This window comes from Porphyromonas loveana (assembly GCF_003096695.1).
Lineage (GTDB): Bacteria > Bacteroidota > Bacteroidia > Bacteroidales > Porphyromonadaceae > Porphyromonas > Porphyromonas loveana.
Genome location: NZ_QEKY01000006.1, coordinates 62,395 through 120,065, shown reverse-complemented (window position 1 = coordinate 120,065; position 57,671 = coordinate 62,395). Strand labels below are relative to the sequence as shown.

General features: G+C 50.0%; 43 protein-coding genes, 1 tRNA gene and 1 CRISPR repeat array (1 of these 45 running past the window's edge). Of the genes, 25 read left to right on the top strand and 19 right to left on the bottom strand.

The features are described 5' to 3' along the window. The 6 genes from C7382_RS04680 to upp all read right to left on the bottom strand — a co-directional run. Positions 1–1,236, bottom strand: partial view of a UDP-N-acetylmuramoyl-L-alanyl-D-glutamate--2,6-diaminopimelate ligase gene (locus tag C7382_RS04680; protein ID WP_116679155.1) — the 5' portion only. Its footprint begins 228 nt before the window's first position; only the first 1,236 of its 1,464 coding nucleotides appear in the window; its start codon is at positions 1,234–1,236; the stop codon falls past the left edge of the window. Between the two features lie 9 nt (positions 1,237–1,245). Beyond that, a complete protein-coding gene (locus tag C7382_RS04675) occupies positions 1,246–3,447 on the bottom strand; it encodes a penicillin-binding protein (protein WP_116679154.1) in 2,202 nt (733 codons plus the stop codon). Between the two features lie 9 nt (positions 3,448–3,456). Further along, positions 3,457–3,927 carry an FtsL-like putative cell division protein gene (locus tag C7382_RS04670; RefSeq protein WP_116679153.1) on the bottom strand — a complete coding sequence of 157 codons (471 nt, stop codon included), beginning with the start codon at positions 3,925–3,927 and terminating at the stop codon, positions 3,457–3,459. Beyond that, a complete protein-coding gene (gene rsmH, locus C7382_RS04665) occupies positions 3,927–4,862 on the bottom strand; it encodes a 16S rRNA (cytosine(1402)-N(4))-methyltransferase RsmH (protein ID WP_116679152.1) in 936 nt (311 codons plus the stop codon). The genes C7382_RS04670 and rsmH overlap by 1 nt, the downstream gene beginning before the upstream one ends. Positions 4,863–5,265: 403 nt before the next feature. After that, entirely contained in the window at positions 5,266–7,161 is a 1,896-nt protein-coding gene (locus tag C7382_RS04660) for a peptidase U32 family protein (RefSeq protein ID WP_116679151.1), read from the bottom strand. Continuing rightward, positions 7,145–7,795, bottom strand: a complete 651-nt coding sequence (gene upp / locus C7382_RS04655; protein WP_116679150.1) for a uracil phosphoribosyltransferase — start codon at positions 7,793–7,795, stop codon at positions 7,145–7,147. The genes C7382_RS04660 and upp overlap by 17 nt, the downstream gene beginning before the upstream one ends. Positions 7,796–7,933: 138 nt before the next feature. Between upp and porT the strand changes: the two genes are divergently transcribed. The 3 genes from porT (at position 7,934) to C7382_RS04640 (ending at position 9,699) form a co-directional block, all read left to right on the top strand. Next, positions 7,934–8,674 carry a type IX secretion/gliding motility protein PorT/SprT gene (porT, locus tag C7382_RS04650; RefSeq protein ID WP_116679149.1) on the top strand — a complete coding sequence of 247 codons (741 nt, stop codon included), beginning with the start codon at positions 7,934–7,936 and terminating at the stop codon, positions 8,672–8,674. Positions 8,675–8,820: 146 nt separating this feature from the next. Further along, on the top strand, positions 8,821–9,567 hold the full coding sequence (locus C7382_RS04645) for a glycosyltransferase family 2 protein (RefSeq protein ID WP_116679148.1): 747 nt from the start codon (positions 8,821–8,823) through the stop codon (positions 9,565–9,567). Between the two features lie 58 nt (positions 9,568–9,625). Continuing rightward, positions 9,626–9,699 (top strand) — tRNA-Arg (locus C7382_RS04640). 92 nt (positions 9,700–9,791) lie between these two features. Here C7382_RS04640 and C7382_RS04635 read toward each other — a convergent pair. From C7382_RS04635 to C7382_RS04625, 3 genes are all read right to left on the bottom strand, one after another. Next, complete coding sequence (locus C7382_RS04635; protein ID WP_116679147.1) at positions 9,792–10,358, bottom strand: outer membrane beta-barrel protein; 567 nt, start codon at positions 10,356–10,358, stop codon at positions 9,792–9,794. A gap of 179 nt (positions 10,359–10,537) precedes the next feature. After that, complete coding sequence (locus tag C7382_RS04630) at positions 10,538–10,843, bottom strand: HU family DNA-binding protein (protein ID WP_262499704.1); 306 nt, start codon at positions 10,841–10,843, stop codon at positions 10,538–10,540. Positions 10,844–11,133: 290 nt separating this feature from the next. Further along, complete coding sequence (locus tag C7382_RS04625; protein ID WP_116679145.1) at positions 11,134–13,959, bottom strand: M16 family metallopeptidase; 2,826 nt, start codon at positions 13,957–13,959, stop codon at positions 11,134–11,136. 908 nt (positions 13,960–14,867) lie between these two features. Between C7382_RS04625 and C7382_RS04620 the strand changes: the two genes are divergently transcribed. From C7382_RS04620 to C7382_RS04530, 18 genes are all read left to right on the top strand, one after another. Beyond that, on the top strand, positions 14,868–16,397 hold the full coding sequence (locus C7382_RS04620) for a T9SS type A sorting domain-containing protein (protein ID WP_116679144.1): 1,530 nt from the start codon (positions 14,868–14,870) through the stop codon (positions 16,395–16,397). Between the two features lie 307 nt (positions 16,398–16,704). Continuing rightward, positions 16,705–17,349, top strand: coding sequence for a hemophore-like protein HmuY (gene hmuY / locus C7382_RS04615; protein WP_116679143.1), 645 nt, complete (start codon positions 16,705–16,707; stop codon positions 17,347–17,349). Positions 17,350–17,361: 12 nt separating this feature from the next. Next, positions 17,362–19,302, top strand: coding sequence for a TonB-dependent outer-membrane receptor HmuR (gene hmuR / locus C7382_RS04610; protein WP_116679142.1), 1,941 nt, complete (start codon positions 17,362–17,364; stop codon positions 19,300–19,302). 33 nt (positions 19,303–19,335) lie between these two features. Next, a complete protein-coding gene (locus C7382_RS04605; RefSeq protein ID WP_116679141.1) occupies positions 19,336–23,745 on the top strand; it encodes a cobaltochelatase subunit CobN in 4,410 nt (1,469 codons plus the stop codon). Continuing rightward, complete coding sequence (locus C7382_RS04600) at positions 23,742–24,416, top strand: hypothetical protein (RefSeq protein WP_116679140.1); 675 nt, start codon at positions 23,742–23,744, stop codon at positions 24,414–24,416. Before C7382_RS04605 ends, C7382_RS04600 begins: the two co-directional genes overlap by 4 nt. Before the next feature lie 36 nt (positions 24,417–24,452). Further along, positions 24,453–25,034, top strand: coding sequence for a MotA/TolQ/ExbB proton channel family protein (locus tag C7382_RS04595; RefSeq protein ID WP_116679139.1), 582 nt, complete (start codon positions 24,453–24,455; stop codon positions 25,032–25,034). 2 nt (positions 25,035–25,036) lie between these two features. Continuing rightward, on the top strand, positions 25,037–25,363 hold the full coding sequence (locus tag C7382_RS04590; protein ID WP_116679138.1) for a DUF2149 domain-containing protein: 327 nt from the start codon (positions 25,037–25,039) through the stop codon (positions 25,361–25,363). A gap of 424 nt (positions 25,364–25,787) precedes the next feature. Beyond that, positions 25,788–26,879 (top strand): DUF2891 domain-containing protein, encoded by a 1,092-nt coding sequence (locus C7382_RS04580; protein ID WP_116679136.1) that lies wholly within the window; start codon positions 25,788–25,790, stop codon positions 26,877–26,879. 40 nt (positions 26,880–26,919) lie between these two features. Then, a complete protein-coding gene (locus C7382_RS04575; RefSeq protein WP_116679135.1) occupies positions 26,920–29,610 on the top strand; it encodes a 4-alpha-glucanotransferase in 2,691 nt (896 codons plus the stop codon). A 174-nt stretch (positions 29,611–29,784) separates the two neighbouring features. Beyond that, positions 29,785–32,001, top strand: coding sequence for a polyribonucleotide nucleotidyltransferase (locus C7382_RS04570; RefSeq protein WP_116679134.1), 2,217 nt, complete (start codon positions 29,785–29,787; stop codon positions 31,999–32,001). 234 nt (positions 32,002–32,235) lie between these two features. After that, positions 32,236–32,457, top strand: coding sequence for a DUF2795 domain-containing protein (locus C7382_RS04565; protein ID WP_116679133.1), 222 nt, complete (start codon positions 32,236–32,238; stop codon positions 32,455–32,457). An 86-nt stretch (positions 32,458–32,543) separates the two neighbouring features. Beyond that, on the top strand, positions 32,544–33,482 hold the full coding sequence (porP, locus tag C7382_RS04560) for a type IX secretion system membrane protein PorP (RefSeq protein WP_116679188.1): 939 nt from the start codon (positions 32,544–32,546) through the stop codon (positions 33,480–33,482). 55 nt (positions 33,483–33,537) lie between these two features. Next, entirely contained in the window at positions 33,538–35,016 is a 1,479-nt protein-coding gene (gene porK / locus C7382_RS04555) for a T9SS ring complex lipoprotein PorK/GldK (protein ID WP_116679132.1), read from the top strand. A 31-nt stretch (positions 35,017–35,047) separates the two neighbouring features. Continuing rightward, a complete protein-coding gene (porL, locus tag C7382_RS04550) occupies positions 35,048–35,977 on the top strand; it encodes a type IX secretion system motor protein PorL/GldL (protein ID WP_116679131.1) in 930 nt (309 codons plus the stop codon). A gap of 3 nt (positions 35,978–35,980) precedes the next feature. After that, positions 35,981–37,531 carry a type IX secretion system motor protein PorM/GldM gene (gene porM / locus C7382_RS04545; protein WP_116679130.1) on the top strand — a complete coding sequence of 517 codons (1,551 nt, stop codon included), beginning with the start codon at positions 35,981–35,983 and terminating at the stop codon, positions 37,529–37,531. Positions 37,532–37,540: 9 nt separating this feature from the next. Next, positions 37,541–38,617, top strand: coding sequence for a type IX secretion system ring subunit PorN/GldN (porN, locus tag C7382_RS04540; protein ID WP_116679129.1), 1,077 nt, complete (start codon positions 37,541–37,543; stop codon positions 38,615–38,617). Positions 38,618–38,667: 50 nt separating this feature from the next. After that, positions 38,668–39,225, top strand: coding sequence for a chromate transporter (locus tag C7382_RS04535; protein WP_116679187.1), 558 nt, complete (start codon positions 38,668–38,670; stop codon positions 39,223–39,225). Positions 39,226–39,244: 19 nt separating this feature from the next. Continuing rightward, a complete protein-coding gene (locus C7382_RS04530) occupies positions 39,245–39,844 on the top strand; it encodes a chromate transporter (RefSeq protein WP_116679128.1) in 600 nt (199 codons plus the stop codon). 27 nt (positions 39,845–39,871) lie between these two features. On the opposite strand, the gene C7382_RS10290 is transcribed toward C7382_RS04530, so the two are convergent. Further along, on the bottom strand, positions 39,872–39,955 hold the full coding sequence (locus tag C7382_RS10290; protein WP_116679127.1) for a hypothetical protein: 84 nt from the start codon (positions 39,953–39,955) through the stop codon (positions 39,872–39,874). A gap of 378 nt (positions 39,956–40,333) precedes the next feature. On the opposite strand from C7382_RS10290, the gene C7382_RS04520 reads away from it, so the two are divergent. Further along, positions 40,334–40,921 carry a hypothetical protein gene (locus C7382_RS04520; RefSeq protein ID WP_116679126.1) on the top strand — a complete coding sequence of 196 codons (588 nt, stop codon included), beginning with the start codon at positions 40,334–40,336 and terminating at the stop codon, positions 40,919–40,921. A 101-nt stretch (positions 40,922–41,022) separates the two neighbouring features. Here the strand turns inward: C7382_RS04520 and C7382_RS04515 are convergent, their stop codons facing one another. The 9 genes from C7382_RS04515 to nadB form a co-directional block, all read right to left on the bottom strand. Next, positions 41,023–41,763: a tetratricopeptide repeat protein gene (locus C7382_RS04515; RefSeq protein WP_116679125.1), complete on the bottom strand. Its 741-nt coding sequence runs from the start codon at positions 41,761–41,763 to the stop codon at positions 41,023–41,025. Continuing rightward, the gene (locus C7382_RS04510; RefSeq protein ID WP_116679124.1) at positions 41,760–42,779 is read right to left on the bottom strand and encodes a vWA domain-containing protein; all 1,020 of its coding nucleotides are present in this window, start codon (positions 42,777–42,779) and stop codon (positions 41,760–41,762) included. Before C7382_RS04510 ends, C7382_RS04515 begins: the two co-directional genes overlap by 4 nt. 23 nt (positions 42,780–42,802) lie before the next feature. Beyond that, positions 42,803–43,786, bottom strand: a complete 984-nt coding sequence (locus C7382_RS04505) for a vWA domain-containing protein (RefSeq protein WP_116679186.1) — start codon at positions 43,784–43,786, stop codon at positions 42,803–42,805. Continuing rightward, the gene (locus C7382_RS04500; protein ID WP_116679123.1) at positions 43,783–44,742 is read right to left on the bottom strand and encodes a hypothetical protein; all 960 of its coding nucleotides are present in this window, start codon (positions 44,740–44,742) and stop codon (positions 43,783–43,785) included. Before C7382_RS04500 ends, C7382_RS04505 begins: the two co-directional genes overlap by 4 nt. After that, the gene (locus C7382_RS04495) at positions 44,739–45,611 is read right to left on the bottom strand and encodes a DUF58 domain-containing protein (protein WP_116679122.1); all 873 of its coding nucleotides are present in this window, start codon (positions 45,609–45,611) and stop codon (positions 44,739–44,741) included. Before C7382_RS04495 ends, C7382_RS04500 begins: the two co-directional genes overlap by 4 nt. Before the next feature lie 11 nt (positions 45,612–45,622). After that, positions 45,623–46,618 (bottom strand): AAA family ATPase, encoded by a 996-nt coding sequence (locus C7382_RS04490; RefSeq protein WP_116679121.1) that lies wholly within the window; start codon positions 46,616–46,618, stop codon positions 45,623–45,625. A 106-nt stretch (positions 46,619–46,724) separates the two neighbouring features. Next, the gene (nadA, locus tag C7382_RS04485) at positions 46,725–47,651 is read right to left on the bottom strand and encodes a quinolinate synthase NadA (RefSeq protein ID WP_116679120.1); all 927 of its coding nucleotides are present in this window, start codon (positions 47,649–47,651) and stop codon (positions 46,725–46,727) included. A gap of 10 nt (positions 47,652–47,661) precedes the next feature. After that, positions 47,662–48,504, bottom strand: a complete 843-nt coding sequence (nadC, locus tag C7382_RS04480; RefSeq protein ID WP_116679119.1) for a carboxylating nicotinate-nucleotide diphosphorylase — start codon at positions 48,502–48,504, stop codon at positions 47,662–47,664. Between the two features lie 59 nt (positions 48,505–48,563). Beyond that, entirely contained in the window at positions 48,564–50,099 is a 1,536-nt protein-coding gene (nadB, locus tag C7382_RS04475) for an L-aspartate oxidase (RefSeq protein WP_116679118.1), read from the bottom strand. A gap of 326 nt (positions 50,100–50,425) precedes the next feature. Between nadB and cas9 the strand changes: the two genes are divergently transcribed. The 3 genes from cas9 to cas2 are packed head-to-tail and all read left to right on the top strand — an operon-like array spanning position 50,426 to position 56,007. After that, complete coding sequence (cas9, locus tag C7382_RS04470) at positions 50,426–54,712, top strand: type II CRISPR RNA-guided endonuclease Cas9 (protein ID WP_165815123.1); 4,287 nt, start codon at positions 50,426–50,428, stop codon at positions 54,710–54,712. Between the two features lie 14 nt (positions 54,713–54,726). Then, positions 54,727–55,665 (top strand): type II CRISPR-associated endonuclease Cas1, encoded by a 939-nt coding sequence (cas1, locus tag C7382_RS04465; protein ID WP_116679116.1) that lies wholly within the window; start codon positions 54,727–54,729, stop codon positions 55,663–55,665. Then, complete coding sequence (gene cas2, locus C7382_RS04460) at positions 55,666–56,007, top strand: CRISPR-associated endonuclease Cas2 (RefSeq protein WP_165815122.1); 342 nt, start codon at positions 55,666–55,668, stop codon at positions 56,005–56,007. It begins immediately after the preceding gene. Positions 56,008–56,159: 152 nt separating this feature from the next. Next, positions 56,160–57,670: direct repeats of the CRISPR family, unit length 47 nt; unit sequence GCTGTACGATAACAACAAAGATACTAAATCTGAAAGCTATTCCCAGT. Position 57,671: the final 1 nt, after the last annotated feature.

Below are 57,671 nucleotides of genomic sequence, written 5' to 3'. Positions count from 1 at the left end.
GATAATTTCTTCCGGCTCTTCATCGCGAGGATTGTCCGAGGTCAAGATAAGCCGCTCACTCCTGCGGGCTGCTTCCTGAGCCATAATCGGACGTTTGCCCTTGTCCCGATTGCCGCCGGCTCCTACGACAGTGATTACCTTGCATCCTTTGGCTAACGGTCGGATGGTTTCTAATACGTTGACGAGTGCATCCGGCGTGTGCGCATAGTCCACGATCGCCACGTAACCTTGGGGTGCAGTAAAGGTTTGGAATCGACCATCTACAGAGGTCAAACCCGATAGAATGCGGAGCACCTCGTCCTTGTCTTGTCCCAGTTCGCAAGCTGCGCCATAGACTGAGAGGAGGTTATAGGCGTTGAAGTCGCCAACCAAGCGGACAAATACTTCCGTATCCCCTATATACATGTCCATTCCGTCGATATGCCTTTCTGCTATTTTGGCACGGTAGTCTGCCAGAGTTTTCAGTGCGTAGGTTTTTATACGGGCTTGAGTATTCTGAACCATGGTTAGTCCATTCTTGTCATCGGCGTTCACGAGTGCAAAAGCGCGGGTGTCAAGACCATCGAAAAAACTCTTTTTGGCACGCAGATACTCGAGTACAGTCCCATGATAATCGAGGTGGTCTCTGGTGAGATTGGTAAAAATGCCGCCATCGAAGTCGAGGGCACCAATTCGTTTCTGTGCGGCAGCATGCGAGCTGACCTCCATAAATGCATACGTACAGCCGGCATCTACCATCTGTCGAAAGAGGGCATTTAGCGCCAGGGGCTCCGGGGTAGTATGTGTAGCCGGTACAGCAAGCTCTTCAATATAGTTGCATACGGTGCTCACCAGCCCGACTTTGTACCCGAGTTGGCGGAAGAGACGGTAGAGTAGTGTAGCTACAGTCGTCTTCCCATTGGTGCCGGTCACACCAATGAGGGTGAGTGCTCGCGAAGGGTGGCCATAGTGTGTTGATGCCAGAGAAGCCAAGGCTTCCGCCGTATCACCAACGCAGATGAAGCAGCAATCCTCCGGCATTTCTGACGGCAAGACCTCTACGACAAAAGCTGTTGCTCCCTGAGCGATTGCCTGTGGTATATAAGTGTGCCCGTCGGCCTGTGTGCCACGCACGGCAACGAAGAGCGAACCGGCGGTCGCCTTGCGAGAGTCTGATACCACTTCCCCGATCTCTTGACCTGTATTGCCGTGGACGGCAGTCGGGTGCAACTCAGCTATATAATGTTCGAGCTTCATTCTTTCAAATTACATTGATAGGTCTATTACTACAGTCTGTCCCTGGCTCACTTTCGTTCCGTAGTTAATGGATTGTCTCACTACGTGTCCCCATCCGTTAGTCCTCACCTTGAGTCCTGATAGTTGGAGCATATAGAGCGCATCCTGAGCCGAGAGGCCGATTACATTGGGCATTACGCCTCGTTGTGCTTGGCTCATGACTCTCAGTCCGATCTTTTCGTTTTCCTCCGTAGGGCGTATCCATCTGCTTTTGCCCGATGCTGAAACGTCTTTGATGGGGACCTTCAGAGCCTGTAAGGTGGATACGATTGGCTCTCGTTGTCCGGCACTCACCCAGGGTAAGAGCTTGATGTTTGGTAACGGACTCACCGTATCGAAGGGTTCAGGCTCTTGAATGGCAAGCAGTTTTTCTGCTATTTGGCGTACCACTGCCCCGGACACACCACCACCCGACGGATACACACCGCGGGGGCCACGCACCACGACCATGCAGGTGTAGCGCGGATTCTCAGTGGGGAAGTAGCCGCAGAAGGAAACTAAGTGCATCGTGCCACCTGCATGGTACCCCCCCTTGCCCTGTGATATCTGTGCCGTACCCGTCTTTCCGCTGATGTTCACAGTCGGGCTCTTGACGGGTGCTCCGGTGCCTTTGGTCACGACATTGGTGAGCATATCCTGTATGGCCAGCAGAGTAGATCTCTTGCAGATGGAGTCGCGCATGACGGTGGGTTTATTCTCCCGAATCACTTCGCCCTTGTCCATCACTTTGGTTACGAAATAGGGACGCATCAAGCGCCCGCCATTGGCGATGGCATTGTAGAAAGCCAACGTGTGGATGGGAGGGATCTGTGTCTCATATCCGAATGACATCCATGCCAGTGTAGTGCCGTACCAACGGTCGGGATTGTCGGCGCGCTTGCGCACAACGGCGGGAGCTTCGCCCGGAATTTCCAGATCGAATTTGTCAGTGATGCCGGTGCGTCGTACAGCTTCCACATACTTGTCCGGGTCGTGAGCGAAACCTTTGAGGATTATTTTGGACACGCCCACGTTGCTGGAATACCAGATGGTCTGCGCTGCTGTGATCGAGCCGTATCCGCCTTTGTGTGCATTGTGGTCGCGCACTACGCGTTTGCCCACGGAGAAGAGACCATTACCTGTCTCGATAATATCATTCGGATGTACGACTCCGGCATCGAGAGCGACCATCATCGAGACAGTCTTGAACGTAGAGCCCGGCTCCGACATATCCGATACGGCATAGTTCTTGGCCTCTATGTAGCCGCCTGATGCTGTGCGTTGGAGATTGGTGATAGCCTTGATCTGTCCCGTTGCCACCTCCATCAGGATTGCGGTGCCGCTCTCTCCCATCACCTCTTCGAGCTTATTGCGAAGCTCTACCTCCACGATGCTCTGCATATCCATATCCAGCGTTGTGTACACGTCGCAGCCTCGCTTGGGCGGATCTATCGTATTCAAGATGCGCCGCCCGCCCACATAGATGCGCGATCCCTTGCCAATCTCGCCTCTGAGCAGGGAGTCATAGTGTAGCTCAATGCCGTTTTTCCCTTGTGAGAGCCCTTCATCCATCGAGCCATAAACACTGCCGATGGTGCGACTGCCGAGCGAGCCGAAAGGCATCATGCGCTTGGCTTTCTCTTCAGGCCGAATGCTGCGGGGGATGGGGCCGAGGCCTTTGCGAGGTACGGCTGCCAATGGAGGCATATCGTATAGCTCCTTCATCTGCAGGTAGGATATGTCCTTATTGATCACCGGCCAGTAGCGGCTTTTCTTAGCCATGCCCTGTCGCCAGTTTTTCTTCAGGTCGGCAGGACGTATGCTCTCAGATGAAGTCGATAGCTTGCGGCTGATGCTCAGTGCAAGGGTGTCGAGAAGTTTGTTCAAACTGTCCGGCTTGAGGAGTTTGATGGGCTCTGCCTGAAAGTCGAAGTAGAGACGATAGTACGGAGCAGTGATGGCTACTGCGCGTCCGTCTGCAGCGTATATATTGCCTCGGATGGGAGCCAGATCCACAGGTTCGGGGCGGTGTAGTGTCTCCCCTATAGCGCGCCATTTGTCGCCCTCAACAAAGATCGTCTTCAGAACCTTTGCAAAGACAACGAGTAATACCAGAATCATGATCGCACCTACGATGCGATAGTGTCTCACGGCCTTGTTGACCACCGGATTGTTTCTCTCTTCCCTTTTCATGGCTGTGGCTTATTTTTTCTTGTCGGTGCTGCCGGTGGGACGATAGAGAATATACGGAGGCACCTGTGAGAGTGTCAGCGCGAGGTTTTGCTCTTGGATGGCTTTCTCCACGTTTAGCTTCTGACTCATGGCGGTAACTTCCGAAGCTTTGAACAAGGCTCGGTAGCGATAGTCTCGCACTTGCTCTTCCAGGCGGCCTATCTGGCGCACTTGATCAATGGCTTCATAGCCGTTCCAGATGTTGACTATGGACATGAACACGAGTACCAATCCCAATCTCAAGTTGCTTGCTACCCAGGGATGCTCCAGAAAAGACCCCCCCATCACGCCCCAAAAGGTGTTCTTTCGCTTCTGATTCGTGGGTTGGGCCGTGGGCTGAGGAGCCGACTCATCAGCCTGAATCTCCCCCTCTTGGGGAGGAGTCTCATCATAGAGGATATCTTCCTCGTCGTCTATATAATGTTTCGTTGTGTCGGTCATTATATTTTTTCTGCTATTCTCAGTTTGGCACTTCGTGAACGGGGGTTTGCGGATAGCTCGTCCGCTGAGGCTGTGACGGGCTTGCGCGTGATTGTGCGCCACGGACTGGTCGGTGCTCCGTAGAGCCGCAGATGGTCATCGTCGGGAGCCTGCACGCTTCCGTAGCGTAGGAAATTCTTCACGATCCTGTCTTCCAGCGAGTGATACGTCATCACTACGAGACGACCGCCCGGACGTAGGCAGTCAAGAGCAGCGTGCAGCATCTGCTCCAGTGCTCCCAGCTCATCGTTCACTTCTATGCGCAGGGCTTGGAAGATACAAGCCAGCTGCTTCTTCACCTCACGGGGCGACACGAGTGGGCGTACAGCTTCCAGTAGTTGCCCCACAGTCTGTAGGCCGCCCGATGTGGCCGCTCGGTGTTGGACCACGGAGGCTGCTATGCGGCGTGCCTGCTTCAGTTCGCCGTAGTGATAGAAGAGATCGGCCAGTGCATCTGCTTCGTATTCGTTGAGGATGGTCGCTGCACTCTTGCCGGCACGGGCGTTCATGCGCATGTCTAACAACGGTGTCTCTGACCGGAAACTGAAGCCGCGCTCTTCCTCATCGAAGTGATGTGACGAGACACCCAGGTCTGCCAGTATGCCGTCTATATGGTCTTCTCCGTAATAATCCATGAAGTTCCCGAGGTAACGGAAGTTGGAGGCCACAAAGACAAACCGATCGTCGTCGAGTGCATTGCGAGAGGCATCGGCATCTTGGTCGAAGCCGTACAATCTCCCCTGTGCGCCCAATCGTTCTACGATGGCGCGCGAGTGGCCGCCTCCGCCGAAGGTTACGTCCACATAGCGTCCGTCCGGACGGATTGACAATCCCTCCAAACATTCTTCCAACATCACCGGAATGTGATAAACGTTCTCTTTATCAGGATTATACATACAGGACTATTCTCTCTTCTTTTCGCTTGTGGTCATGATGCTATAGAGACGCTTCAAAGTTAGCTATTACCCCCTAAAGAATAAGACTTTCTTGTACTTGAACGGAAAAAACTTATTAACAACGAAGGTTGAGACGCAGCGAAAAGCGTTAAGTATTGTTGTCGGAAAAAGAGTTTAGACATCCCCTTTCGGGGACATGGGCATATTGGCGAAAAAACACACGCCAAATTTTTTTTGAATACGCGCCAAAAAGAAAAATAAATGGCGCGAAAAAAAATAATTTCTCGCGCCATAATGGACAGGATTTTGGCCTGCAATTTTTCTGAAATTGCTCCGTCGTCAATCGGAATGTTAATAAGACGTAAAAACGCGGTGTCGTACCATCAGGGCAGAAAGCGGCCGATCAGCCCACGTCATCCAGATAGACAAGCATCTGACAGTGCTTGCAGTCGAACTCCAGTCTCAGACGCGTCTCATCGCGGAGCAGGTAGTACGGCTCGCGGTAGGGTGAGACTTCCCGCTGAAAAACGGGACAGTAGCCCAGATGGTAGCGCAGGCAGTGCTTGGAAAACATAAGGGGGGCCGAACGTACATGTTTGCGCTCGAAAGCCGGTTGAATGGAGGTGTATCCCATTTCGCGGTAGAAGGCTTCGGCTTCGCGGTTCGCCACGTTCGAGAGGAAGGACAGGGAGCGACGGCCATCCTCCGACGGGGTAGGGGGCTTGGGCGTGCGACGGGGGGCAGTCTGCTCCTCGTTACGCTCGGGAAGGGCTGACGCAGCCGTCACAAAGACTTCTACTGCTCTTCGCCTGAGCTGTCCGATGAGTGAGAGAGGGATGAAGTAGTTGCCACTCATTCGGATGCTTACGGATGTGGCTTCGAGTGGAGTGCCACCGAGTTTGGAGAGATTCTTCCGTAATTGCTCTTCGTCGAAGCGGTTGGCCGGTTCGTGTGCAGCCTCGATCATGGCTGTCGCCGAAGGATAACCCTCAGATTCGATCGTGAGAGTAAAGCCCGAGGGACAATCGCTCAGTGTGAGTGAGACGGGGAGGAGGCGGACGGCCGACTGCTCCTGCGACAGGGCTTTCTCGAAGCGGATGTCGTAGTTGCGGAAGACTTCGGTCCCCTTTGCGATGCCGACAGGATTGTCCACCTGTAGTCGTCCGTCCGGCAGTACTACGTTCACACGCGTGCCGCTCATGCTGCCGTCGGGATGGATTAGGTATAGGCCGTCGCCATTGGACAGGGCCGTTGGGCCATTTGAGTTATCGGTTTGGAGGTGGATGCCTATTCGGTCGCGATCTACTGTGGAAACACGGCCTATGTGAGCTCCGCGACTTTTGTTGGATTCGGGCGTGATCAGTGTCGAAGCGTCACGCTTGCCGCTGAGGAGCAGATCGGTGAAGCCGCGATTGAAGCTCTTCTCCGGAGCAGGATGGAAGGCAAGGGCGCTGCGCCCGCGCGAAGCTCTGCGGTAGCGATCGGGGTAGCGGCTGAGCAATTCGTCCAGCAGACGACGGTAATGTGCCGTCACATTCTTGACGTAGGAGATGCCTTTGAGTCGGCCTTCGATTTTGAAAGAGGAGATGCCGGCTTCGAGCATGGACTCCAACTCCGCGGAGCGATTCAGATCCTTGAGTGACAGGAGGTGCTGCTCGCTACGGATGATGCGCCCGTCGGCATCGATCATGGTGTAGGGTAGTCGGCAGAGCTGTGCGCAAGCTCCTCGATTGGCACTCCGACCGGTCACGGCTTCGGACAGGTAGCACTGCCCGCTTAGGCTCACACAGAGGGCTCCGTGGACGAAGGCTTCCAACGCCACAGAGGTCTGGTCGGCTATGCTGCGTATCTCGGGGAGGGAAAGCTCGCGAGCCAAGACGACTTGCTCGTAGCCCAAAGATTCGAATAGATGTACCTTCTCGGCGGTGCGTATGTCGCACTGTGTGCTGGCATGGAGGGCTATGGGTGGCAGGTCGAGGCGGGAGAGAGCCATGTCCTGCACGATGAGAGCATCGACCCCCACGCGGTAGAGCTCGTGACAGAGGCGTTCGGCCTCGGTTAGTTCCTCGTCATAGAGGATGGTATTGAGCGCCACATAGACCTTGGCACGGTAGAGTCGCGCAAAGCGTACCAGCTCTCCGATGTCCTCGACGGACACACCGGCCGAAGCGCGAGCTCCAAACGCGGGTGCACCTATATATACAGCATCGGCACCGTGGAGGATGGCGGCCTTCCCGATGGCGAGATCCTTAGCCGGAGCCAATAGTTCTATGGTGCGAGGCTCAGAGCTTCTCGCCATAGGCCAAGTCACCGGCGTCGCCTAAGCCCGGCACGATGTACGAATGCTCGTCTATTGTAGGATCAAGAGCTGCCAGCCAGATGGTCGTATTCTCCGGCATGACGCTGCGTACGTAGTCCAATGCCTGTTGGCTGGCAATAATGCTGGCGATATGAATATGTGCGGGAGTACCCTTGGTGAGGAGAGCTTGGTAGGCCAATTCCATGGAGCTTCCTGTGGCGAGCATGGGATCGGATATGATCAAGGTCTTCCCTGTAATGTCCGGAGCAGCGATGTATTCGATGTGAATATCGAAGTTGAGCCGATCCTTGTACTTCCGATAGGCGGAGACAAAGGCGTTCTCACAATAGTCGAAGTAGTTTAGGAACCCTTGGTGGAAGGGGAGTCCTGCACGCAGGATAGTGGCCAGCACGACCTTATCTCCGGGAACAAGACATTGGCACTCTCCCAATGGGGTGGTGACAGTGCGCTTTATCTGTGTCATTTGTTTGCTGATCTCATAGGCCATTACTTCGCCTACGCGCTCAATGTTGCGACGGAAGCGCAATCGATCGTTTTGGACGGTGACATCGCGCATCTCCATGACAAATCGATTGAGAAGGGAGTGTCCGGCACCTAAGTGTATTACTTCCATTTTTGCTCTTTATGAGGTGAGTTATGCGAAGGCGCCTCAATCGTTTTTACGCGCCAATTCGCGCAAAAATACAATATCTTTGCTCCATAACACGTTAGTTCTACGCACTAATTTCAAGAATAGAAGACTTTTCTGTAGATGACCTCTCGATATACATCTCGTTTCCCGAAGAGAATCAGTCTCTTGCTGATGTGTCTGCTCGGCCTCTTGTTCACGCAAGCACTGCAGGCTCAGACGGAGAAAGTGCAGAACCGCCCGTATGCCGATTTCAAACGCTATCATCTGGGCTTTCATGTGGGGATGCATGTGCAAGACTTGGCTATCAATAATAATGGATTCGTCCCGGAGGGCAGTACTGCCGGCCCCATTTATGCACAGATATCTAACTACTCGCCGGGCTTCTCCGTCGGAGTGATCGGCGATATGTTCCTCATGTCTAATCTCAACCTACGTGTTCTGCCCACACTTCACTTCGGTGACAAACAATTTGTTTACTCTGACGGGGAAAAAGCTGTCGCCTCATTCAGTGTTCGATCGAACTATCTGGAGTTCCCTCTCTTGCTGAAATATAGTTCGCGACGTCTGAATAACTTCCGCCCTTACCTGATCGGTGGCCCATACTGGACTATGGAGCTTGGACGAAAGAAAGGACTTGAGATTTATACCAAGTCCAACGACTATGGCGTGCAGATCGGGATTGGCTGCGATTTCTATCTTCGTTATTTCAAGTTCTGTCCTGAGTTGCGATTCAGCTTCGGATTCCCCGATGTGATTACGCACGATCGTCCCGACCTCGTAGATGATCCCAAAATCATATACACCCAGTCGATCGACAGAGCTCAGACGAGAATGATCATGCTTACGTTCAACTTTGAATAAACCAACTCCCAGACTTTCCCATACCAATGCTTAGCGAACAAAGAACGGAGAGTGGTGGTTTATCGTCAGTAAATAAAATGTGATCAGCATTGAAGCTTGTCGTAGGTTGACGGCTTCGACATAGGCATTGGTTATTTTGGATAAAAATGGAAGATAACAATCCCGTTTTTTCGATTATTACGGTCTGTTATAAAGCGCAAGATATCATTGAAAAGACCGTAAAAAGCGTGCTTGCGCAGACATACTCACACGTTGAGTATATAGTAGTAGATGGGGATTCTCCCGATAATACCGCCGAGGTGGTTCGCTCACTGTCTCCGAGTATTCGGCTCATCAGTGAGCCGGATAAGGGATTATATGACGCGATGAATAAAGGATTGCGCATAGCCACTGGCGACTACGTTTGGTTTGTCAATGCCGGTGACGAGCTCCCTTCGCCCGAACTCCTCGAAACGATAGTCAATGGCATCAAAGATTCTCCCATGGGATTGCCAGATGTTCTCTACGGAGATACATTATTAGTAGATACCACCGGTCGGGAAAAAGGACTGCGACGGCTCCGTCCTCCTCATGAATTGGGGTGGCGTGATTTCTCAAATGGGATGCTTGTCTGTCATCAGGCGTTCATCGCCAAGCGATTGGTGGCACCTCCTTACAATATGAAATACCGATTCTCTGCGGACTTTGACTGGTGCATCCGTATTTTGCAGGCTTCACGCAATGTGGTCAATACGGAGATGATCCTAATACATTCTCTGGACGACCGAGGAGGTGTCACGCGAAAGAATCACAAGGCTTCGCTCATAGAACGTTTCGTCATCATGAAGCATTATTACGGAAGTAAGAAGTCTATCTTCAAGCATTTGAGCTTTATCTTCCGCCGTAAGCGGTGAGGAACTGACACTATAGGCGTGACAAACAGAAAGAAATGCTTACTTTTGCCGCGCAAGAGGCCTGGTAGCTTAGCTGAATAGAGCGTCAGATTCCGGTTCTGAAGGTCGCGGGTTTGAATCCCGCCCGGGTCACAAAAAAACGGGTGCCATACGGCATCCGTTTTTTCTTTATCCACTCTTCCGCATCTCATGGGCTTGGAAGAGAATTCTTTTGACTCTCCTTATTATAATGGTATGGAGCATTTGAGATTGACAGTCCAGTTGTTTCTTAAGCCCACTCGGAGGTGAGCAACAGAAACGCCCATCGCAAGATTCTCACGAATGAAGTAGTCTCCACCTGTTTCTAAGAGCCAACCGAAACGCTTTGCCCAAAGGGTCTCTTTATTTGGGTAGGAAATAGTCGTGCATTCCATCCCATAACCTACACCTCCCTGCATATAACAAGAATAATAATCGCCCCACAGGTATTCGTATCCTGCACCTACTGCCGGTAAGATGCTGTGACGTTTGAGACGGGCGGTGGCATTATTGCCATTATCGTCGTAGTAGCCGGACGAAAAAGATGTAGAGGCAAGTCCGTAGTTCATCGTGCCCAAAAGATAGAGGGATCCGGACAAATAATATCTAAGCTCGATACCTCCATTCCAGCCTCGCTTTAATTCTTCTGCCGAATGGCCGAAAAATTCTCTTCCGACATGGATGTTAGCCCACCACTTAGAGTCCTGTGCTGTGAGGGTTGTCACGAAAGAAAGCGATAGGCATAGTGCTATGGTAATGCGGAGAAGTCTCATCTTATTTTGTCTTATGGCACGAGAGGAAGAGCTCCTTCGAACCTATTTCTGTGAAACTATAATCGGGAAAGGTCGGCGTGATGCGCCAATGACGATCATCACACCTCTATCCCCTTAGAATAAAACAACGAAGCTACTGCTCTGAGCAGTAGCTTCGTTGCTCAATACTTAATCAAAGATTACTTAAGGTCCAATGCAGAGCCGGCCTTGAAACGAACCACCTTTCGAGCAGGGATGGAGATGGCTTTCTTAGTCTTGGGGTTGATACCCTTACGAGCTGCACGTTCGCTCACGGAGAAAGTTCCGAACCCAATGAGAGCAATCTTCTCACCGGCGTTCATTTGGTCAGCAACAACTTCTGCAAATGCATTTACGGCTCTCTGAGCGTCTGCCTTTGTCAGGTTCGCTTTTTCAGCTACAGCTGCAATAAAATCTGTCTTGTTCATCTTTTCACAATTATTAGTTTGACAAAAATTTAGTTCGATTCATATCACCAGTCCGATCAATTAAGCGCAGAATGTAGTGGACAAACTGTGACTAAGTATGAGAACTATGGGTAAATGAATAAGCCAAAAGTAACGATTTTTTCTTCTGTGCAATGGTTTTCAGAGGTTTTTGTTGAGATATTTCGCCTAAATCAGCGAAAAAACCACAAGTTTGAAAGTAAAAATGCTCACCTTGCAAATTTTAAGAGGGTGTGTCGAAGCAAAAAGCTCGGCACACCCTCTTAAGTTATTTTAGTTCTATCCCAAGCGGGACAGGGCACGTTCCTGTCTTAGTTCGCTGCCTCGGGGCTCATCATTACAACCGAACGGTTGTTTTGCTTGAGGATGTCGGCAACGAACTTTTGCAAGTCAGCAGGTTTGAGACTGTTCAGTACGGTCAGATAGTCAGAGACAAAGTCGTTTCCTTCGAAGCTGTATGCTTGCATACCACTGAGCCAGAAGCTATTTTCACGCAGGTTTTCATTGTACTGCTTGTTCATATTTTCTACTGTCTTGTTGAAGTATTCTACGTTAGGACCTTCCTTTGCCACTTTTTCCAGTTCGGCAAATACGATAGCATTCATCTCTTCGGCACGGGCCGGATCGGTCGGGAAGAAAATCTGCATCATAGCTGTGGGCTGCGGATATTGTTCCAGTCCTCCGAAAGCAGATACCGAGTAAGCTCCACCTTCTTTCTCGCGCACGGTGGCAGTATACACCTGATCCATCACTGCTGAGAAAATCTCCATGAGGATGTCGTTCTTGAGTGTGTACTCTACCTTACCGGAAACGAGATCGAATATTGTAGATGTAGGTGTATCCATTGCTTTCCGGAACTTATTATCGATGAGTCCTGTGCGGATGGCCGGCACCTGAGCGATATTCTTTTTGTCGCCGCGTTTGAGATTGGGCAGTGAGGCCAGATATGTTTCGATGAGCGGTTTCATCTTAGCTTCGTCGATATTACCCACAAAGAAGAACATGAAGTCGCCCGCATCTGCAAAGCGTTCTTGATAGCAGCTCATCACTTGATCGTAATTGATCTTCTCGATATCGGCAGCTTTAAGCGACTTTGTCAACGGATTGTCTCCGTAGATGGTGTGACGCACTGAATCCATCAGAGTAGACATCGGGTTAGCCTCTTGATTCTTCAGGCTGTTGAAGAGTTTTTCTTGTGTAGCCTTAAATGCCTCGGGATCTTTGCGATTGGCAGTCATCTGGAGGTAGATCAGCTGGAAGAATGTCTCCATGTCTTCTACTGTAGTTTTGCCTGAGAGACCTTCGCTCAGCATGGCCAAATTGGGCTTTACCGAAGCTGAACGGCCGGTTAGCACCTTGTCGAGCTGAATAGCGTTGAAGTTGCCCAGACCACCGATATTCATAAATGAACCCATTGTAGCCTGTGTGGGGGCATTCTTGCTGCTGAGGAGACCACCGGGGCTGACAGCACTCATGAGTATCTCATTGGATTTGAAGTCAGTGCTCTTGAGATATACCTTGATGCTGTTGCTTAGGATAAGCTCCGTGGTGCCGAATTTTTGATCTTTCTTCTCAGAAATGATTTTACCTGCCTTGGGTGCTTGCTCCATGAGTTTCTGATCCGACACCTCATCCTTCTTGGCTTCTACTTTTTGCTGGCGTGCAGCCTTGAATGCAGCGAGGAAGTTAGCCTCACTTGGTATTTTTGCTTCTGCCTTAGATGGCCCCGTGAGCGTTACGACAGCATTCTTGGCGGGATCAATGAGTTGGGCGATAGCTTGGTTTACCGCTTCAAGGGGCAACTGCGGAGCAAAGGCATTGACTGTTTGATATTCTACCTCGATGCCCGGGATGTAGCCACCATCGGTGAAGTAAGTAGAGTATTCGTTGGCATAAGCGTTGTTCTTACGCTTGTCGCGTTCATTGTATTGGTTTTCGTACTGCTTGAGTACATTGGTGCGGGCACGGTCGTATTCACCCTTCGTCAGACCGAACTGACGCAGACTTTCTATCTCAGCTGCCAAGGCGGTCATGGCCTTGTCAGCTTCGCCTTCACGCACGGTGGCTGCAAAGTTGAAAGCATCCTTGGTCTGCGCGATGTACATGAAAGGAGAGAAGAAAGCGCTGGCGCTCAAGAAAGGAGCGTTGGGCTTGTGGGTGATCTCAGACAGACGTTCGTTTACGGCCGTCATGATGATCTGTTTCATGTAGTCTTCTACAAGGCCGAAGATAGAACCACGTACCTCACGAGGAGTGGGGTCGCTCTTGAAGCTGATAGACAACTGGGTGGTTGTTGCTTCTGCATCCGTGGCGATGGCTACGATGGGTTCGTCGTTGTCATCCACGGGTATTTCGAAGCGTTCGGCAGGATTCACCGGTGCAGGTACATCCTTGAACATTTCCTTGATCTTGTTTTCTACATAGTCCACGTCGATGTCCCCTACGATAACCAGACCCTGGAGATCGGGACGATACCATTTTTTATAGTAGTCGCGGAGTGCTTCGTGGGGGAAGTTGTCCACCACTTCCATCGTGCCGATGGGCATGCGCTGAGCATACTTGTTGCCGGGGAGAGCCTTGGTGAGGATGGCCTCGAACAAACGCAGCTGTGCATTGCGACGAGCACGCCACTCTTCGTGGATGACACCACGCTCTTCGTCGATTTCCTTGCCATCGAGAGTGATGTTGTTGCTCCAGTCGTGCAGGATGAGCAAGCAGGAGTCCACGATCCCTTGGCGGGTCGTGGGGACATCCATGATGGTGTATTCCGTCTTGTCGAAGCCGGTGGATGCGTTCAGATTATAGCCGAAGCGTACACCGATTGTCTCCAGATAGTTGATCAAGTTCTTGCCGGGGAAGTTCTTGGTGCCGTTGAACGCCATGTGTTCCAAGAAGTGAGCCAAACCGGCTTGATGATCCTCTTCAAGGATAGAGCCTACCTTCTGTGCGATGAAGAAGTCGGCACGATCTTTGGGATTCTCGTTGTGACGAATGAAGTAAGTGAGTCCGTTGTCGAGTTTTCCGATGCGGACAGCCGGATCGGTGGGCAACGGCTGAGCTTGCTGGGCTGTCATCTTCAGAGGCAGGAGGCATGAAGAGAGCGCAAGGCTCAGCGACAAAAATTTTCTTAGTTGCATAAGTTTTCGTTGTTTTTTGTTTGTTGGTTGCACGGTTTATTTCGCCAAAAGTATTGTTTTTCAATGGATTTTTGCCCAAAAGCTCTTTTTTTGCGCGATTTTGTCCCCCAAAACTCGCGTCAATGGGGTCGAGAACGATAAGCCTGTCGTTCGGTAGTACCAATAAATAGAGGTTGATCGGCTTTCTTTCGGAATCATATTTTTTCGGAGCTATAGATGTACAAATTTGGAACACATGCAATAGTGGGGATAGTTCATAGCAGGCCTCCTCAATTATTGTCTTGCCGAAGAGGAAGGAATGCACACGCCAAAAGAACAGTAGACGTAATGATGGGTGCTCCGGTGGCCGGAGAGGCTGCACATTATCGTAGTGTATGTACATAACAAGGGGACATAGAAGAAAAGACCGGTGGTGTGTCGTCTTTTTTAACACTCTTCGATGCTTTGAGAGAGGTGAAATGTGTTTCTCGAATTTGTGCGCGGAAAATCTGGTGAATCTGGCGCCTAAAATCCGAAAAAATCGCGCCAGAATGTTTCTGATTTGGCGCATAAATTTTAAACAAATGGCGCCAAAATAATTTCTTTTTGGCCCGAGTTCTTTCGAGAGTTTATGCGGGTGTAAGTTTGTAACATATCTGCATAAATTTTTACAGAGGGGGCCATACGATGCCGGAGCATGCTTGTCCTCAGAGAATGGAGTGTATCAAAGGCGAAGGGCAAACGTCGCCGGATGCAAGTCCTGGTGAGATCTGCGGAGGAGGAAGGGGGATGTTTCGTCTTGGTTTTGATCGCGAAATGAGTTGTTTGTAAGAGGAAAAGATATTTATCTTTGGCACTGCGCAAGCATAGCGTCAGACGAAAACGGTAGAGAAATAGCATATGATAATAACATTACAAAACAAAAGAGTATGAAAAGAATACTTCTTTCTGTGTGCGCGTTGTGCACCATGCTGCCAGACTTGGTACTTGCGCAAAATGCTACACAAGCATCTTCGCACCATCAACTCGGTAGCGAAATTAATTACCCAGTCAACCATGTATCTCCTAACGGACGTTACATGGGGGGATGGCTCTCCGGTGTGACTAATATCTATGACACCGAGGCTAATCAGACTGTGATCACTCTCGGCAATAGCGACACTCCCGTCTATCTTGTGGCCATTAACGAAGATGGTAGCTTCTGGGCCTCGAGAGTGACGACATCGGGCATCAAATATGGTCTCTACAAGGATGGAGAGTGGACCGATCTGCCCAAACCAGATGGCTTTGAAGGCGGATGGCTCCGTCACGTAACGGCAGACGGCAAGTATGCCGTCAATTCGTACACCAATATGCTGCCGGACTTCACGCTCATTTCGGATGCTTTCCTCTATGAGCGTCAGGAGGACGGTACATATCAGTATCGTAAGTTGGTCAAGCCTCAGCACGATTGTTGGACGGAGTCAGAAGTATTTCATGTGGATCCCATGGCAGTATCGCAAGACGGCTCCGTCGTTCTCGGACACATGGTGGACGGGCTTAGCAAATTTGTTTTTCCCATCGTGTGGAAGCGCAACGCCCAAGACGAATACGAGTACCAGATCAAGGGTGAAGCTCTCTGCTTCAATCTGGACCTGCCCAGCCCGGGCAATCCTCCTGTACAAGAAGAAATCGTGACTGCAGAAGAGGGGACACCCGAGTATAACCAACAGATGGCACAATACGAAGCTGCCGTCCAGGAGTGGAATACATTGGCAAGTGCGTTCTTCACCGGTCAGGCTATCAATGGCTATCCCATAATGGACAATCATGGCAAAGTCATCGGTGCCAATCTTTTCACCGGCGATCCCAATAAGGGCAGCCAACCTCTTTTGCTCTCTGTCGAAGACGACTCCTACACGCTGGTCGAATACTTCATGACCAAAACATATCTCGTTGCCGACAATGGTACGGCTTTCCTGGTCAATGAATTCATTGATGGCATCAACCATAACGTGGTATATACGCCCGGAGTTGCAGAGCCTGTGGCTTTTGACAAATGGCTCAAAGCCGAGTACGGACTCACGCTCGAACCCATGTATTCCGACGGTCTAAGAGTTACAGTGGGCAACCCTGCGCTGAGCTACGACGGCAAGACATTGGCTTTCACCCTCAAAACGCCTTCAAATCAGTACAAAAATCACTATTACCGTCTGGATAAGACATTGAATACACCTACTTCGGTGGAGACTCCGTTGCAGAACAATGTATTCCGGGTGTACACTAACGGCAAGATGCTCTACATTAATGAGGACAGGCCCTGCGATGTCCGCATCATTGACATGAATGGAAAGAGTCCGGTTCAAGCCACTGCAGTGGCGAATTCTCTGAACCTCGAGCATCTCAATACGGGTGTGTATATTGCTGCTGTAACACGTGAAGGCAAGACTGAGTTCTTCAAGATAGTATTGACTCACTAATCGGTCGGGTGCCCAATCCCTAAAGGGGGGCTGTGTCGCATGGGTGTATCATGTGGCACAGCCCCTTTCCCTTTTTGCGTGGAAAGGGGAGAGAGGTGATTCCGGTTTTTGCCCTGCGAAGAAAATTACAGGGCTTTTTGCCGATTAGGACCGCCGAAAGATGGGGAGTCTTCTTCGAAAACCACGATAATACCCACCATTTAGTATGACGGCTTCGAGGAAATACCTATTAGGAGGGATTGTGCGGACTTTTTTGATGAGATAGTTTTGCAACCGGATCAGAAACAAAACATGAGATCAGATAATTATGAAAAAAACAATTTACCCCGCACTCTGTGCGCTTAGCTTTCTTGTGGCCTTTTCTTCATGTGGCAATGATGAGCCCAATGTGCCGCCGACGCCGGAAGCAGTAACCAAAACCGTAACCATTGATGCTTCCGCGTATGAGACTTGGCAGTACTTCTCTTTCGCTAAGGGCGAGGTAGTACAAGTGACAGACTACCAAAACGATCTCACATGGGACATGGCTCTCCACCGTTACGATGTGCGTCTCAATGGAGGTAAGAGTGGCAAGGGACAAGGAGGTGCGCTCTACTCTGGTGTGACAGACCTTGCGCAGGCTACAACTATTCCCTCTGAAGGTTATATTGCAGATATCCTCGGTCGCATTACTGTCAAGTATACAATGGGGCCCAATGGCCATGAAATGGAGTACGAGGAGCAGGGTTTCAACGAAGTTGTAACGGGTGTGAAGAGCCCACAGGGTTTTACGCAGGGCGGTTGGCTGGAGTTCTCTCACGGCCCTGCAGGTCCTACGTACAAATTGAGCAAAAAAGTCTTCTTCGTACGTGGTGCCGATGGTAAGATTGCCAAAGTGCAGTTCACGGATTATCAGGACGCCGAGCTCAAGAAAGGGGTCATCACCTTTACTTATACCTACCCCGTCAAGTAACGCAAGAGGGAAATGAAGAGTGTAATTATTAAGCAGGCCCTCACCGGCCTGCTTTTCTTTGGTATGGGGGTATGTGCCCATGCCGTGAATCCTCCGATTCATCCTTCGGACACGATTATATCGGAGCGAATAGACTTAGACGACGTGGTGGTGACAGGCAGTCGTACTACGCGGTTACTCAAGGATGTACCAGTACCCACCAAAGTGTTCAAGGCGAAAGATATCAAGGCCATCGCGCCATCTTCTTTTGCCGATATATTGCAGTATATCCTGCCCGGAGTCGAATTTACAAAGCATGGTTCACGTGACCAATTCAATGCGCAGGGATTTGACGAAAGCTCTATGCTTTTCCTCGTCGATGGAGAGCTGATCACGACGGGTTCGACCAGTGGAATTGATTTCGAACGCATCAATCCGGACGATATCGAACGTATTGAAGTCTTGCGTGGAGCATCTTCAGCTCTCTACGGCTCTAATGCCATCGGCGGAGTGATCAATATCATCACGCGTTCGGCCAAAAGTCCGCTACATGTGTCGGCTTCTGCTCGTTTGGATTCCCGCGCAGGACAGAAGTATGATGTGTCAGCAGGCGTCAAACGGGGAATGATAGCCAGTCAAACGAGTGCCCAGTATCGTACCGATGCCGGTTATACGCTGGCCGATCAGTTCGAACAAGAACTTAATGTGGCAGGCAATACGACATGGAATGTCAATCAGAAATTTGTCTTCACTCCCACGGATAAGCTTTCCTTCCACCTTGGCGGGCTTGTCAATCTGCGCACCCAGCATTGGACGGATAAGATAGACTTCCTCTATAATTCATACGATATCAAGGCGGGCAGTAAGTGGCAGATCAGTCCGTCTTCGGATGTGGAGATTTCGTATCACTACGACAAATACCAGCGTGACACTTGTCTCATCCAGACTCCCGACAAGAAGAAACGCTCCATTTTCGACGAAGATATGCATCACTTGCGTGCTCAGTACAATCTAAATCTCTCCGATGTACACATCGTCAACATCGGTGCTGAGTACATTCATGACTTGGTTGCTTCTCCTCGGCTCTCTTCTCCGACCGACCCGGGGGAGAAGTCTGTGGATAATAAGATTCTATACGGACAGTATATCTATAAGGTTACTCCTCGCTTTATGCTCAGCTATGGAGGACGTTTGGACAAGCATTCTGGTTATGGCTCGCACTATACGTCTCGCTTGTCGGCTATGTACAAGACCGGAGGTGTGGCACATCGCCTTTCTTATGGAGAGGGATACCGTGCCCCCTCGCTCCAAGAGCTATTCTTCTTCTTTAATCACGGTGCTTTCTTCATCTATGGCAATCCCGAGCTTCAACCCGAGAAGAGTCGGATGCTCTCATATTCTGCAGAAGGTCGTTGGAACAAACTGACACTCGTCGGCACTGCTTTCTACAATCATGTGCGCAATAGAATCGACTTTGTTTACCGAGGAACTGATTTGGTCTACGCCAATGTTGCCGGGGTGACGCGCATATTCGGATTCGAAGCACAGGCTAATGTGACGCTTCCTTACGGTTTTGCTCTCCGCGCCTCGTACTCTTATACTTACGATCGTCGCAAAGCAACGGACAAGGAGGGCGACACTATGAAGCTCTCCAACACTCGTCCTCATGCGGCGACGGCAGCACTTACTTATGGACATCGCTTCACGAAGGATTACAAGCTTTCAGCCAATCTCTTCACACGCTTCCTTTCCGTTCTTAAAACTGCGCGCTTGGATAGCGAAGAACTCTTCCAAGAGGTGAAATATCCGGGCTATGCCATCAGCCGACTCGACGTAGAGAATCAATTCTTTGGCCACTATACCCTCCACATCGGGGCTGAGAACCTCTTTGATTACAAACCCAAAGCTTTGGTTTTCAACTCACCGATTTCACCCGGTCGCATCCTATATGGAATGCTTCGGGTCACATTCTAAGGAAATAACAGCGATAGAAAATACACTTAGACAATGAAAAAGAAACTCATTACCCCCATAGTTGTCGTTGTGCTATTGGCTATAGCCGTAGCATTTTGGCTGCTGCGTCCCCAGCCCTCGCGTGTGGCGTTGGTCAATTTCCCACAATTCATGGTTGCTCGTATGAGCTTGTCGGCCGATGCTAAAAATGTAAGTGTCGATGTCGTCGATGATCTTTCGACGCTGAAGAAGTACGATGCTGTTCTGTGCTTCGGCATGGGAGCTAAATGGAGTGAGGAAGATCGTGCACAGATCACCGGATTGGACGAAAAGAAAATCCCTTACCTCGTTCTCATGGCTACGAATCCGGAGAACAATTTATGCTCCATTGACAGCGCAAAGGCCGAAGTCCTCTCCCGATACTTTAGCTATGGCGGGGCTAAAAACTACAAGTCCGGCTTCAACTATTTGCGTCAAGAGATTCTCGAAAAACCCCTGCGTGAAGGTAAGATTGGCGCGCCCATCGAATATGCCAACGATCTATTTTTCGGCAAAACAGACGAGTATGTCTTCGAATCCAAAGACGAGTATATGGAGTATTATCGCTCGCATGGTTATCGCGAAGGAGCTCCGCGTGTAGCTCTTTTGGTCGGTTTTGGCAATCCGTTTAATTCCAATCGAGAACACATTGACGAGATAGTTGCTGCGTTGGAGAAGAGTGGTCTCAACGTTTTTCCCTTCTCGGCCGGATCGAAGCGACTTGAGTTTTTAGAGAGCATCGACCCGCACATTTTGATTTACATGCCTCATGGTCGTCTTGCTGCTGGGCGCTCTACAGAAGCGGAGGCCTGGTTGCGTAAACAAAATATACCTGTACTTGCTCCGCTTACTATCGGAAGTTTGCGCGAAGAGTGGGAAGAAAATCAGCAAGGTATGATCGGCGGATTCCTCGCTCAGAGCGTTTCTACGCCCGAATTGGACGGAGCCATGGTGCCGTTTGCTCTCGTTGCGCTTGAAAAGGACGAGAAAACGGGATTGCAACTCTTCAAGACGATACCCGGACGGTTGGAAGTTTTCACCAATTTGGTTAATAAATACATTGCTCTTAAGAGTAAACCGAACAAAGACAAGCGTGTGGCTATCTATTATTTCAAAGGACCGGGGCAGAATAGTCTCGTAGCACAAGGTATAGAGACACTGCCTTCTCTTTATAATACGCTCCGTCATATGCAGAGCGAGGGCTATGATCTTACCGGACTACCGCAGGACGAAGCCACCTTTGCCCGCATGATGATGACGCAGGGGGCCATATTTAATAGTTATGCCGAAGGCAATCTGGCAAAGTTTGCCAGCAGTGGTTATCCTGCATTCGTGCCGGTTGATGATCTTAGTCGGTGGATGCAAGAAGTGCTTACGCCTCGTCAAATCCAGCTTTTGCACGAGCGATATGGGGAAGCCCCCGGCGAATACTTTGCCATGGAGAGGCAAGGAAAGAAGGGTATCGGCGTGACGCGTGTCCAATTTGGGAACATAGTCCTTCTCCCGCAGCCCATCCAAAGCACAGGAACCAACGACTTTAAAGCCGTGCATGGGTCCAATCCCGTACCCCCTTATTCCTATGTAGCATCATATCTGTGGACGCAGAAAGCATTCAAAGCAGATGTGTTGATGCACTTCGGTACGCATGGAAGTCTGGAATTCATACCCGGTAAGCAAATCGCACTTTCGTCAGAAGATTGGACCGATCGTCTCGTCAATGACTTGCCTCACATCTATTATTATACCATCGCCAATGTAGGCGAAGGCATGATAGCCAAGCGTAGAAGCTATGCAGCTACTGTATCCTATCTTGCTCCCCCCTTTATCGAAACACGAATGAGGGGACAGGTGAGCGAATTCTTGAACCTAACCGATCGTTATCTGGGGCAAGAGACCGACGATACAGCCCTGGCTCTTCGTATCAAAGCGTTGGCAGTGCGTAGTGGTTACCACCGTGATCTCAAGTTGGATTCGGCTCTTAGCGTGCCTTATACACGTGAGCAGATCGCTTCTCTTTCTGACTTTGCAGAAGAATTGGCCGTGAGCAAAATCCCCGGAGGGATGTACAAGACCGGTATTCCTTTCCCGGAAGAGAAAATACGTTCCTCTGTCCTCCTCATTGCCTCGGATCCCATTGCATACGCATTGGCGGCATTGGATCGCGAGCGGGGGGTATACACGCAGAAGCAACAGGACAGCGAGCGTTTCTTCTCGCTTCATTACCGTCGTCCTGCCCAAGCTCTTGTCGAACGCTATATGGGTGGTCGTCCGGTAGATGTGGATGCTGCACTCAGAATGTTGAGCGTGACACAGGCCGAAGTCGCCCAATCTGCAGCAGTGGTTGATGCCGCAGCAGCCATAGGCGCGTCGATGCATGAGCAGATGATGGCAGCTGCAGGCGGTCGAATGCCCACCTCTTCCGAGATGGCCATGATGCGCAAGATGGGCGAGCAGATGCGAGCAGCCGGCGGTCAAGGACCCGACTCTTCTCAGATAGCTGCCATGCGAGCGATGGCTGCCCGTATGAAAGCCGAAGGTGGCTCCGGCCCCGACTCTGCGGCCATGGCGGCTATGCGTGCGATGGGGGCGAGCAAGAGAAAGGCTTCGGAAGGTAAGGCGCACGCTACTGCCGACTCGATGCCCGCTACACACTCGGGCCGAATGGAAAAATCCGCTGCACCCTCTATACACTCGACGCGTCCTCAGAGCGGTAAGCCTGCTCCTGACAAGGCCTCTATCTCTGCTGAAAATAAGGCGATGGCTGTGACCATCAATGAACTCAAACTCGCCATTGCACGCATACCTCACTACTACGAGTCGTTGCGAAATAGTCCGCAGCTTGAGCTGAAAGCAATGATGAACGCCCTTGCCGGCGGTTATACATCGCCTACACCGGGTGGAGACTTTATCGCCAATCCGGAGACTTTGCCAACCGGACGCAACCTCTTTGCCATCAACGCCGAGGCTACGCCTTCTGCAGCTGCGTGGGAGAAAGGAAAGAAACTGGCCGAAGACATGCTGGCCGACTATGCCCGCAATCACGATGGTAAGCTCCCCTCCAAAGTGAGCTTCACCCTTTGGAGTAGCAGCTTCATCGAGAGCGAAGGCGCCACGATAGCTGAGATTCTTTACCTGCTCGGTACCGAACCGGTGCGCGACCGCATGGGGCGTGTCCAAGACATCCGACTCATCCCGCTCGAAGAGCTCGGTCGCAAGCGTATAGACGTCGTTGTGCAAACCTCCGGTCAGCTACGCGATCTCGCCGCTTCGCGTCTCTATCTCATCCAAAAGGCTGTAGACCTTGCCGCGTCGCAGAAGTCCGAACGAGACAACGAAGTCGTGCGCGGAGCCGTCGATGCCGAGAAAGTACTGCTTGAAAAGGGGCTTTCTCCCGCAGACGCACGCATGCTCGCCACACAACGTGTGTTTGGCGGTGTCAATGGTAACTATGGAACCGGCATCCAAGGCATGGTGGAAAGTGGCGACCGCTGGGAGACAGAGAAAGAAATAGCGGATACCTATCTCAACAACATGGGAGCTATCTACGGAATGGAAGGCCGCTGGGGCGATTTTCAACAAGGCATGTTCGAAGCAGCCTTGCAGAACGTCGATGTCGTCGTACAGCCACGCCAAAGCAATACATGGGGAGCCCTCAGTCTCGACCATGTGTATGAGTTTATGGGAGGTCTGTCGCTGACTGTACGTCAAGTGACGGGAAAAGATCCGGATGCCTACTTCAACGATCTCCGTTCGAAGCATAAGACCCGTGTCCAAGAGCTCAAGCAAGCCATCGGGGTAGAAGCGCGTACGACCATCCTCAATCCGACCTATATACAAGAACAGCTCAAGGAAGGAGCCAATGCCGCTAACGGTATAGCCGAAACCATCCGTAATACATACGGCTGGAACGTCATGAAGCCAGCTGCCATCGACAAGGAACTGTGGGAAGACATCTATGCAACCTATATCCGTGACGAGAAAGGATTGGGTGTACAAGAGTTCTTCCGCACGCAAAATCCTGCTGCTCTCCAAGAGCTCACCGCCGTAATGATGGAGACTGCCCGTAAGGGGCTTTGGAAGGCTTCGCCCGAACAGCTCCGCACCCTCGCTGAGATGCACGCAGCCTCTATGGCCGAGGCCGGAGCCGGCTGTAGCGGATTTGTCTGTGACAATGCCAAACTCCGCGCTTTCATCGGCGAGCGACTGAGTGGCGCACAGAAGCAATCCTATGACAATAAGGTGGCAGAAGCACGCCAAGCAGCTGTAAAAGACGGAGCCAAAGGGCAACGGCTGAAAAAAGAGACGCTCTCTTCCGATTCCGACACCACTTCTGCCACGTCTTATCTGCTGCCTGTGGGGGTGGCTCTTGTGGTCATTATCCTCATCATCTTCCTGGTGGCCAAGCGTAGAAAAGGTAGAGAATGAGAGAAGTACTCCTAACGATCGCCCTGCTGGCATCGCTCAAGTACCTGTTCGAGGAGGGAATACACCGTTCCCTCCTCGTTCGTGTGTTGCATGCAGTCGCTTACGTCCTTTTCTTGACTGTCGTGCATGTCGTCACGCAGCATGTGAGCCGTGATGAGGTGGAGGGGATGCTCTACTCTGCAGAAGCTTTGCAGAATGTATCTCTTGCAGTCATGATCGACCTCCTCTATGTCGTTTACATCTGCACTCATAAACCCACATCCACTCGTTGTTTTCGCACATGGACACGCCATCTGCCTCCACTTCTCTTTTTCCCCACGCTCTTCTATCTGCGTCTAAGCCTCTTCTATGTGCTGCCCGGCTACTCCTTTGCGGCAGTCTCTGTGGTTGTGGCAGCCATCGTCGCTGCCCTGAGCATCATGGCTCCCTGCTTGTGGCAAGTTCTCGGCTTGCAGCGCGGAAGCCTGCGCGAACCGATGGTTCTGCTTTCGCTTTGCACCTTCGTCTTTGTCGTGGCAGCCGGAGTGTTGCATCCTGACTCTGCCGTGAGGAACGTAAGTACATCCACCGATTGGTGGCAGACGCTCTGGCTTCTTCTCATTGTCCTCTGTGGTGCGACTGTGGGTTACCTCGTGCCGCGTCTCTGGCAACGCATCCGTAGGAATAAATAACAAACCAATAACTAATTAGCTAACGCGATATTCAGAATGAATCTCCTCTCTAATCTCATGTTTTGGGTCTCTAACGGCCTGCTCGTCCCCGTTATCGCGGGATTGATTTATCTCTTCGTCAAATCGCTCCTGCTGCTGGGGACGCTCTTCGGTACGTGGCAGAGCTATCGTCGTCGTCAGGAAACCTTCGCTCCGCTGGTGGAGAATAGTTCCACCCTCGACTTGGATGCACTACGCACGCAGGCAGCTTTGCGTCCGGATGCTCCATTCGAACGCACGCTCATTGCCGTGCTTGATGCCGATCCTGCACGTCGCAATCTTCTCATCGGGCACTATGAACTCCTCGGAGAGCAGCGACTTAGCACGGCGAAGATCCTGAGTAAGTTCGGCCCCATACTCGGTCTCATGGGGACGCTCATCCCGATGGGGCCTGCTCTTGTAGGTCTCTCGACGGGTGACATCGGGTCTATGGCTTATAATATGCAGGTGGCTTTTGCCACGACGGTGCTCGGTATGTTTGCCTCTGCTGTCGGTTATATGGCTGTCCATGTTATGCGTGGCTATAATCGCAACGACCTCATCCGACTCGATTACATCAACGAAAAACTCTCTCGATAGCCATGCCCAGAAGACGCTTCTATGAGGAAGAACCCGATCCTTCCTCACTCGTCTCCAATCTCTTCGATGTGGCCATGGTGTTTGCCGTGGCGCTGATGGTGGCATTGGTAACGAAGTTCAATATGACTGAGGTTTTCAGCAAGGAAGACTACACCATCGTCAAAAATCCGGGTACGGAGCAGATGGAGATCTTGATCAAGAAAGGTGACAAGGTGGAGAAATACACTCCGTCCGAAACGTCGTCCGAGGGTGACGGATCCAAAGGCAAACGTGTGGGAGTGGCTTATCAGTTGGAGAGTGGGGAGATTATATATGTCCCCGAAGAATAGTAGGTGTGTGATAAAGGGCAAATAGCTGCGTTGCTTTCGGCAGTCGGTTTCGGTCGCGTACGTAAGTACGTTCCCTCACTCTCCGCCTCAGCGCCTTGCTCTTTACCCTTTCTGATGCTCTTGCCCGATGGGGAGGATGGAGTACAATTCTTGTGGCGGAGGAATCGGGATCGGCGAATAATGGGATCTGTTTGGTTATGGCCTGAGTTTTTTCTCACATAAGCTGCCAAAAAACATGGCGCCATTTCTTTTTCATTTTGGCGCCATTTCGGAAAAAAACTTGCGCCAAAACAAAATGAAAATGGCGCGAATTTTCGCCGATTTTGGTGCAGGTTTTTCTCGTTTTCTTGCCCGAAAAATTCGGGGACAACGCTGCGTCGCTCCCAATTCCGTACATTTGTGTGCAAAAATCCCCCGACAAATTATGAAAAAAGTTGCCGTTCTCATCTTCCTCTTGCTCTCTTCTGCCATGGGGAGTCGGGCGCAAGATGTCGCTACACTGTTGCGCTTGGCTCGTATGCCTCTCAAAAGTATAGGGGTGGAATACCCCAACAAGACCGGTCAGGTCATCAATGACGAGGCCGATGCCCGACTCACGCCCTCGGAGCTACACCCTGTTTTCTATGGATCGTTCGACTGGCATAGTAGCGTGCACAGCCATTGGATGCTGGTGCATACGCTGCGCAAAGCTCCGGATATAGCCATACGGGACAGTATAGTGGCGGCTTTGGATCATTCGTTCACGGCAGAGAAGCTCAGAACCGAAGCTGCCTATTTCGATCGTCCCGGGGGGGCTTCCTTTGAGCGTACTTATGGTTGGGCTTGGCTGTTGAAGCTGGATGAGGAGCTGTTACGCCTCGCGACTGATCCTGCGACTGCTCCCTCGCTCGCTGCACAGGCCGACCGATGGCACAGAGATATGGCTCCGCTCACGGAGGCTATCGTGGCGAGGTGGAAAGCCTACCTTCCCAAGATGACCTATGCCGATCGTATCGGTACGCATTCTAATTCGGCATTTGGTATGAGCTTTGCTCTCGACTGGGCTGTCGCTACGGGAGAGCGCGACTTCGAGCAGCAGCTGCGTCAGAAAGCGATGGACATATATGCCCGCGACAAGGCTGTGCCCGCCGATTGGGAGCCGAACCCGACGGATTTCTTCTCGCCCTCTCTCATGGAGGCCGATCTGATGAGAAGAGTGATGCCTGCCGAGGCATACGCCGAGTGGTTCGGGCAGTTTTTCACACCGGCAGGCTTGGCCCATCTTTGTGTCCCGCCTATCGTGTCGGATCTGAACGACTATCACATCGTCCATTTGGTGGGGCTATCCTTTTCGCGAGCATGGTGTATGGCTGCCATTGCCAAGTCATTTGCTGCCGATAGTGCGGTGGCGCGACAATTGCGAGAGGCCGCAGTCGTGCACTACGAGCAGGGGATGCAGCAGATATTCCGCAGCAACTATGGCGGCGATCATTGGTTGGGCACCTTTGCAGCCTATGCCTATGAGGAGATGAAGTAGTATGGGCGGATAGTAGCATGAGGGCGATGTGAGGAGGCACATGGAGATAGTTTTTTCGATCAACTATAGAGCAGAGTGGGGGCAACGTCTCTGCATATCCGGTTCTTCTGTCGAGCTGGGCAACTGGGATGAGGCTCTGGCTTTGGAGCTGACGGCCACGAGTGATGACAGATGGGAAGGGCGAGTGACGGTCGATGGCCGCCGCAAGGATATCGCTTACTACTATCTGGTGCGTGACGCCGAGGGCAGACTCGTACACAAGGAGTGGAAGCGGATGCACCACTTGGTCTTGGATCACAGCTATAAACGGGTGCTCATGGATGACAGGTGGATCGATCGTCCGAAGAATGCCCCTTTCTACAGCTCGGCTTTCTACGATGTATTTTTCCGTCATGAGGGGCGAATGGATCGTGCTCCCAAGTCGAAGAAAGAAGGCGTGAAGGTGGTAATGCAGCTATATGCACCTTGCGTCCATCCCGATGACAAGATATACATGACGGGCAATGCCCTCGCATTGGGCGAATGGTCGGTGCAGGATGCACGCGTGATGCACCATCTCGGGCAGGGCGAATGGTCGGTGACGTTGGAGAAGGACGAGCTGCCTCCGACCTTGGAGTATAAGTTTTTTATCAGAGGAAGGGACGACTTCTCGGACATTCGATGGGAAGAAGGAGCTAATAGGATATATCGGTTTGAATCAGCTGAGGCCTATGGCGCTGTTTATTTGGCCGGGCTTTGCTTCCGGGAAGGGGACTATATGCCACGCTATGCCGGCACGGTGATTCCGCTCTTTGGATTGCGTAGCGAGAATGACTGGGGCATAGGCGACTTCGGTGCCCTGCATCAGATGGTGGACTGGGCAGCAGCAACTCGCCAACATATGCTGCAACTCCTCCCCATCAACGATACCACTTATACTCGCACAATCCGCGATTCCTATCCCTATAATATAGTATCGGTCATGGCGCTCCATCCGATCTATATACACATAGATGCACTGCCTCGGCTCAAAGATGAGGCCTTGTGGAACGAGCTGATCCGAAGAGCGCAGGAGCTTAGCGTGCGGGAACAGACGGATTATCCCGCTGTCTTGGCTCTCAAAGAGGAGTATCTGCATGCTCTCTACCGTCAGGAAGGGGCAGCCGTGATGCGTAAGAAAGCATTCCGTCAGTTCGTTTCTTTGTCTGCCGACTGGTTGGATTCTTATGTGGCCTACTGCTATTTGCGAGACAAGTACGATGGTCTGCCCCTGCATTTGTGGCAGGAGTACACTTGGGATCGAGCGCAGATAGAGCGTTTGGCGGCTGCACCCGAGCTCAAGAGCGAGATGAACTACTACCGATTCGTGCAGTTCTTGCTGCACGAACAGCTCCAAGCCGTTACCCTCTATGCCGAGCACAAAGGCATTCTTCTCAAAGGAGACATCCCCATCGGAGTCAGCTCCCATAGTGCGGAGGTGTGGTTGGAGCCAGCGCTCTTCGATACGGAGCACGCGGCAGGAGCTCCTCCCGATCAGTTTGCCGAGGAGGGACAGAACTGGGGATTCCCCATTTATCGATGGGATGTGATGAGTCGGAATGGATTTGCTTGGTGGCGTAAGCGTTTCGAAGGCATGGCAGCCTATTTCAAAGCTTTCCGCATTGATCACATTCTGGGTTTCTTCCGTATTTGGGAGGTGCCGACGAAGCAAGTATCCGGACTGCTGGGGCATTTCAATCCGGCTTTGCCCCTCACCGAGAAAGAGATCAAGGAATACGGATTCCCCTTCGATCGACAGTTCTGCACGCTCCCTCTCATCCATGCGGATGACCTGCAGCGCGTCTTCGGACGCTATGCCGGAGAGGTGCTTGTCGGCTATCTCCGTCCTTTCGGTGTGAATTATTTCACCCTTGATCTGAAGTGCTTTTATCAGACCGATATCCTGGCATTAGATCCCGATTCAGTCCCGGGCGGGAACGACACCATCGCAGGACTGATGCGCGTGGCCACGGAGGTGTGCTTTGTGATCGACCCGGAGAAGCCGGGTTCCTTCCATCCCCGCATCTCGTTTGAGCGCACATTGCGCTATTCGCATCTCAATATCGAAGAGAAAAGGGTTTGGCAACGGATGTCAGAGGACTACTTCTACAAGCGTAATGATGCGCTTTGGAAGGAGACAGCTCTCTCGCATCTCATTCCTTTATTGTCCTCGACCGATATGCTGGTCTGTGCAGAGGATTTGGGAATGATCCCTCCTGCCGTCCCGGAAGTGATGGAGCAATTGCAACTCTTGTCCCTCGTGCTGGAAAGAACTCCCAAGAATTTGGGACAAGACTTCGCCGACATGGAGCGACAACCCTATTGCTCCGTCTGCACAACGTCTACCCACGATATGCCGCCTATGCGTTTGTGGTGGCAGCAGAATGAGGCATTGCGCCAACGTTATTATACGCAAGTGTTGGGAGAAGAGGGGAGCGCGCCCGAAGTTTGTACTCCGGATTTGGCTCGTCGCATACTGATGCGTCATCTCAAGGCTGCCTCTATGTTGGCCATCTTCCCGCTGTCGGATTGGATGGCTCTCTCTGTCGATCTGCAACGAATGGTGCCACCCGAGAGCGAACAAATCAATCATCCGGAGGATTCGCACCACTATTGGTGTTATCGAATGCCGATGACAGTGGAGGCTTTGACGGCCGATTGTAAGGAGCTGAACGAGGCGATAAGTGCGCTGATCCGAGCCTCGGGTCGATAACTAACAGAGATACTTTATAGCATATGTAGGGGAGGTGTGGCAGTTCTGCACCTCCATTTTTATATAAGATGAGGTAGAATAGGTAATTATTCGCTTGTATTTCTGTTAATTATCTATCCCTTTTGTGTACTTTTGCGACCGATACAATAGAGTTATATAAGAAACTAAAGACTTATGCTTAATGTAGTAAGTAAGACTATCGATTTGGGGGACGGCCGTTCCATCAAGATCGAGACCGGCAAACTGGCCAAGCAGGCCGACGGTGCCGTTACAGTCACGATGGGCAATACGGTGTTGCTCGCCACAGTTTGTGCAGCCAAAGATGCTAACCCCGGCTGCGACTTCATGCCTCTTCAGGTGGAGTACAAAGAGAAGTATTCTGCCATAGGCCGATTCCCCGGAGGGTTTACCCGCCGCGAAGGCAAGGCTTCGGATTATGAGATCCTGACTTGTCGTCTCGTGGACCGTGCATTGCGTCCTCTCTTCCCGGACGACTATCATGCCGAGGTCTTTGTGAATGTGATCCTGTTCTCTTCCGATGGTGAAGATATGCCCGATGCATTGGCCGGTTTGGCTGCCTCGGCTGCGCTCGCCGTATCCGATATACCGTTCAACGGTCCTATTAGTGAGGTGCGTGTAGCACGCGTGGATGGCAAATTCATCGTCAATCCTACTTTCGAACAGCTTGCTTCGGCCGACATCGACCTTATGGTGGGTGCCACGATCGATAACATCATGATGGTCGAAGGAGAAATGGACGAAGTGCAGGAAGCCGATATGCTCGAAGGTATCCGCGTAGCGCATGAAGCAATCAAAGTACAGTGTCGTGCTCAGCTGGAGCTGTCCGAGGCTGTAGGTAAGCTGACGAAGCGCGAATACTGCCACGAGGTGAACGATGATGACCTGCGCAAGAAAGTGCACGATGAGTGCTATGCCAAGGCTTATGCCGTGGCTACAAGTGGTACTGGCAAGCACGAACGTGGTGAAGCTTTTGCTCAGATTGTAGAAGAATTTAAGACTCAATACTCCGAAGAAGAGTTGGCAGAGAAAGCCGAAATGATCGGTCGCTACTACCACGATGTGGAGAAGGAAGCCATGCGCCGTGCTATCCTCGACGAAGGCAAACGTCTCGATGGTCGTAAAACGACGGAGGTGCGTCCGATCTGGATCGAGACAGACTGTCTGCCCGGCCCTCATGGTTCTGCGATATTTACGCGTGGTGAAACGCAGTCGCTCACGACTGTTACGCTCGGAACCAAGAGTGACGAAAAGCTTGTAGACGATGTGCTCAACTATTCCAAAGAGCGATTCCTCCTCCACTATAACTTCCCTCCTTTCTCAACTGGCGAGGCTCGTCCGCAGAGAGGTGTAGGACGTCGTGAGATCGGTCACGGCAATTTGGCTCACCGTGCGCTCAAGCGCGTAATGCCGGCTGACTATCCTTATGTAGTGCGTATCATCAGCGATATCTTGGAATCGAACGGTTCTTCTTCCATGGCCACAGTATGTGCCGGAACATTAGCTCTTCGTGATGCCGGTGTAGCGATTCGTAAACCGGTTTCGGGTATTGCCATGGGTTTGATCTCTGAAAACAAGGGCAAGAACTACGCCATCCTGTCAGATATCTTGGGGGATGAGGACCACTTGGGCGATATGGACTTCAAGGTAACAGGAACCAAGGATGGTATCACCGCTACCCAGATGGATATCAAGGTGGATGGTCTGAGCTATGAAATCTTGGAGAATGCTTTGGAACAAGCTAAGCAGGGACGTCTGCACATCCTTGGCAAGATGTTGGAGGCTCAGCCGGAGACAAGAGACGACCTCAAGCCTCATGCACCGCGTATTGAGAAGATGCGTATCGGCAAGGAATTCATCGGAGCTGTTATTGGTCCGGGTGGAAAGATCATCCAAGGTATCCAAGAGAAGAGTGGTGCCACGGTCAATATCGAAGAAGTGGATGGTATGGGCATTATCGAAATCAGCGGTACGAACAAGGCTTGTATCGATGCTGCTATCGGTATGATCAAGGGTATCGTTGCTATGCCTGAGGTAGGAGAGACCTATCCTGGTAAGATCACGAGCGTGATGCCATACGGTTGCTTCGTAGAGTTTCTCCCGGGAAAGGAAGGTCTCTTGCACATCTCAGAGGTAGATTGGAAGCGCTTCGAAACGATCGAAGAGACCAACTTGAAAGAGGGTGAAGCCATCGAAGTTAAGCTTCTGGATGTAGATCCTAAGACCGGTAAGTTCAAGCTCAGCCGCAAGGCGCTCCTTCCCAAACCGGAAGGTTACGTAGAAACACAGCCGAGAGAACGTCGTGAGCGACGCGAAGGCGGTCGTGAGGGCGGACGTGGCGAGCGTAGAGACAACCGCGAACACCGCAACTAAGTACTATATCTCAATAGTCCGATACGAGAGAGCTGTCGCACCGAATAGGGTGAGACAGCTCTTTCTTTTTGGGTCGAATCAGAGCGATTTCAATAAAGGCTTTTGGCCTGAGAATGCTTGTTAATCAGAGAATTCTTCTATTTTTGCGCATATTTTAGCAAAAAGGTAGGCTGAAAACCTCCTGTATAAAGCAAAAGAATAAGAATCAATAGGACAAAAAAGCTGACTACTATTATGTACTGGACATTAGAATTAGCCTCTAAGCTGGAAGATGCTCCTTGGCCTGCAAGTAAGGATGAGTTGATCGACTACGCGCAACGTTCGGGAGCTCCGCTTGAAGTTATCGAGAACTTGCAGGAGATGGAGGATGAAGGCGAAATTTATGAATCCATCGAAGATATCTGGCCGGACTATCCGAGCAACGAAGACTTTTTCTTTAACGAAGAAGAGTATTAGAAATTTTGGACTCTTAGTTTGACGAATGCGCCCCGTATGTGCAATAATTGCACACGGGGCTTCGTTTTACCTCCGTGAAGCAGGTCTTGGTTAAACACTATTACACTCTTGTTGCCCTCCTATTGTTAATCATAGGAGCACAGGATCTTGTAGCTCAAAACGATCTGTTGTTGGCTCAGTACGACCGAGCATATAGCTATTACAATCCCGCCTATGCCGGCATGCGTAAGGATGTCTTCATCACAGCTCTGCACAATAGGCAATGGGAGGGGATGCCCGGAAGTGCGAAGAGCTTTGTACTCCTTGCTGATGCGCCGATTCGTTTTATGGATCGCGAGCATGGGGTGGGTGTACGTGTCGTGACCCAAACGGTGGGACTTTTCTCCGTGAACGAATTGATGGGGCAGTATGCCTTCAAGCAAAAGCTATTTGGAGGAGACTTGTCTGTGGCTATACAGGCGGGATTTGTCAATACTGCTTTTGATGGCACGGGAGTAGTATTGGAGACTGAAAACGATCCTGCTATTCCTTTGACGAAAGTGAACGGCAAGTCGTTTGATGCTGCTGCAGGAGTGTATTATCAGCGCAAGAATTTGTATGTCGGATTTAGTTCCACTCGTTTGACTGCTCCGGCCATTCCTCTCACGGAACAATACATTTTGGATCTGCCAAGGCATTATTATCTCCTTGCCGGATACAATATACGTTCCGATTTCTCGTTATTTGCATGGCATCCTTCTATCTTTGCTGCTACAGACGGCTATAGTTCTCGTTTGGATGTAACGATGGGGATGTCGTATGATAATCGCTTTTTTGTTTCGTTGATGTACCGCCCTACACAAGCCGTGGGAGTACATCTGGGGATGCAATTAGGCAAACTTTATGCCGGATATGCCTTTGAATGGCCTACTTCGGCATTGGCAAAGGCTTCATGGGGGAGCCACGAATTATTAGTGAGCTATTCCTTCCCCCTCAGTCCTGCCAAGAATCGAGATGCAAAATATAAAAGCATTCGTTTTCTCTGAGCCGAGTTGCTATATCGGACCAGAGACAGTAATGAAGCAGATATATAAATAATGTATGTGTAGAAAGAAAAGGATTTTCGCTCTTGCAGGCTTTTTGCTGTTTGGGGCTTTGGCTATTTCCTCTTGTGGTTCTTCTAAGCGTGCTGTCGGAGGAGAGTTGACAGGTGCCAAGCTGACTTCGTGGAACGAACCTTCTCCCTTCGGGATGGTACAGGTGCCGCGAGGCAGTATTGTATTGGGTAACAAGGAGGCAGACAGCCTGTGGGGTGTTCCTGCCGAAACCCGTTCTATCTCAGTCGATGCTTTCTGGATGGATAGAACAGAGATTACCAATGCCCAGTACCGCCAGTTTGTTTACTATGTCAGAGACTCCATCATTAGAGAACGTTTGGCCGATCCTGCATACGGCGGGAACGAAGAATACAAGATTACAGAAGATCGCTTTGGTGAACCTGTGACTCCGTATCTCGACTGGAATAAGCCTCTACCTTCAGAACGGCGCGCTTCGGAAGAAGAGATTGCGGCCATGAATAGCGTTTATTATACTAATCCAGTAACGCGTGAGCGCAAACTCGATCCGGAACAGATGGTCTATCGCTACGAAGTCTATGACTATCGTTCTGCAGCCATGCGTGAGCATCAACTCAAGGCCTCGAAACGTAATCTGAATACGGATATAACGGTAGATCCTAATGCTGTCGTGATGATATCCAAGGATACAGCCTATATAGATGATAGTGGCAATATCATTAGTGAGACGCTCACACGTCCGTTAAGCAGCGAATACGATTTCCTCAATACCTACATCGTGCCGATCTATCCGGATGAGACTTGTTGGGTAAACGACTTCCCCAATGCTCGTACCGAAATTTATACTCGTATGTACTTCAACCACCCGGGTTATGACGACTATCCTGTAGTCGGTATTTCTTGGGAGCAAGCACAGGCTTTCTGTGCATGGCGTTCGGAGTTCTTCAAGAAAGGTGTCCGCCTGCCTGCCGGACAGGTGATGGATGACTTCCGCCTTCCGACCGAAGCTGAGTGGGAGTATGCAGCGCGTATGGGCGATTCTAACAATAAGTATCCATGGAGTTCTGAAGACCTAAGAACCGGCCGTGGCTGTTTCCTCGGCAACTTCAAACCCGGCGAGGGTGACTATACGGCCGATGGCCACTTGATCCCTTCTCGTGTGTCGAGTTTCTCTCCCAATGATTTCGGACTATATGATATGGCTGGTAACGTTGCCGAGTGGACGAGTACAGCCTTCTCCGAATCGGGACTCAAGCAGATGTCCGACATCAATCCTGAGTTGGAATACAAAGCTGCTCTTACAGATCCGTACATTCTCAAACAAAAAGTTGTACGTGGAGGCTCATGGAAGGACGTTGCCCGTTTCATCCGTTCGGCAACTCGCACGCAGGAGTACCAAAATGTAGGACGCTCTTACGTCGGATTCCGTTGCGTTCGCACCTCTATCGCGTTCTCACCAGGAAAGGCGACCAGAAGCTCTCGTCGCAGTACCAGAAGTAAATAAACCCAACTTTCAAACAAGAAAAACAATCGTCATGAATCATTATAGAAGATACAAGAACCTCCTTGAGATGTTTTTGGCCAGTAACCGAGGTCGCCGACTTCTCAATATCGTTTATAGTTGGGGCGCCGCTATTGTGATCTTAGGAGCTCTCTTTAAGTTGCTTCACTTGCCGATGGGTAACGAAATGTTGTTCATCGGGATGGTAACCGAATTTTTGGTATTCTTTATCTCAGGGTTCGAAAAGCCGACGATGGAATACCGTTGGGAAGATGTATTTCCTGAGCTTGATTCCAACAATCCGATGGATCGCGAAGAGATGGAGCAACGCCGCGAATATCTCCAGCGAAAAGCAGAGGAGGCAGCAACCAGAGTGGGAAACATTACCGCTCGTACTGCCGCATATGCTGGTGGAGTGCGCGCACAGGAACAACCGGCACAGCCGACTACTCAGTTCCAATCGCAACTGGCCGGACTCTTGCCTGAGGAGCAGATTCAGCGTCTAAGCGAAGGAATCGATAAACTCGCCGAGGCAGGCGAACAACTTGCACGCATCGGCCGTACAGCCGCAGCTATGACCGAAAGTTATGAGCAGATGCAGGCAGAGCAAGAAGGTCTGCGCATCAACTCACAGTCATACGTAGAACAGATGGAAAACCTCAGCCGCAATATCACCGGACTGAATACCATCTACGAAATACAGTTGAAGAGCATCAGCTCTCAGATTGAAACGATCGATCGTATCAATCGTGGCTTGTCCCATATCCGAGATATGTATGACAGTACTGTTGTTGACAGCTCTTCGTTCCGTAACGAGAACGAGCGCATGGCGCGTCAGCTCTCTCAGCTCAACGAGGTATATGCACGTCTGCTGCAAGCCTTGACATCCAATGTAGGTCTTCCCGGCATGCCCGGCAATTTTGGTTCCACCCCCTCTTCAACGACCGGTTCTACGCCCTTATAAGCTATGGGAATAGGTTCTAATGGGAATGCCAATAGGCAGAAGATGATCAACCTGATGTACCTCGTGTTCATCGCCATGATGGCTTTGAACGTGTCGAGCGAGGTGCTGGATGGTTTTGACAAAGTGGACAAGAGCCTCACCTCGTCCATTGACGGCTCTGATAAGCGCAATAATCTGGTGCTTTCCGAACTCAGTACTGCTTACCACACCAATCCTGAGAAAGTGAAGATGTGGTATGAGCGCAGTCTTGTTTTGCAGAAGCAAGCCGATTCTCTCTGTAGCTTTATTGATGACCTCAAGCTCGCCATTGCTCGTCAGTCTGACGGTAAGAATGCGGATGTAAATAACATTAAGAGAAAGGATGATCTTGAAGCTTCTTCCGTGGTGATGCTCAATCCTATCAATGGCAAGGGGAGTACCTTGCGAAAGCAAGTCAATAGCTTCCGTGAGTTGGCCGGCACGCTCATGACGGACAAGGCCAAGCTCAAGCTCATCGAGGGAGCTCTCAGCACCCAATCTGGATCCAAAGGAAAATCGTGGGAGAGTTCTCTCTTCGAAAATATGCCAGCCGTTGCGGCTATAACATTGCTCACCAAGCTCCAAAGTGATGTGCGCTATGCGCAAGGTGAAGTCCTCTCCGATCTTGTCAAGAGTGTGGACGTAGGAGACTACCGTGTCAATAGCATCACAGCGCAGGTGATCCCGCAAAGTCAAATCGTGATGTCAGGAGATATGTATAGGGCTAATATAGTACTCTCCAGTGTGGACACCACGCAACGACCGGATGTGTTCGTAAACGGCAAGCTCCTCTCTCCCGAAAGCATGGGGCTCTTCACTGCTACGGCAGGTGCACCCGGCACCTATCCTGTCAAGGGATATATTGAGATGAAGGGCAATGACGGAACCAAGATTCGTCGCGACTTCGAAAGCGAGTACTTCGTGACAGAACCGATGGCATCCGTTGCTCCTACAATGATGAATGTGCTCTATGCAGGTATAGACAATCCCATCAGTATCGCCGTGCCGGGGGTTGCTCAGCAGAATGTTTCGGCTACGATCACCAATGGTACCCTCACTCGTCGTGGCAATCTCTGGATTGCTCGCCCGACCAAGGTGGGAAGCGAAGCTGTCATCTCTGTTACGGCTCAGTCTGGAGGTCGCACTGTCCAGATGGCTAAGACGACGCTGCGCGTGCGTGCTCTTCCCGATCCATTGCCTTACATCGAGTATCGTGATGCGCAGGGCAATGCCAAGCGTTTCAAAGGCGGTCGATTGGGCAAGCGTGAGATACTCGCTGCCGGTGGCATCAAAGCGGCATTGGATGATGATCTACTTGACGTGAATTATACCGTCCTGAAGTTCCAACTCGTCTTCTACGACTCCATGGGTAATTCTATTCCCGAGGTTTCTGATGGAGCTTCCTTCTCTGAGAGACAAAAACGACAAATCCAAAATCTGGCCAGAGGCAAGCGCTTCTACGTCACAGAAGTGATTGCTCGCGGACCTGATGGTATCGAACGCAGGATTCCGGCCATTGAAGTAATTGTGAACTAATAGGTGTTTATGAAAATTTCTCATGTAATCATAGGAACGATCCTCTCGGCAGCGGCTGTTCTTGCTTCCGTTGCACAGGAAAACGTGACCAACCGCTCTCCGCAAGTGGGGCGTGCCCCGCGCAATGCGGAGACGCAGCAGACGACTTCTCTCTCTACTCGTGCACAGGAGTATAATCGCCGTCTCACCCAAAACACGGACAATGCTCCATGGAAACGAGTGGTCTACCGTCGTGTCGATCTTATGGAAGACTCTAATGCAGTCCTCTATTATCCCCCTCGACCGGTGGGCGATCGTCAGAATCTTTTCAGTACGATATTCGGCCTGCTCAATCGCAATATGCTCGATGCCTATGAGTATCTGGATGGGTATGAGTCCTTTACTGATCAGTACAAGATCAAGTTCCAAGAGTTTCTCGACCGCTTCGGCATCTATTATCAACCCAGCACCAATAAGAATGTAGAGCTCTTCCGGGTGGCCGATAGCGATGTGCCCTCAGCCGAAGTGAGAGCATATTATGTGAAGGAGGAATGGTACTTCACACCTACCAATAGTGATGTGGATGTCAAGATCCAAGCCATTTGTCCCATTATGACAGGTCGTGATGAGATAGGCGAAGAGCGCAATCAGCCTCTCTTTTGGATCCCTTACGAAAACATTCGTCCCTACATCGCCCGTGCGCGTGTGATGCTCAGCGACCGCAATAATACGCGTAGCTCTACGGTTGACGACTTCTTCCGTCTCAATCTCTACAAAGGAGATATTGTCAAGACCGAGAATTTACTCAATCGGGCATTGGCCGAATACTGTCCCACGCCTGACTCTATGAAGATGGAGAGCAAGCGTATTGATAAAGAATTGCATGGGTTCCGTGACGGACTCTATGTGATGCAAGACTCCTCGTGGATGCAGCAGACAGTGGACAAGAAAACGGCAAAGGCTCGCGAGAGAAGCAGTGGTAGGAATATCACCAGTCGTACTCGTGGACAGAAAGAAGATAGTACACAGCCTGCAGTAGCCCCCAAAGAACAGAAGTCGTCCAAAGCTACCAGAACAGCTACGCGCTCGGTTCGTCGTCGTAAGTAATTATTTCAAAATATAGGGGTGCGTCATGCCAAGGCGCACCTTTTTTGTTTGTGAATCCATATACAACCCTCTTCCTTACCTTCTTCCGTATCGGCGGATTTACATTCGGCGGAGGCTATGCCATGCTGCCGCTGATCCAAGCGGAGATCGTGGACAAGCACCACTGGCTCACTGAAGAGGAATTTCTCGACATCTTTGCTGCTGCTCAGTCACTCCCTGGCATCTTCGCTGTCAATATCTCTATCTTCGTCGGCTATCGGCTCAAATGCTATGCCGGAGCAGCTGTCTGCGCCCTCGGTACCATTCTGCCTTCTTTCCTGATTATTTTGGCCATTGCCATGTTCTTTACGCGGATTCAAGACAATCAGTATGTGGCAGCCATCTTCCGCGGACTTCGTCCGGCCGTTATTGCCATGATCGCAGCTCCGGTCATTACTACGTGGCGATCCATGAAGATGAAGCCCATTTCCCTTTGGATTCCCATCCTCTCTGCCATCCTTGTTTGGTTGATGGGTGTTTCTCCCATTTGGATTGTGTTGGGCGCTGCCGTGGCAGGTATCCTCTATAGTCGTTTCATTGAGTATCGTATCCGCAGGATGCGGTCTTGAACATCCTTTCTCACGTCTCATGATATTCTTGCAGCTATTCTGGGTATATATCAAGATCGGTCTTTTCGGTTTCGGTGGGGGGTATGCCATGCTGTCGCTTATCCAAGACGAAGTGGTCCATCGATACGGCTGGATAACGGCTCAAGAATTTACCGACATTGTTGCCATCAGCCAAATGACCCCCGGCCCCATCGGGATCAATAGTGCTACCTATATCGGCTACACCGTCACGGGGAGTGTGTGGGGATCGGTTGTCGCTACGGTAGCCGTGAGCCTGCCCTCCTTCGTTTTGGTACTCATCCTCTCCGCTTTCTTTGCCCGCTTCCGTCGCAATGCTTATGTCGATGCGGCTTTCCGTGTCATTCGCCCCGCCACGGTGGGGCTGATTGCTTCTGCTGCCCTCTTACTTATGTTTCATCCGGCTTTTCTTACGGTGTTGCTGGCTACGCCGGAAAAGGGGCTTACCCTGGACCAAGTAATCGTCCGAGAAAACTTTGTCGATCTTTGGAGCGTCCTCCTTTTTGCCTTTGCATTTCTCGCCACCGTTCGCCGTTGGCTCCATCCCATCGTGACGATTCTGATAGCCGGCTTGGCAGGTCTGCTGATCTACGGCTTCTGATCGGAATCTGATACCTGTCCATTTCTTTCACTTTCCGACTTGCTTGAGCAGTTCTTGTTTCAGCTCTTCGGGTATTTCATCCCAATAAAGATCCATCAACGCTCCCTGCAAAGAATATGGGTAGTAGCGTAGTTCGTATTCTAATATCGTAAAGTTTACAATCGATCTTTATAAAGATTGGAAGTGATATCTATAAATGTTGCATCCGAACTCCCCAATTATTACCATCCGTTTTCGGAAGACTGATTTCGACCTCGTTTTGCTGCCCGAGCGACCATCAAAAGGCTGTTTATTTGGAACGAATCCAAATAAATCTGCCTGGCTCTTCGGTGTTGAAAACTTTTTCGGTACCTAAAATGTGGAGAGGCGAACAACGATCATGTACATCAGCTCTATTGAGCTTGATGATAAAATATGCTTACTTTACCAACCTAATTTTGTTTTGTTACTTGAGTAGTTTTATACTAAACAATGACGCATTTTGGCAGCATGAGTGCGGCTATCGGTGGTTTTATCGGTATTGTCGGCGGTTCTCTTAAAAACGCGATGTGTGAGCTGGGTCATTCCATCCTGAAAGGCCTTACTGTCGGACTCATTGGCGGAGCGATGATGGCCGCTGCGGAGCAAGATGCCGTTTATCTATGGGAAGGAGTTCTCATTGGAGTTGCTTTGACCATGGGGATGGCCGGATTGCGGATAGTGGTATTAGGGGCAACCTTTATCCCTGACACGAAGTATGGCGCATTGGAAGGCTTCGCACAAGTTTATAGGCGAGGATCTGTTTTTATGCGTAATGGATCCGGAATAACTTTAGGGCGCCATGTTGCTGTCAAACGAACCGGAAATCTTCATTATGACAGATATTTGTTGCAGCACGAAACGGGACATCTGGCTCAAATCAGTGACGTGGGCGTGGTCGAATTCTACGGCCGTATCGTCAAAGAATATGTAATAAAACCGGGGTTTAGAGCTTCTTATCACACACCCGGCACATTGGAATATGGGGCAAATTACTATGCCTTTCAGCGATTGGGCTATTACTATAGTGGTATGGGGATAAGAAATGCTTTTCCATAAAGAGAAATGATAAAATTGCTGCCCCATTGCTGGGAGCGATTAATAACAAAGCCCGTGAGCATTCTCTGCTCACGGGCTTTGTCTTCGGAAGAGAAGTCGCTTTACCACTTCTTGGTAGAGCCGCCCTTTTGTTGCTTCACTTGCAGCTTACGCATCTGTTCCACCTTTTCGCGAGTTTTTTCCTCGTCTTGTTCGTAGGCTTTCAGAATCTTCTCGGCACTCTCCCGACTCATTTCATTCTGTCGGTCCTGTTTGTTCTGTTGCGTATTGTCCTGCTTGGCAGGCTGTGGCTGCTGCTGACCCTGATTATTGTTTGGGTTGTTCTGCTGCTGATTTTTGTCTTGGTTGCTGTTTTGGTTCTGCTCTTGATTGTCATCGCCTCCACCGCCTTGTTGTTGCTGGTTGCGCAGTAGCTTCATGGCCAGTGCAAGATTGTAGCGCGTTTCGTCGTCGGTCGGATTCAGTCGCAGCGAATGTTTGTAAGCCTCCACACTCTGTCGGTAGTCTTTCTTTTTCATCAGTGCATTGCCGAGATTGTGCATGAGTTCGGCTCGGCGCTTGGGCGAGAGGGTAGGATCTTGCATGAGTGCCGTATATTCTTGGAGAGCTTCGTCGGTACGTCCTTGTGCATACTGTGCACCCGCCAGTCCGAAACGGGCTTCGGTGAAGGTGCTGTCTTGTGCCAAAGCTTTTCTGTAAACCACTTCGGCATTGGCATACTGATGATTGCGATACACCTTGCGGGCGCGGCGCACATCCTCGCGAATGTTCTGCGATGCCAACTGTGCTACAGATAATAGGAGGAGCAGGACTCCCACTATGAGATGTCGTATATGTGTCATCGGTCAAACAGTTTGAGCTTACTGAAGAAGCGACTCTTGCGCTCCTGAATGGCGAATTCCAACAACAGGCAGACCAGAGCAGCCAAGCCGAACCATCCATATACCTCGCGGTAACCGGAAGAGGCCGAAGATGTGAGAACAGCTTTGGGGAGTTTGTCCAGCTGACTCTCCACAGCCCGCACGAGAGCCGATGCACTCTGTCCGGAGAAGAACGTGCCGTCGCCGGCTGTCGCGATCTCTTTGCACATCTGTTCGTCGAACTTGGTAACTACCGGATTGCCTCCTTCGTCTTTGAGATAGCCTCCTTCATAAGGGATGGGCGCACCTTCCGATGTGCCAAGCCCTACGACGTTTACCCTTATGCCGGCTTCTCTGGCCCGGCCTACGGCTTCGAGCACATCGCCTTCGTGGTTTTCTCCATCGGTGAGAACGATGATGGTCTTGCCTATTTCTTTATTGTCAGAGAATGACTTCGAGGCTAAATCCACGGCAGCACCGATGGCCGTTCCCTGAGCCGTGACCATGCTCGGACTGATGTCCGAGAGGAATTGCTTCGCAGCCGACAAGTCGGTCGTAATGGGGATTTGGGTGTAAGCATTTCCTGCAAAGACGACCAACCCCACTTTGTCGTTCCGCATGACGTCGAAGAGGCGGCCGAGTACTTGCTTGGCGAAGCTGAGCCTATTGGGCTTGACATCCTCGCAAAGCATAGAGTTAGATATGTCCAGGCAGATCATCGCTTCGATGCCTTTCTCTTCCTTGGGTACATCTTGTCGGGCGCTGACTTGCGGACGGGCAAGCATTCCGATCGTGAAAACGAGAGCCAGAAGCAGAAAGCCATTCCGCCAGATGCGACGCTTCGTACTGGATTCAGGCTTGAGAGTTTTGAGCAGGGGAAGTTCGGCGAAGCGTCTCTCTTGCGCTCGTCTCTTGCGGAAAGCGTAGAAGCCCACGCCCATGAGCAAGGGGATGAGCAATAGGAGATATAGATATTCCGGCGAATAGAATCTGTACATGGAGAGCAATCTGTGAATAGGTTTTACGGATTGGTGCGGAGGATCGTATTACGCAAGAGGAACTCTGCTAATAGGAGGAAGAAAGCCACAAGGGCGTAAGCGAGGTATTTCTCTTCATAAGCCTTGAAGCTCTTCGTCATGAGTCGCGTCTTCTCCAGCTTGTCGATTTCCTTGTAGATTTCATTCAGTGTCTTGTTGTCAACGGCGCGGAAGTATTTCCCTCCCGACACCTCGGCGATGCCGTCCAATGTGGGTTCGTCAATATCAACGGGAACATTTTGGATTCGTACGCCAAACTCGGTCTGAATGGGGAACGGGGCTTCGCCTCGCGTTCCGACTCCTACGGTATAAACGCGGATACCGAAGGTCTTGGCTATATCAGCAGCCATACGGGGCGTGATGTCGCCCATATTGTTGGAGCCGTCCGTTAGTAGGATTACGACACGACTCTTGGCCTTACTGTCCTTGAGCCGATTGACTGCCGTGGCCAATCCCATGCCGATGGCCGTGCCGTCGTCCAACACGCCCATCTGCAGGTCTTGCACCATATTGAGCAGAACGGTGTGGTCAGTCGTGAGCGGACACTGAGTGAAACTCTCTCCGGCAAATGTAACCATGCCGATATTGTCGTTCGGGCGGTTATTGATAAAGGTGATGGCTACATCTTTGGCCGCCTCCAAGCGATTGGGCTTGAAGTCCATCGCCTGCATACTGCCCGATACGTCCATCGCCAACATGATGTCGATCCCCTCGATGGAGTCTTTCTGCCAGCTATTGGTATTCTGCGGGCGCGCCAATGCAATGATCACAAAGCCGACACAGAGGATTCTCAGCACGGGGAGCAGATGACGTAAATAGACGCGAATACCCCTGCGACCTCCGGCAAAGGGATGGAGCGAGGGAAGCGTCATTGTCGCCTGCTTCTTGCGTGCACTCAGTATGTACCAGGCTGCCATCAACGGCAGCATGAGTAGCAACCAGAGCAATTCGGGATAGGCAAAGGTCATGACTCCCATAAGTTATGCACCTCGTCAAGGAAAACGCGAGCCTGTCGTATGGCTTCGGCATCCTCTCCGGGCATGGGTTTGTATTTGGCAAACTTAGCCAAGTCGGCCGTCTGCAATATGCTGCGCAAGAGCAAACGCTCTTTCTCCGGCAGTTCGATGCGCTGCAATGCTTCCAGTATCTCACTGCTGGTCATCTCACGGGCATCAATCTGACGCGTCTCGGATATATAGTCTCGCAACAGATCGGTCAGCTCAGTAAAGTACTCTTTGAAGAGACCTGCTTCCACCAGCTTTTTCTGTCGCAAGGTTTCCAACGCGGCAATGGCGCGGTCATAGGCCGGCAGAGTCGGTTCGTCGGGCTTTTTCTCCGGTCGAAGAGCTTGTCGTTCCTTGTATTTCTTATAGAAATGGTGAGCAAGTGCACCGAGGAAGACAACCAGAATAATCCACGTAAGGGGATGGCGGAGTAGGAGGTTCAATAGATCCGTAAACGTGTACGGCACTCCCCACGGCTCCTTGATATCGTATATGGAGTCGGGGTTGGACATATCTACCTCTGGCATGGTCACCTTGAGGAACAGGCTCTTTGTCATGGCCTGAGACTGTCCGTCAGTGACGATGAAAGGAGGGATCTCCAGCAGGGTCGAATCGAAGGAGGTAATGACCATCTGAGCCTTGATCTCCACGATGGGAGCTTTCACCTCCACCGTATCGGTCACGCCAAAGGCTAAGATTTCCATCTGCATCATCGACGAGTCGTTCGGGACTTGCAAATGGGTATGATCCAGATCGGCTGTGCGAATGGTGATGTCGATGACTGCCTGTTCGCCTATCTGCATCTCAGCCCGATCCAGTTTGCTCGTGATGGACAGTTCTTGTGCTCCTGCCCAAGAAAAGGCTGCGAGGAAAACAAGTAGCAAGATCGGGAAGCGTATAGAAAGATAAGATGGTCTCATGAGCGTTTTTTGAATAGGATGAGGAGCTGTTGTACGAAGTCCTGTCCCGTGCGGATCTCTGTCGAATCCACGCCGCAACGCTTCAGAAGAACCGAAAGGGCTGCACGATGATGGTCGTATGCAGTCGAATAGGTGTGACGAACAGCCCGATCCGAGGTGTCGATCCAACGCGTCTGTCCTGTCTCTGCATCGCGGAACTGCATCAAGCCCACATTGGGCAGCTCAACCTCTCTGCGGTCGAATATATTGATGGCCACGATATCGTGTTTGCGAGCCGACATCATCAGCGCGCGCTCGTACGTCTCAACTTCCGACAAGAAGTCCGAAATGAGAAAAGCCGTACAGCGCTTCTTCACCAAGCGCGTCAGATAAGAAAGCGGAACAGAAAGGTCCGTAGCATGACTCTGTGGATGGAACTCCAGCAGCTCGCGGATGATATAGAGGATGTGTTTCTTGCCTTTGGCGGGCGGGATGTACTTTTCTATTCGATCGGTGAAGAAAAGGACTCCGATCTTATCGTTGTTTTGGATGGCAGAGAATGCCAGCGTCGCAGCCACTTCGGCCGTTAGTTCTCGCTTGGTCTCCACCTCGGAACCGAAAGAAAGCGAACCGGACATATCCACCATGAGCATGACCGTCAGCTCTCGCTCCTCTTCGAATACCTTAACGTAGGGGCGGGCATAACGCGCCGTGACGTTCCAGTCGATGTCTCGCACATCATCCCCTACCGTGTACTCGCGCACTTCGCTGAAGGCCATACCGCGGCCTCGGAAAGCAGAGTGGTACTGTCCGGCAAAGATCTGTCGCGAGAGACCGCGGGCTTTGATCTCGATCCGGCGAACTTTCTTGAGTAAGTCGTTCGTCTGCACCTGTCTTTTCCTTAGGGTACCTCTACTTTGTTCAGTATTTCATTTATCACAGCGTCGGCCGTCAGGTTGTTGGCCTCGGCTTCGTAGCTTAGGCCGATGCGATGGCGCATGACGTCGTGGCATACGGCACGCACATCTTCGGGAATTACGTAACCTCTGTGTTTGATGAAAGCATAGGCTCTCGCGGCCAAAGCCAGATTGATGGAAGCACGGGGCGAAGCACCGAAGCTGATCATATCCTTCAGATCGTTCAAACCAAACTGCTCAGGATAGCGTGTGGCAAAAACAATGTCAACGATATAGCGTTCGATCTTCTCGTCCAAATACACCTGTCTGACCACGCGTCGAGCTTCCAGTATTTCAGCCGTATTGATGACGGGACGGATGTCCGACAATTCACCGCCGATATTCTGACGAATGATCTGCATTTCCTCTTTCTTCTCGGGATAGTCTATCAGCACCTTCATCATGAAACGGTCCACCTGTGCTTCGGGCAGTTGGTAGGTGCCTTCCTGTTCGATGGGATTCTGCGTCGCCATGACGAGGAATGGTTCGGGCAGTTTGTATGTGGTCTCACCGATGGTCACCTGTCTTTCCTGCATGGCTTCGAGCAGAGCACTTTGCACCTTGGCCGGTGCACGGTTGATTTCATCGGCGAGGATGAAGTTGGCAAATATCGGTCCCTGCTTCACTTGGAACTCTTCGCGCTTCTGGCTGTACATCATCGTTCCCACCACGTCGGCCGGCAATAGGTCAGGGGTGAACTGGATACGATTGTACTTGGCATCAATCAGTCCTGCCAGCGTTTTTATGGCCAGCGTCTTGGCCAGTCCGGGAACACCTTCGAGCAATATGTGACCATCGGCCAGGAGACCGATCAGCAAGGATTCGACTAAGTGGTTCTGCCCTACGATATTCTGCGCCATGCCGCGCGAGATGAGATTCACGAATGAGCTTTTCTGCTCTATCAGCTCGGTGAGAGCTTTGATGTCAATGGTTTCACTCATTGGGTTGTCTATGATCTGTTCATTAATTCTTTGTTCCGTTTGTCTGAATGGCGACATGCACCACTATGATATTTTGGACACACGGATTCTTCTATGGTTTAAGCCCTTATCCGATGGCCATCATTCGTTCGATGGAGAAGAGAGCCTTTTCGCGGATGTCTGCAGGTACCTTCACCTCATAACGATTGAGGCGCAATGCTTCCAATACCTCCCACAGACCGCTCTGCTTCATGTGGAAGCAGCGGTTCTCCGGTTGGATGGGGATGAATGTCTTGCCCGTATTCTCTTTGTGGAGGAAGTGGAGAATCTCTGGTTCAGTTGCGATGACAAATTGCTTCTTGTCTGACTCACGAGCATGCTTGAGGATACCCGCCGTTGAGTACATAAAGCATCGTTCGTTAGTCAATACCTCTTGCGAATGTGCGCCTGCGCTTTCGGGATGAATGAGGATGTCGGCATCCGGATACAGCTCCAAAGTCTCCAAAATGGCTTCCGTGCTGATGCGCTCATGCACGAAGCAGGCAGCATCCCATAGCTCCATGTCACGTCCTGTCTTCTCTCGGATATAAGCACCGAGATTCCTGTCCGGCCCGAAGAGAATCTTCTTGTCTTTCGGCAGGCTCTCCACCACTTTGAGTGCATTGCTGCTGGTACAGCAGTAGTCCGTCCATGCCTTTACCTCGGCCGTCGTATTCACGTAGCTCACGACCAAACCGTCGGGGTTCTTTTCCTTCCACTTTTGCAGCCCTTTGGCCGAAGCTCCTTCCGCCAATGAACATCCTGCGTATTCGGTAGGAGTCAGGATCGTCTTGTCGGGAGAAATGATCGAAGCAGTCTCAGCCATGAAGTGCACCCCACAGAAGAGGATCACATCGGCTTGGGTCTCTGCCGCCTGACGGGATAGCCCCAGCGAATCGCCTATGTAGTCTGCAATATCCTGCACCTCCGGCCGTGCATAGTAGTGCGCCAAGATAATGGCATTCTTCTCTTTCTTGAGGCGCTCTATCTCACGAATGATTTCTTTAGTCTGCATGGTCGTTTGCTTATTGTGCTACAAGAAAGTTCATACTGATGTCCATGGCTGTCACACTATGGGTCAGAGCGCCTACGCTGATGTAGTCCACCCCTGTCTCTGCCACGCTACGGATGCGTTCGAGGTTCATATTGCCACTGGCTTCCGTCTTGGCACGACCGGCGATCAGCTCCACAGCACGTTTCATGGTGTCGTTGTCCATATTGTCCAGCATGATGATGTCGGCACCACATTGCACGGCTTCTTCTACATGAGAGAGTGTGGACGTTTCCACTTCCAGCTTGATCGACAATGGCAGATCCCGTCTGGCCGATTCGATCGCCTTAGTTATGCCTCCGGCTATCTTCACATGATTGTCCTTGAGCATGATCATGTCATAAAGCCCCATCCGATGATTGTGCCCGCCGCCGTGACGAACAGCCATCTTGTCTGTAATGCGCATCCCGGGAGCTGTCTTTCTGGTGTCCAGCAGTCGCACCTGCGTGCCGGCTATGGCTTCGGCATAGCGTGCTGTCATCGTGGCGATGCCGCTCATGCGCTGTAGGAAGTTGAGAGCCAGACGTTCGGCCTGTAGCAAAGCCCGATAGCTGCCTTCTATCTGCAGAATGGTCTGTCCGCGCTTTACCGTGTCGCCGTCAGCCACATATGGAGTCCAAGTAACGGTGTCGAATCGCTCGAAGACCCGACGCGCCACTTCCATGCCGGAGATAACGCCATCGGCTTTCATTGTCATGGTAGCCACAGCCTTTTCCGACTGGGGAATGATCGCATTGGAGGAAATATCGCCATCGGCTATGTCTTCGGCGATGGCCAGATCGATCAGTCGTTCCAAGAGCATTTCTTCATGAGTCATAACTTCGTAATAGGATGTATTGGGGTCTTTACTATGATTAGTTCTTTCTCCTTTTTTTCTCAACCAAGCGAGTAGGACGAATGCTTGCGGTAGGCATCTCTGGTCTCGGGGTAATCCTCCCGATAATGTCCGCCTCTGCTTTCGTGACGGTCCAGAGCGCCTTGCACGATCAGTTGTGCGACGATGAGGAGTTGCTCCGCGAAGGAAGCATAGAGGTCGTTGACTCCGCAGAGCGACCGCCTGAGCTCTTCGATCCGGCTCCGAACCGATAGCAATCCGTCTTCGTTTCGGATGATGCCCACATGATGGGTCATCAGTTTGGAGAGTTGCTCGCGGATGGTATGATAGATCGTCACGTCCTTCGGCTCTGTGCCTGCAACCTGCTTCGGCAGGTTGTCGAGGTGGACGGAAGACGCTCTGCTTACTGTATCCTCCACGACACGATGGCCGAAGACAAGGCATTCGATCAACGAGTTGGAGGCCAACCTATTGGCGCCCATTATTCCGGTCGATGCCACTTCGCCAACGGCATAGAGATGGGGCACAGCCGTACAGCCGTTCAGATCCGTACTCACACCTCCCACTGTATAATGTGCAGCAGGAGCCACGGGAATTCGATCCGTCATGTCAAGCCCTAACTCCGCGCAGCGGGCGCAGATCGTGGGGAAACGTTTATGAATCATATCCGGATCCAAATGCCTCAGGTCGAGATAAACGTACTCGTCGCCCAATCGTCGCATCTCCATGAAGATCTGACGGGCAACGGTGTCGCGCGGGGCTAATTCGGCAAGTTCGTGAACGCCTTGCATGAAACGCTCGCCCTTACTATTATATAAGTGGGCTCCCTCGCCTCGGACCGCTTCGCTGATTAGGAAAGCTTCGCCACCCGGGTTGTATAGTGCTGTCGGATGGAACTGCACGAACTCCATGTCTCTCACTTCGCAGCCAGCTTGATAACAGAGGGCGATGCCGTCGCCGAGCGTTGTCTGCGGATTGGTGGAACGTCGGTAGATGGCAGCCGATCCGCCGGTAGCCATCACCGTGTGTTTGCCATAGAAGACAACCTCCTGACTTTGATCCCAGTCCCATGTGCGTACTCCCCGACAGCCATTGCTGTCGATGAGGAGTTCCACCGCCTGATGATTGACAAAAATCTCTATTTCAGGTGTGGCGAGAACGCTATCGATCATGAAGCTGGTGATCATCCTACCGGTCGAATCCCCGCCGGCGTGTAAGATGCGCTTGTGATGGTGCCCTCCTTCGAGAGCAAGAGCCAGATGCCCGTCTGCTTCCGTGTCGAAGCGCATTCCCCATTCGATCAGCTCAGAGATGCGGGCAGGCGCTTCTTCCGTAAGCACCCTTACAGCTTCGTCTTCGCAGAGTCCGCGACCGGCTTCCACCGTATCGCTATAGTGATCAACGGGCGCATCGTCGGCTGCCGTGACGGCAGCAATCCCCCCTTGTGCAAAGTAAGAATTGCTTTCATGGATATCAGCCTTGGTAATAAGAGCGACCCGCCCAAGCCTCGATGCTTTGAAAGCCGTATAGAGACCTGCCAGCCCTCCTCCTACGACGATATAATCATACCGATTCATTCCGGATAATTTCATACGACGGCAAAGATAAGCCAAATAAAGACTTATCTGCAGACAGAGCCGAATGAACTAAGAGCATTGAAGAGTATAAGGCTCAAAAAGAAGAAGCTCTCCGAAAAACTTCGAAGAGCCTGTTCTTAATGTTTTCACAACGGAATAAAATCCTTGTTGGGAAAAGCTTCAGATTTAGTACTGCAAATATACTTCAAGTTATTGAAATAACAAAATGATTTGTTTATTTTTGTGCGAACAGCTGTATTAACGCTGTCTTTACTTCTCAGTCCTTGGTAGTTGAGATGTATTTGATACTAAACAATTTTAAAACGATGAAAAAAATACTTGGTTTAGACCTCGGAACGACTTCTATTGGAGGAGCCTATGTCTTAGAAGGAGAGAGGCCCGAAGAACAAACTAAAATAGTTTATCTGAGTACGCGAACAGTATTGTCTTCGGCTGATGCGGAAAATTTCAACAAAGGATTGTCGTGTTCTCCAACAACTGACCGGACAACAAAACGCTCTATGCGTCGCAGACTCCAACGCTACAAACAGCGCCGATCAAGCTTGTTGCAGCATCTACAAAAGACAGGGATTATTGAAGATAGAGAGAAGATCCTTCAGAAGCCAATCTCAGACACGCACGAACTCCTTAGAATACGCTCAAAAGCTGCTTCCGAAAAGGTTTCTTTAGAAGAATTTGCCAGAGTTCTTCTGACAATCAATAAACGTAGGGGCTACAAGAGCAATCGAAAAACAGGCAAGAGTGCAGAAGAAGACGGCAAATTGGTTGATGCCATGGCTGTAACAAAGGAGTTAATCAGAAACAAGAAGACTCCGGGGCAATATATGTTCGACCGATATGTTCAGGGGAAATATGCTGAGATAGATTTCTACATTTTTGACCTCACGAATGAACTCAAGCAAATTTGGGATATCCAAGCACAGACAAATCCTAACATTTTCACGCAAGATTTGCTTGACTCATTGCTAAATCTAAAGACTGGAAAGTTCGAAAAGCACATATTCTCGAAGACAAATCTTGCTCCAGCAGAGCTGCCCAAAGATTATCTCAATGGAAAGAAACTCCGTAAAAGCATTCTCAACAAATACTTTTCTTACGAATGTCGAAGCTTAGCAGCTGCAGGCGTTATCTCTATTCCAATGGCGATAGCTGCCATCATATCAGTCTGCAAACAAATCAACGGCAGCAGTAGTTATTTGGGAGCCATAGGGGATCGTAGTCGCATTTTGTTTGCCAACGATCAAACAATCGGAGAATACTTATACCAAAGGTTGCAGAAAAATCCTCATGACAGGGTTAGGGGCGAAGTCTTCTATCGACAAGACTATCTCGACGAATTTGATCGTATTTGGGCGCAGCAGGAGAAATTCTATCCGGAAGTCTTAACGAAAGAAGCTAAGCTTCCCATCCGAAACCGTATTATTTTCTATCAACGCCCTCTTAAATCGAAGAAATCCGAACTGGCATTCTGTGAATTCGAGTCCCATGAGATTGAGCGAAATGGACGCAAATACACCGAAGGTCTACGTGTTGCTCCAAAGTCCTCTCCTATTTTTCAGCACTTTAGATTATGGCAACGATTAGGGCAGATCGAAGTCTCACGGCTTAGAAAATGGGATAAACAGGAGGCGCAATTGTTTCAGCAGGACGAAAAGACAGATCAAGGAGGATTTCTCTGCCTTGAGGCAAAAGAAAAATTATTTGGCTATCTCAACCTCCTTGATTCCCTTAGTGAGAATGAGATACTGAATATTCTCGGATACAACTCGGATGTTTGGAAGCTTAATTTTAGAGAAGTGCTTGGAAATCGGACTAACAATAGGATGATGAGAGCATTCTTTACCATGAAGGAGATGGCGGATGGAGAACAGATCGAATGGGAAAAGAATCTAACTAAAATCACCAATGGACAACCTGCCCTTTCTCCCGAGCAAGTGATAGATGTCATTCGCCAATTCTTTAATAATGAGGGCATAAATTCCGAGTTATTGCATTTTGATCCTTTTGCTGATGATCTAAGGAAACAACCTCACTATAGTTTGTGGCATCTTCTCTATTCTTCAGAGGATGATAATTCGCCTACGGGGATAACATCCTTATGCAAAGCTTTGTCCAAGCGATACGGTATTTCTCCTGAATTGTGTCCACCTTTAGCGTCATTGAGTTTTGAACAAGAGTATGCCTCTCTAAGTACGAAGGCAATGCGCAAAATACTCCCGTTTTTACCAGAACATCAATATGACCAAGCTTGTAAATTGGCCGGTTATCGTCATAGTTCTTGGACGACAAAAGAGGAAAATAACCAACGTAAGCTGATTGACAAATTACCTTTGCTCCGCAAGGGAACATTGCGCAATCCTGTTGTGGAAAAAATCCTCAACCAGATGGTTCATGTAATCAATGCCCATATAGCCGAATATGGAAATCCGGATGAAATTCGCCTTGAGATGGCTCGTGATATGCAATCCAATAGCAAACAGCGTAAGGCAATGACAGCGTCTATCGCAGAGGCAGCCAAACGCAATGTGCTCTACCTTGAGGAGATAAAAATTAAATGTGGAATTAATAATCCCTCTAAGAATGATCTCGTCAAGTATCGACTATGGAAAGAGCTTGCGCCACTGGGATATAAAACCTTGTATTCGAATACGCATATCCCTCTTGAGGAGTTATTCACTCCTAAGTTTGATATAGAGCATATCATTCCGAAGGCGCTGTTCTATGACGATAGTTTCTCGAACAAAACGTTGGAGTTGAATGCTGTGAACAAGAACAAGGGGAACAAGACTGCATTGGACTATATGGGGACTCTTGGATTCCAACAAGCCAACGAATATGTACTTCGAGTAGAGGAACTCAAAAAGAGTAGAATGATCAGCCCTGCCAAATACAAAAAGCTCCTCTTGCTCGAGAAGGATCTAAGCGATGAGTTTACCAATAGAGATCTTGCCAATACGCGTTACATCATCCGGCTGGCTGCCGATATGCTTTTGCAAGTAACACCTTCTATAGTACATACCAACGGTAGTATAACAGCCATTCTGCGGCGTGACTGGGGGCTGCTTGATACGATGAAAGAACTTAATATGCCTATTTATGAATCGATAGACAGTCGCATTTCCAATGGCGAGGAGAAGCTTGTTAAAACGATCGAACGAAAGGATGGTCAATCAATCAAGGTTATCAAGGACTGGAGCAAGCGTAATGACCATAGACACCATGCCATGGATGCCCTTGTCACAGCTTTGACCACCAGAAAGCATGTGCAGTATCTTAATGGTGATAGTGGATCGGATGTGACGGATAAACGCCAAAAGCTAGAATTATTAAAGAAGCTTCGCTCTCAACTCATGGGATCAGACGGGCGTTTTGCCCTGCCCATGCCTAATATCAGAGCACAAGCAAGAGAGGCTCTTTCTCGGGTGATCATATCGACCAAAGTCAAAAGCAGAGTAACGACTCCTAATACCAATGTCATTGCAGGCCGAGATAAAATGACCGGTCGCAAAACGGCTATCCGACAAACGACTTTGACACCTCGTGGAGCATTGCATTTAGAAACCAAGTATGGCAAGAATCGTTACTATCAGGAAAAAGAGATTGCTATCGGAGCAAAATTGACTATGGAGGAGATTCAATATGTCAGCTCCCCCCTCCTTCGTTCGATCTTGACAGAACGATTGCAAGAGTTCAACGGCGATCCTAAGTTGGCCTTTACAGGAAAGAATTCGATGGAGAAGAATCCGCTTAGGGATAAAAATATGAACGTTGTATACACAGATAAGAAAGTCAAGCAAACGATTTTGGACGATAGATTCGTATTTCGGAAGCCGATTGACAAAGACCTCAAGCTTGATAAGGTTATAGACGTAGGAATCAGACGGATATTAGAAAAGAGACTTAATAAGCATAATGGACAACAAGAGAAAGCATTCTCAGATTTAGAGAATAATCCCATTTGGTTGAATGAAGAAAAAGGTATTGCCATCAAGTCGGTCCGTATCAGAGGCAAGAATAACGCCATGCCAATCCACGAGGCTGGTCGCCCTATTGACTATGTGGCTAATGATAATAATCATCATTTAGCGGTATATGCACTACCAGATGGCAGCATTGAGGACGACATCGTTAGTTTCTTTGACGCGGTAGAGAGGTCAAACCAGAATCTCCCAGTCATTGATAAGGTTAAAAATCAATCATTGGGATGGAAGTTCCTTTTTAGTATTAAACAGAATGAGTACTTCCTATTACCTCGGCAAGAGGACACGGTGGACATAGATACTGGAAAGATCCAGAGACGAACGACATTTGTTCCCCAAGACCTCAGTCCGGAGTACATTATGAACCCCGATAATTACGCAGAGCTTGCCCCACACATTTTTAGAGTTCAAGCAATCTCCAAAACTCGCCAAAAGGTTGGATATGTAAGAATCTATATGTTCAAACAGCAATATGTCTCTGGTAGTCAAAAAGAATCCTCTTTTCTGAGGGGTGTAACTCAAGTTCAAATTAGTTCTGCAAAAGATTTGGCTCAGCTTGTCAAAATTAGAGTCAATCATCTTGGTCGAATCGTTGCAGTAGGTGAATACTAAGCATTGTTGCGTCAATGATTAAGCGAACTTTATACTTTGGCTCTCCTGCATATCTTGGACTAAAGATGGGGCAATTGGAGGTGAGGCTGCCGGAGGTAGAGCTAACAGACACTCTGCCGGAGCATCTGAAAAAGAGCAGTCGGCAATCCTTCCCTATTGAGGACTTGGGTATAGTCGTGTTGGATAATAAGCAAATCACGATCACACAAGCCTTGCTGTCTGCTCTGATCGGTCAAGGTTGTGCTATTATTAGTTGTGATGAGACGCACCATCCAACGGGGATGTTACTCTCTTATCTCGGGCACTCCGAACTGAGCGAACGCATACACGATCAATTAGAGGCCTCTCTTCCGCTCAAGAAGCAGTTGTGGCAGCAAACCATCCGTGCCAAAATAACAAATCAGGCTGCGGCACTCGCTCAAACAACGGGAGAGCCTCACCCTAATATGCATGCGTGGATAGAGTTGGTAAAGTCCGGAGATGCTGACAATATTGAGGCAAGGGCTGCTGCATACTATTGGTCCAATATCTTTCCCTCTTTCCCTTCTTTCAAGAGAGATAGAGAAGGCGACTGGACTAACAAGCTACTCAATTATGGATATGCCATAGTTCGAGCGATGGCAGCTCGGGCGATAGCCACAGCTGGTTTATTGCCATCAGTGGGTATTTTCCATCACAATAAGTACAATCACTTCTGTTTGGCTGATGACTTGATGGAGCCTTATCGTCCCTACGTTGATCTGCTTGTCTATCGTATGACCCAAAACGCTGTTAACGATCTTCCTTCATCGCTTACTACAGAGCATAAAAAGCAGCTCCTAAGCTTGCCCGTAATTGATACCATTATTGATGGCAAGACTCATCCTATGAGCATTGCCATTCATCATAGTGCCACATCACTATATCGGTGCTTTGCGGGAAAAGAGCGAAGATTGGTCTATCCTCGACTGTAAATGAGCGAATACAGATCACGATATTCAGCCTATCGAAGTATGTGGGTAATGGTGTTTTTCGATTTACCAACCGATACAGCAGCAGACCGGAAACGTGCTGCTTCTTTTAGGAAAACCTTGCTGCAGGATGGCTTCGAAATGTTCCAATTTTCCATTTACATCAGACACTGTGCCAGTCGGGAGAATGCTGACACGCATTGTCGGCGTGTCCGGTCTGCCATTCCAGAGAAAGGTAAGATTGGTTTGATGACTATCACAGATAAGCAGTTTTCATCCATGGAAATCATCTGCGGCCAAGGGCGGGAGTTTTATCAGCCACCTCTTCAACTCGAACTGTTTTAACGGTATAAATCTTCTCCTCCCAAAGGCATCAGCCCATATTGTAGAAAACTAAAAAGCCGAGAAAACTCTCGGCTTTTAGGTTGCATACAGTCTTTTTTTGAGAGCTGATATGCTTCGTACATTGCTGTGCCATAGATACTTACTGGGGATCTGCTGTACGATAACAACAAAGATACTAAATCTGAAAGCTATTCCCAGTCGCTCGAAGCTGTAGAAAAAATGGCAAATGGCTGTACGATAACAACAAAGATACTAAATCTGAAAGCTATTCCCAGTGTTGCCGATCTTAATCTTTTGCATAATGTTGCTGTACGATAACAACAAAGATACTAAATCTGAAAGCTATTCCCAGTCCGCCTTGGCATCCGTATCGTCTGCGAGATGCTGTACGATAACAACAAAGATACTAAATCTGAAAGCTATTCCCAGTGCAGAGGCTCTCCGTATCTCCCTGCGCAAGGCTGTACGATAACAACAAAGATACTAAATCTGAAAGCTATTCCCAGTCTTTCGAATCTCTTCTGCGCATCCAGTATTGCTGTACGATAACAACAAAGATACTAAATCTGAAAGCTATTCCCAGTTACCTGGTGAGATGCTTGCCATGCGCATGAGCTGTACGATAACAACAAAGATACTAAATCTGAAAGCTATTCCCAGTGAGGAACGAGATAAAATAGAATCTCCGTCTGCTGTACGATAACAACAAAGATACTAAATCTGAAAGCTATTCCCAGTAGGATTGTCGAATAAGGACTCTTGCATAGAGCTGTACGATAACAACAAAGATACTAAATCTGAAAGCTATTCCCAGTCCGATTCGGTTTTCGATATTTTTTCCTCTTGCTGTACGATAACAACAAAGATACTAAATCTGAAAGCTATTCCCAGTACGAGCAGCGATCTCGCCCAGCGGAGTCTGGCTGTACGATAACAACAAAGATACTAAATCTGAAAGCTATTCCCAGTGCTCGTATGAGCGGGTGGAGTACTTAAACTGCTGTACGATAACAACAAAGATACTAAATCTGAAAGCTATTCCCAGTTCCACGACGGTGCGCTCCGGACGCTCTACAGCTGTACGATAACAACAAAGATACTAAATCTGAAAGCTATTCCCAGTAAAAGAGGAACAATTATGAGAGAGTTGACAGCTGTACGATAACAACAAAGATACTAAATCTGAAAGCTATTCCCAGTGCTCTTTAACTCCCATACAATCAACCAATTGCTGTACGATAACAACAAAGATACTAAATCTGAAAGCTATTCCCAGTAGTGAATAGTGTCTCATAAATAGGCCTGTTGCTGTACGATAACAACAAAGATACTAAATCTGAAAGCTATTCCCAGTCTTATTGCACACACGTAGAAAAAACAGAACAGCTGTACGATAACAACAAAGATACTAAATCTGAAAGCTATTCCCAGTTCTGTGTCAAACTCATAGGGAAAGTTGACAGCTGTACGATAACAACAAAGATACTAAATCTGAAAGCTATTCCCAGTCTACTGGAACGTTAAACAACCGCCCCGCCCGCTGTACGATAACAACAAAGATACTAAATCTGAAAGCTATTCCCAGTGCTCGTATGAGCGGGTGGAGTACTTAAACTGCTGTACGATAACAACAAAGATACTAAATCTGAAAGCTATTCCCAGTA

Coding starts and splice junctions, on each gene's coding strand:
- nadB (WP_116679118.1), bottom strand. CDS start 50,099: ATGAATCGGTATGATTATATCGTCGTAGGAGGAGGGCTGGCAGGTCTC.
- C7382_RS04660 (WP_116679151.1), bottom strand. CDS start 7,161: ATGGCGAGAAGCTCTGAGCCTCGCACCATAGAACTATTGGCTCCGGCT.
- C7382_RS04520 (WP_116679126.1), top strand. CDS start 40,334: ATGAGTGCGGCTATCGGTGGTTTTATCGGTATTGTCGGCGGTTCTCTT.
- hmuY (WP_116679143.1), top strand. CDS start 16,705: ATGAAAAAAACAATTTACCCCGCACTCTGTGCGCTTAGCTTTCTTGTG.
- C7382_RS04500 (WP_116679123.1), bottom strand. CDS start 44,742: ATGAGACCATCTTATCTTTCTATACGCTTCCCGATCTTGCTACTTGTT.
- C7382_RS04505 (WP_116679186.1), bottom strand. CDS start 43,786: ATGACCTTTGCCTATCCCGAATTGCTCTGGTTGCTACTCATGCTGCCG.
- C7382_RS04565 (WP_116679133.1), top strand. CDS start 32,236: ATGTACTGGACATTAGAATTAGCCTCTAAGCTGGAAGATGCTCCTTGG.
- C7382_RS04625 (WP_116679145.1), bottom strand. CDS start 13,959: ATGCAACTAAGAAAATTTTTGTCGCTGAGCCTTGCGCTCTCTTCATGC.
- porM (WP_116679130.1), top strand. CDS start 35,981: ATGGGAATAGGTTCTAATGGGAATGCCAATAGGCAGAAGATGATCAAC.
- C7382_RS04645 (WP_116679148.1), top strand. CDS start 8,821: ATGGAAGATAACAATCCCGTTTTTTCGATTATTACGGTCTGTTATAAA.
- cas2 (WP_165815122.1), top strand. CDS start 55,666: ATGAGCGAATACAGATCACGATATTCAGCCTATCGAAGTATGTGGGTA.
- C7382_RS04530 (WP_116679128.1), top strand. CDS start 39,245: ATGATATTCTTGCAGCTATTCTGGGTATATATCAAGATCGGTCTTTTC.
- C7382_RS04620 (WP_116679144.1), top strand. CDS start 14,868: ATGAAAAGAATACTTCTTTCTGTGTGCGCGTTGTGCACCATGCTGCCA.
- C7382_RS04635 (WP_116679147.1), bottom strand. CDS start 10,358: ATGAGACTTCTCCGCATTACCATAGCACTATGCCTATCGCTTTCTTTC.
- C7382_RS04570 (WP_116679134.1), top strand. CDS start 29,785: ATGCTTAATGTAGTAAGTAAGACTATCGATTTGGGGGACGGCCGTTCC.
- C7382_RS04670 (WP_116679153.1), bottom strand. CDS start 3,927: ATGACCGACACAACGAAACATTATATAGACGACGAGGAAGATATCCTC.
- porK (WP_116679132.1), top strand. CDS start 33,538: ATGTGTAGAAAGAAAAGGATTTTCGCTCTTGCAGGCTTTTTGCTGTTT.
- C7382_RS04580 (WP_116679136.1), top strand. CDS start 25,788: ATGAAAAAAGTTGCCGTTCTCATCTTCCTCTTGCTCTCTTCTGCCATG.
- C7382_RS04515 (WP_116679125.1), bottom strand. CDS start 41,763: ATGACACATATACGACATCTCATAGTGGGAGTCCTGCTCCTCCTATTA.
- cas1 (WP_116679116.1), top strand. CDS start 54,727: ATGATTAAGCGAACTTTATACTTTGGCTCTCCTGCATATCTTGGACTA.
- C7382_RS04490 (WP_116679121.1), bottom strand. CDS start 46,618: ATGAGTGAAACCATTGACATCAAAGCTCTCACCGAGCTGATAGAGCAG.
- porN (WP_116679129.1), top strand. CDS start 37,541: ATGAAAATTTCTCATGTAATCATAGGAACGATCCTCTCGGCAGCGGCT.
- rsmH (WP_116679152.1), bottom strand. CDS start 4,862: ATGTATAATCCTGATAAAGAGAACGTTTATCACATTCCGGTGATGTTG.
- C7382_RS04605 (WP_116679141.1), top strand. CDS start 19,336: ATGAAAAAGAAACTCATTACCCCCATAGTTGTCGTTGTGCTATTGGCT.
- porT (WP_116679149.1), top strand. CDS start 7,934: ATGACCTCTCGATATACATCTCGTTTCCCGAAGAGAATCAGTCTCTTG.
- nadA (WP_116679120.1), bottom strand. CDS start 47,651: ATGCAGACTAAAGAAATCATTCGTGAGATAGAGCGCCTCAAGAAAGAG.
- C7382_RS04600 (WP_116679140.1), top strand. CDS start 23,742: ATGAGAGAAGTACTCCTAACGATCGCCCTGCTGGCATCGCTCAAGTAC.
- hmuR (WP_116679142.1), top strand. CDS start 17,362: ATGAAGAGTGTAATTATTAAGCAGGCCCTCACCGGCCTGCTTTTCTTT.
- upp (WP_116679150.1), bottom strand. CDS start 7,795: ATGGAAGTAATACACTTAGGTGCCGGACACTCCCTTCTCAATCGATTT.
- C7382_RS04675 (WP_116679154.1), bottom strand. CDS start 3,447: ATGAAAAGGGAAGAGAGAAACAATCCGGTGGTCAACAAGGCCGTGAGA.
- cas9 (WP_165815123.1), top strand. CDS start 50,426: ATGAAAAAAATACTTGGTTTAGACCTCGGAACGACTTCTATTGGAGGA.
- C7382_RS04510 (WP_116679124.1), bottom strand. CDS start 42,779: ATGTACAGATTCTATTCGCCGGAATATCTATATCTCCTATTGCTCATC.
- C7382_RS04575 (WP_116679135.1), top strand. CDS start 26,920: ATGGAGATAGTTTTTTCGATCAACTATAGAGCAGAGTGGGGGCAACGT.
- C7382_RS04595 (WP_116679139.1), top strand. CDS start 24,453: ATGAATCTCCTCTCTAATCTCATGTTTTGGGTCTCTAACGGCCTGCTC.
- porL (WP_116679131.1), top strand. CDS start 35,048: ATGAATCATTATAGAAGATACAAGAACCTCCTTGAGATGTTTTTGGCC.
- C7382_RS04590 (WP_116679138.1), top strand. CDS start 25,037: ATGCCCAGAAGACGCTTCTATGAGGAAGAACCCGATCCTTCCTCACTC.
- nadC (WP_116679119.1), bottom strand. CDS start 48,504: ATGACTCATGAAGAAATGCTCTTGGAACGACTGATCGATCTGGCCATC.